Annotated in this window: 50 protein-coding genes; 27 read left to right on the forward strand and 23 right to left on the reverse strand. The window is 60.4% G+C overall.

Annotated features, from left to right (window positions below):
• Positions 1-220: 220 nt before the first annotated feature.
• The 5 genes from Q2T52_RS20740 to Q2T52_RS20760 all read left to right on the forward strand — a co-directional run bounded on the left by Q2T52_RS20740 (position 221) and on the right by Q2T52_RS20760 (position 4,577).
• Complete coding sequence (locus Q2T52_RS20740) at positions 221-1,294, forward strand: branched-chain amino acid ABC transporter substrate-binding protein (protein ID WP_302078767.1); 1,074 nt, start codon at positions 221-223, stop codon at positions 1,292-1,294.
• A gap of 75 nt (positions 1,295-1,369) precedes the next feature.
• Positions 1,370-2,059 (forward strand): ribulose-phosphate 3-epimerase, encoded by a 690-nt coding sequence (gene rpe / locus Q2T52_RS20745; protein WP_302078769.1) that lies wholly within the window; start codon positions 1,370-1,372, stop codon positions 2,057-2,059.
• Positions 2,056-2,550 (forward strand): hypothetical protein, encoded by a 495-nt coding sequence (locus tag Q2T52_RS20750; RefSeq protein ID WP_302078770.1) that lies wholly within the window; start codon positions 2,056-2,058, stop codon positions 2,548-2,550. Before rpe ends, Q2T52_RS20750 begins: the two co-directional genes overlap by 4 nt.
• Before the next feature lie 61 nt (positions 2,551-2,611).
• On the forward strand, positions 2,612-3,913 hold the full coding sequence (gene purB / locus Q2T52_RS20755) for an adenylosuccinate lyase (protein ID WP_302078771.1): 1,302 nt from the start codon (positions 2,612-2,614) through the stop codon (positions 3,911-3,913).
• A 109-nt stretch (positions 3,914-4,022) separates the two neighbouring features.
• Positions 4,023-4,577: an RBBP9/YdeN family alpha/beta hydrolase gene (locus Q2T52_RS20760; protein ID WP_302078772.1), complete on the forward strand. Its 555-nt coding sequence runs from the start codon at positions 4,023-4,025 to the stop codon at positions 4,575-4,577.
• A gap of 22 nt (positions 4,578-4,599) precedes the next feature.
• Here the strand turns inward: Q2T52_RS20760 and Q2T52_RS20765 are convergent, their stop codons facing one another.
• Positions 4,600-4,917, reverse strand: a complete 318-nt coding sequence (locus tag Q2T52_RS20765; RefSeq protein ID WP_302078773.1) for an ATPase inhibitor subunit zeta — start codon at positions 4,915-4,917, stop codon at positions 4,600-4,602.
• Between the two features lie 236 nt (positions 4,918-5,153).
• Here Q2T52_RS20765 and purC point away from each other — a divergent pair, with 236 nt between their 5' ends.
• The 10 genes from purC (at position 5,154) to Q2T52_RS20815 (ending at position 12,817) form a co-directional block, all read left to right on the forward strand.
• Complete coding sequence (gene purC / locus Q2T52_RS20770) at positions 5,154-5,918, forward strand: phosphoribosylaminoimidazolesuccinocarboxamide synthase (RefSeq protein ID WP_302078774.1); 765 nt, start codon at positions 5,154-5,156, stop codon at positions 5,916-5,918.
• A gap of 19 nt (positions 5,919-5,937) precedes the next feature.
• Positions 5,938-6,180 (forward strand): phosphoribosylformylglycinamidine synthase subunit PurS, encoded by a 243-nt coding sequence (gene purS, locus Q2T52_RS20775; protein WP_302078775.1) that lies wholly within the window; start codon positions 5,938-5,940, stop codon positions 6,178-6,180.
• A gap of 17 nt (positions 6,181-6,197) precedes the next feature.
• Positions 6,198-6,455, forward strand: coding sequence for a hypothetical protein (locus tag Q2T52_RS20780; protein ID WP_302078776.1), 258 nt, complete (start codon positions 6,198-6,200; stop codon positions 6,453-6,455).
• Positions 6,452-7,123, forward strand: coding sequence for a phosphoribosylformylglycinamidine synthase subunit PurQ (gene purQ / locus Q2T52_RS20785; RefSeq protein ID WP_302078777.1), 672 nt, complete (start codon positions 6,452-6,454; stop codon positions 7,121-7,123). Before Q2T52_RS20780 ends, purQ begins: the two co-directional genes overlap by 4 nt.
• Before the next feature lies 1 nt (position 7,124).
• The gene (locus tag Q2T52_RS20790; protein WP_302078778.1) at positions 7,125-7,517 is read left to right on the forward strand and encodes a hypothetical protein; all 393 of its coding nucleotides are present in this window, start codon (positions 7,125-7,127) and stop codon (positions 7,515-7,517) included.
• Between the two features lie 257 nt (positions 7,518-7,774).
• Positions 7,775-8,377, forward strand: coding sequence for an acyloxyacyl hydrolase (locus Q2T52_RS20795; RefSeq protein ID WP_302078779.1), 603 nt, complete (start codon positions 7,775-7,777; stop codon positions 8,375-8,377).
• 118 nt (positions 8,378-8,495) lie between these two features.
• Complete coding sequence (gene purL, locus Q2T52_RS20800; protein WP_302078780.1) at positions 8,496-10,703, forward strand: phosphoribosylformylglycinamidine synthase subunit PurL; 2,208 nt, start codon at positions 8,496-8,498, stop codon at positions 10,701-10,703.
• An 87-nt stretch (positions 10,704-10,790) separates the two neighbouring features.
• Positions 10,791-11,024, forward strand: coding sequence for a BolA/IbaG family iron-sulfur metabolism protein (locus Q2T52_RS20805; RefSeq protein ID WP_302078781.1), 234 nt, complete (start codon positions 10,791-10,793; stop codon positions 11,022-11,024).
• 135 nt (positions 11,025-11,159) lie between these two features.
• Positions 11,160-11,495, forward strand: a complete 336-nt coding sequence (gene grxD, locus Q2T52_RS20810; protein ID WP_302078783.1) for a Grx4 family monothiol glutaredoxin — start codon at positions 11,160-11,162, stop codon at positions 11,493-11,495.
• A 74-nt stretch (positions 11,496-11,569) separates the two neighbouring features.
• Positions 11,570-12,817, forward strand: coding sequence for a multidrug effflux MFS transporter (locus Q2T52_RS20815; protein WP_302078784.1), 1,248 nt, complete (start codon positions 11,570-11,572; stop codon positions 12,815-12,817).
• Between the two features lie 74 nt (positions 12,818-12,891).
• On the opposite strand, the gene Q2T52_RS20820 is transcribed toward Q2T52_RS20815, so the two are convergent.
• From Q2T52_RS20820 to cckA, 5 genes are all read right to left on the reverse strand, one after another.
• Positions 12,892-13,707, reverse strand: a complete 816-nt coding sequence (locus Q2T52_RS20820) for an inositol monophosphatase family protein (protein ID WP_436799566.1) — start codon at positions 13,705-13,707, stop codon at positions 12,892-12,894.
• Positions 13,708-13,719: 12 nt separating this feature from the next.
• A complete protein-coding gene (gene ttcA, locus Q2T52_RS20825) occupies positions 13,720-14,598 on the reverse strand; it encodes a tRNA 2-thiocytidine(32) synthetase TtcA (protein ID WP_436799567.1) in 879 nt (292 codons plus the stop codon).
• 57 nt (positions 14,599-14,655) lie between these two features.
• Positions 14,656-17,319: an alanine--tRNA ligase gene (alaS, locus tag Q2T52_RS20830; protein WP_302078786.1), complete on the reverse strand. Its 2,664-nt coding sequence runs from the start codon at positions 17,317-17,319 to the stop codon at positions 14,656-14,658.
• 163 nt (positions 17,320-17,482) lie between these two features.
• A complete protein-coding gene (gene recA, locus Q2T52_RS20835) occupies positions 17,483-18,571 on the reverse strand; it encodes a recombinase RecA (RefSeq protein WP_302078787.1) in 1,089 nt (362 codons plus the stop codon).
• A 220-nt stretch (positions 18,572-18,791) separates the two neighbouring features.
• The gene (gene cckA / locus Q2T52_RS20840; protein WP_302078788.1) at positions 18,792-21,416 is read right to left on the reverse strand and encodes a cell cycle histidine kinase CckA; all 2,625 of its coding nucleotides are present in this window, start codon (positions 21,414-21,416) and stop codon (positions 18,792-18,794) included.
• A gap of 353 nt (positions 21,417-21,769) precedes the next feature.
• On the opposite strand from cckA, the gene Q2T52_RS20845 reads away from it, so the two are divergent.
• Positions 21,770-22,885, forward strand: coding sequence for a flagellar biosynthetic protein FliO (locus tag Q2T52_RS20845; protein ID WP_302078789.1), 1,116 nt, complete (start codon positions 21,770-21,772; stop codon positions 22,883-22,885).
• A gap of 240 nt (positions 22,886-23,125) precedes the next feature.
• On the opposite strand, the gene dksA is transcribed toward Q2T52_RS20845, so the two are convergent.
• Complete coding sequence (gene dksA, locus Q2T52_RS20850) at positions 23,126-23,545, reverse strand: RNA polymerase-binding protein DksA (RefSeq protein WP_302078790.1); 420 nt, start codon at positions 23,543-23,545, stop codon at positions 23,126-23,128.
• Positions 23,546-23,802: 257 nt separating this feature from the next.
• Between dksA and Q2T52_RS20855 the strand changes: the two genes are divergently transcribed.
• The 4 genes from Q2T52_RS20855 to Q2T52_RS20870 all read left to right on the forward strand — a co-directional run bounded on the left by Q2T52_RS20855 (position 23,803) and on the right by Q2T52_RS20870 (position 27,594).
• Positions 23,803-24,312 carry a SixA phosphatase family protein gene (locus Q2T52_RS20855; RefSeq protein ID WP_302078926.1) on the forward strand — a complete coding sequence of 170 codons (510 nt, stop codon included), beginning with the start codon at positions 23,803-23,805 and terminating at the stop codon, positions 24,310-24,312.
• A gap of 87 nt (positions 24,313-24,399) precedes the next feature.
• Positions 24,400-25,875: a YcjX family GTP-binding protein gene (locus tag Q2T52_RS20860; protein ID WP_302078791.1), complete on the forward strand. Its 1,476-nt coding sequence runs from the start codon at positions 24,400-24,402 to the stop codon at positions 25,873-25,875.
• A complete protein-coding gene (locus tag Q2T52_RS20865; RefSeq protein WP_302078792.1) occupies positions 25,872-26,939 on the forward strand; it encodes a YcjF family protein in 1,068 nt (355 codons plus the stop codon). Before Q2T52_RS20860 ends, Q2T52_RS20865 begins: the two co-directional genes overlap by 4 nt.
• Positions 26,940-27,039: 100 nt before the next feature.
• Entirely contained in the window at positions 27,040-27,594 is a 555-nt protein-coding gene (locus Q2T52_RS20870) for a hypothetical protein (RefSeq protein ID WP_302078793.1), read from the forward strand.
• Between the two features lie 22 nt (positions 27,595-27,616).
• Here the strand turns inward: Q2T52_RS20870 and folK are convergent, their stop codons facing one another.
• Genes folK through folP form a run of 3 tightly spaced genes read right to left on the reverse strand, consistent with a single transcriptional unit; the run spans position 27,617 to position 29,272 of the window.
• Positions 27,617-28,138, reverse strand: a complete 522-nt coding sequence (folK, locus tag Q2T52_RS20875) for a 2-amino-4-hydroxy-6-hydroxymethyldihydropteridine diphosphokinase (RefSeq protein ID WP_302078928.1) — start codon at positions 28,136-28,138, stop codon at positions 27,617-27,619.
• Positions 28,128-28,493 (reverse strand): dihydroneopterin aldolase, encoded by a 366-nt coding sequence (gene folB / locus Q2T52_RS20880; RefSeq protein WP_302078794.1) that lies wholly within the window; start codon positions 28,491-28,493, stop codon positions 28,128-28,130. Before folB ends, folK begins: the two co-directional genes overlap by 11 nt.
• Positions 28,490-29,272: a dihydropteroate synthase gene (gene folP, locus Q2T52_RS20885; protein ID WP_367187349.1), complete on the reverse strand. Its 783-nt coding sequence runs from the start codon at positions 29,270-29,272 to the stop codon at positions 28,490-28,492. Before folP ends, folB begins: the two co-directional genes overlap by 4 nt.
• A gap of 181 nt (positions 29,273-29,453) precedes the next feature.
• On the opposite strand from folP, the gene Q2T52_RS20890 reads away from it, so the two are divergent.
• The gene (locus Q2T52_RS20890; protein WP_302078796.1) at positions 29,454-30,071 is read left to right on the forward strand and encodes a DUF922 domain-containing Zn-dependent protease; all 618 of its coding nucleotides are present in this window, start codon (positions 29,454-29,456) and stop codon (positions 30,069-30,071) included.
• A gap of 411 nt (positions 30,072-30,482) precedes the next feature.
• On the opposite strand, the gene Q2T52_RS20895 is transcribed toward Q2T52_RS20890, so the two are convergent.
• Entirely contained in the window at positions 30,483-30,803 is a 321-nt protein-coding gene (locus Q2T52_RS20895) for a 2Fe-2S iron-sulfur cluster-binding protein (protein ID WP_302078797.1), read from the reverse strand.
• Positions 30,804-30,914: 111 nt separating this feature from the next.
• The gene (locus Q2T52_RS20900; RefSeq protein WP_302078798.1) at positions 30,915-31,283 is read right to left on the reverse strand and encodes an Hpt domain-containing protein; all 369 of its coding nucleotides are present in this window, start codon (positions 31,281-31,283) and stop codon (positions 30,915-30,917) included.
• Between the two features lie 459 nt (positions 31,284-31,742).
• On the opposite strand from Q2T52_RS20900, the gene Q2T52_RS20905 reads away from it, so the two are divergent.
• Both Q2T52_RS20905 and Q2T52_RS20910 read left to right on the forward strand, forming a co-directional pair.
• Positions 31,743-38,390, forward strand: a complete 6,648-nt coding sequence (locus Q2T52_RS20905; protein WP_302078799.1) for an apolipoprotein A-IV repeat region-like domain-containing protein — start codon at positions 31,743-31,745, stop codon at positions 38,388-38,390.
• Between the two features lie 138 nt (positions 38,391-38,528).
• Complete coding sequence (locus tag Q2T52_RS20910; RefSeq protein WP_302078800.1) at positions 38,529-38,915, forward strand: nuclear transport factor 2 family protein; 387 nt, start codon at positions 38,529-38,531, stop codon at positions 38,913-38,915.
• A gap of 82 nt (positions 38,916-38,997) precedes the next feature.
• Here Q2T52_RS20910 and Q2T52_RS20915 read toward each other — a convergent pair whose 3' ends face one another.
• From Q2T52_RS20915 to Q2T52_RS20930, 4 genes are all read right to left on the reverse strand, one after another.
• Positions 38,998-39,561: an ABC-type transport auxiliary lipoprotein family protein gene (locus Q2T52_RS20915; RefSeq protein WP_302078930.1), complete on the reverse strand. Its 564-nt coding sequence runs from the start codon at positions 39,559-39,561 to the stop codon at positions 38,998-39,000.
• A 74-nt stretch (positions 39,562-39,635) separates the two neighbouring features.
• Complete coding sequence (locus tag Q2T52_RS20920; protein WP_302078801.1) at positions 39,636-41,006, reverse strand: MlaD family protein; 1,371 nt, start codon at positions 41,004-41,006, stop codon at positions 39,636-39,638.
• Between the two features lie 5 nt (positions 41,007-41,011).
• Positions 41,012-41,851: an ABC transporter ATP-binding protein gene (locus Q2T52_RS20925; protein WP_302078802.1), complete on the reverse strand. Its 840-nt coding sequence runs from the start codon at positions 41,849-41,851 to the stop codon at positions 41,012-41,014.
• A 7-nt stretch (positions 41,852-41,858) separates the two neighbouring features.
• Positions 41,859-43,022, reverse strand: coding sequence for an ABC transporter permease (locus tag Q2T52_RS20930; RefSeq protein ID WP_436799568.1), 1,164 nt, complete (start codon positions 43,020-43,022; stop codon positions 41,859-41,861).
• A 93-nt stretch (positions 43,023-43,115) separates the two neighbouring features.
• On the opposite strand from Q2T52_RS20930, the gene dgcA reads away from it, so the two are divergent.
• Entirely contained in the window at positions 43,116-44,099 is a 984-nt protein-coding gene (gene dgcA / locus Q2T52_RS20935; protein WP_302078803.1) for an N-acetyl-D-Glu racemase DgcA, read from the forward strand.
• Here the strand turns inward: dgcA and Q2T52_RS20940 are convergent.
• Both Q2T52_RS20940 and Q2T52_RS20945 read right to left on the reverse strand, forming a co-directional pair.
• The gene (locus tag Q2T52_RS20940; RefSeq protein ID WP_302078804.1) at positions 44,081-45,253 is read right to left on the reverse strand and encodes an MFS transporter; all 1,173 of its coding nucleotides are present in this window, start codon (positions 45,251-45,253) and stop codon (positions 44,081-44,083) included. The two genes, dgcA and Q2T52_RS20940, sit on opposite strands and share 19 nt — an antisense overlap.
• A 90-nt stretch (positions 45,254-45,343) precedes the next feature.
• Positions 45,344-46,165: a UDP-2,3-diacylglucosamine diphosphatase gene (locus Q2T52_RS20945; RefSeq protein ID WP_302078805.1), complete on the reverse strand. Its 822-nt coding sequence runs from the start codon at positions 46,163-46,165 to the stop codon at positions 45,344-45,346.
• A gap of 243 nt (positions 46,166-46,408) precedes the next feature.
• Between Q2T52_RS20945 and Q2T52_RS20950 the strand changes: the two genes are divergently transcribed.
• Together Q2T52_RS20950 and Q2T52_RS20955 are read left to right on the forward strand one after the other, a co-directional pair.
• Positions 46,409-48,739, forward strand: a complete 2,331-nt coding sequence (locus Q2T52_RS20950; protein ID WP_302078806.1) for an NADP-dependent malic enzyme — start codon at positions 46,409-46,411, stop codon at positions 48,737-48,739.
• An 87-nt stretch (positions 48,740-48,826) separates the two neighbouring features.
• The gene (locus tag Q2T52_RS20955; protein WP_302078807.1) at positions 48,827-49,492 is read left to right on the forward strand and encodes a hypothetical protein; all 666 of its coding nucleotides are present in this window, start codon (positions 48,827-48,829) and stop codon (positions 49,490-49,492) included.
• Here Q2T52_RS20955 and bluB read toward each other — a convergent pair.
• The 4 genes from bluB to Q2T52_RS20975 form a co-directional block, all read right to left on the reverse strand.
• On the reverse strand, positions 49,489-50,190 hold the full coding sequence (bluB, locus tag Q2T52_RS20960; protein ID WP_302078808.1) for a 5,6-dimethylbenzimidazole synthase: 702 nt from the start codon (positions 50,188-50,190) through the stop codon (positions 49,489-49,491). The two genes, Q2T52_RS20955 and bluB, sit on opposite strands and share 4 nt — an antisense overlap.
• Before the next feature lie 2 nt (positions 50,191-50,192).
• Positions 50,193-51,023 carry a TolB family protein gene (locus Q2T52_RS20965; protein WP_302078809.1) on the reverse strand — a complete coding sequence of 277 codons (831 nt, stop codon included), beginning with the start codon at positions 51,021-51,023 and terminating at the stop codon, positions 50,193-50,195.
• Between the two features lie 67 nt (positions 51,024-51,090).
• Complete coding sequence (locus tag Q2T52_RS20970; RefSeq protein WP_302078810.1) at positions 51,091-52,764, reverse strand: NAD+ synthase; 1,674 nt, start codon at positions 52,762-52,764, stop codon at positions 51,091-51,093.
• A 332-nt stretch (positions 52,765-53,096) separates the two neighbouring features.
• Positions 53,097-54,470 carry a class II 3-deoxy-7-phosphoheptulonate synthase gene (locus Q2T52_RS20975; RefSeq protein ID WP_302078811.1) on the reverse strand — a complete coding sequence of 458 codons (1,374 nt, stop codon included), beginning with the start codon at positions 54,468-54,470 and terminating at the stop codon, positions 53,097-53,099.
• 407 nt (positions 54,471-54,877) lie between these two features.
• Here Q2T52_RS20975 and Q2T52_RS20980 point away from each other — a divergent pair, with 407 nt between their 5' ends.
• Complete coding sequence (locus Q2T52_RS20980; protein WP_302078812.1) at positions 54,878-56,176, forward strand: TadE/TadG family type IV pilus assembly protein; 1,299 nt, start codon at positions 54,878-54,880, stop codon at positions 56,174-56,176.
• Here the strand turns inward: Q2T52_RS20980 and gor are convergent, their stop codons facing one another.
• A complete protein-coding gene (gene gor, locus Q2T52_RS20985; protein WP_302078813.1) occupies positions 56,177-57,571 on the reverse strand; it encodes a glutathione-disulfide reductase in 1,395 nt (464 codons plus the stop codon).
• Positions 57,572-57,671 lie beyond the last annotated feature (100 nt).

Raw genomic sequence — 57,671 nt, forward strand, 5'->3', positions numbered from 1 at the left:
AGGGATAATCTGGCGCGCTTCAATCGACGCTCAAAGCGTTTCTCCAAAACTCATGACATGCTGGAGATAACGCTCACACTGTTCTTTAACAGGCACCTCATCGGGAGTCCTCAGTAAACACTGCCCCATCAAGGGGAGGTAGGTTGGCCGCAGTCACCGATTGATTTGCCTGTCTCCTCGCTCTGCGCTAAACCACGATGAACACATGAGGATTTTGTGTATGCCGCGTCTGACGCATCGGCTCGTTTCATTGGCTTTCGGCTTGTGCCTCGCGACAGGTGCGAGTGCTGCCACCATCGGCGTCGTTGCGCCGAAAAACGGGCCCTATGCCATGCTCGGGGCTCAGATCCTGGATGGTGCCCGCGCCGCTGCCGGTGAAGACACGCTGGTGGAAGTGGAGGAAAGCTGCGAGCAGGGTTCCGGCAAGCAGATCGCGCAGAAGCTGAAGGATGCCAAGGTCAGCATTGCCGTTGGCTTTCTGTGTGTGGAAACCCTGTCCGAGACACTGCCGATCCTTAAGGATGCCGGCATTGCTGCCCTGACCGTTTCGGTGCGCTCGAAAATCCTGATGGAGGATTCGCTGCGCTACGGCTGGCCGTTCTTCCGGCTGGCGCCTGTCGATGGTGAGGAGGGCCAAAAGCTCGCCGATACGATCCTCTCCCAATGGCAGACAAAATCCATCGCGCTGGTCGATGACGGCACCATCTATGGCCGCGACCTCGTCAGCGTCATCCGCCAGCGGCTGGAAACGGGCGGCATCAAGCCCGCCTTCACCGATACGCTGCGCCCGGGCCAGGAACAGCAATTATCGCTGGTGCGGCGACTGGCAAAAACCGGCGCAACCCATGTCTTCGTCGGCGCAGACCGCAATGATGTGGCCATCATGGCGCGCGATGTAGCAGGCGATAATTTGGGCCTCACCTTCCTCGGCGGTGACGCCCTGCGGGCCGCCAACCGTCCCGTAGCACTGAAAGACGGTGTGCTGGCCGTCGCCCTGCCCGACTACGCGCTTCTGCCGGAGGCCGCCAACGCGGTCGTCATCCTGCGCACCGGCAATATCGAACCTGATGGCTATGTCCTGCCCGCCTTTGCGGCCGTCCAGGTGGCCAGCGAAGCCGCAAAGCGCATGACGTCGCAAAACATCACGGCGTCGCAGTCTCTGACCGATAGCAGCACGGAGACGGTGATTGGCCGCCTCCGCATCGGCAAGGATCACGAGCTGGTGGATAATCCTTATCGCCTGCAGGAATGGCGCGGTGGCAGCTTTCGCCCCGTTGGACCAGCAACCGAGTAAATTTGCCGTGTTGTCCCCGCCTTAGCGCGGTGTTAAGCGGTCGCGGCAAAAGTCATCACCGGAGATTGCCGCCCCATGTCAGAAGCCGCTTCGCTGCCGATCCGCATTGCCCCGTCCATTCTCGCCGCCGACTTTGCCAAGCTCGGCCAGGAGGTGCGTGACGTCGTGGCCGCAGGGGCGGACTGGATTCATCTGGATGTGATGGACGGCCATTTCGTGCCGAACATTTCCTTCGGCCCCGACGTCATCAAGGCGCTGCGTCCGCATACGAAAGCCTTCTTCGATTGCCACCTGATGATTGCGCCCGCCGACCCCTATCTGGAGGCCTTCGCCAAGGCGGGCTGCGACAGCATTACCGTGCATGCGGAGGCAGGCCCTCATTTGCATCGCTCGCTGCAGACGATCCGCAATCTCGGCAAGAAGGTGGGCGTGACCCTCAACCCGGGCACTTCGCTTTCCTCCATCGAGAACGTTCTCGATGACATCGACCTGATCCTGATCATGAGCGTCAATCCGGGCTTTGGCGGCCAGAAGTTCATTCCCGCCATGGAAGAAAAGATCCGCGATGCCCGCACCCTGATCGGTGACCGGCCTATCGAACTGGAAGTCGATGGCGGCATTACGCCGGAAACCATCGGTGCCGCCACGGCAGCCGGCGCTAACGTGTTCGTGGCAGGCTCTGCCGTCTTCAAGGGCGGCAGCGTCGAAAGCTACCGGCAGAACATCGCGGCGCTGCGGCAGGCCGCCGAAAGCGCGGATGCTTGAGCGAGAACCCGGCCAGCGCTGCCTTTCGACTCCGCCCGTTGCACATGCTGGCTGGCGGCCTGCTCTGGTCCCTCGCCTGCTCCGCCATCCTGCTTCTCAGCCTCTGGCAGGCTGAGAGGCTGGAGACCTTCCACCGCGATGAATTGCTGCTGGTGGCATTCACCGGCAGTCTTCTCGGATGGCTTGCCACGGAACTGGCGGATCTGGCCGTCGGTCGGCGCTTGTCATTTCGATGGCGCTGGCCGCTCATGACGGTATTCCTGGCGGGCGCCACGTTTGCCTTCACCGCCTTTCTGTTTGCGCTGGATTACCGCGCCTTCTATGCGCGCTGGCATGCCACCGCCTTCTCCATCGACTGGACGCTGCAGTTCCTGTTCACCTCGGCATCTGCCACCTATCAGTTCCTGGTGATCGGGCTCAGGCTCTATCTCCCCTGGGCACCGCTCGCCGCCATCCTTGCCTCCTATCTTCTTGTGCGCCGGCAACGTTGAGATTCCTCCCTCCATTTGCTAGAGGGGGCGCAAATTACCTGTTTTCCAGAAAGTATAGTCCATGATCCCCCGCTACTCGCGCCCCGAAATGGTTGCCATCTGGTCTCCCGAAACGAAATTCCGCATCTGGTTCGAGATCGAGGCCTATGCCTGCGACGCACTGGCAGATCTCGGCGTCATCCCGAAGGAAGCGGCCAAAACCATCTGGGAAAAGGGCGGCGCTGCGGAATTCAACGTGGCCCGCATCGATGAGATCGAAGCCGTCACCAAGCATGACGTGATTGCCTTCCTGACGCATCTTGCGGAATTCGTCGGCCCCGACAGCCGCTTCGTCCACCAGGGCATGACCTCGTCCGACGTGCTGGATACGACGCTGAACATCCAGCTCGTGCGCGCTGCCGACATCCTGCTTGCCGACATGGACCGCGTTCTTGCAGCCCTCAAGGCCCGCGCCTTCGAGCACAAGGATACCATCCGCATCGGCCGCAGCCATGGCATCCATGCCGAGCCCACCACCATGGGCCTGACCTTTGCGCGCTTCTATGCCGAGATGGCCCGTAACCGCACGCGCCTCGTCAACGCACGCGCCGAGATCGCGACCGGCGCTATATCAGGCGCTGTCGGCACCTTCGCCAACATCGATCCGCGCGTCGAAGAGCATGTCTGCGCCAAGCTCGGCCTCGTGCCGGAGCCGATCTCGACGCAGGTCATCCCGCGGGATCGCCATGCCATGTTCTTCGCGACGCTCGGCGTGATCGCCTCCTCCATCGAAAATGTCGCGATCGAAATCCGCCACATGCAGCGCACGGAAGTTCTGGAAGCGGAAGAATTCTTCTCGCCCGGCCAGAAGGGTTCGTCTGCCATGCCGCACAAGCGCAACCCGGTTCTGACGGAAAACCTGACCGGCCTTGCCCGCCTCGTCCGTATGTCGGTGGTGCCCGCTCTGGAAAACGTGGCGCTCTGGCACGAGCGCGACATCAGCCATTCGAGCGTCGAGCGCGCCATCGGTCCGGATACGACGATTACGCTCGATTTTGCGCTGAACCGTCTCGCCGGCGTGATCGAAAAGCTGGTGATCTATCCGGACAACATGCTGAAGAACATGAACAAGTTCCGCGGCCTCGTGCATTCGCAGCGCGTCCTCTTGGCCCTGACCCAGGCCGGTGTCTCCCGCGAGGACAGCTATCGCCTCGTACAGCGCAACGCCATGAAGGTCTGGGAACAGGGCAAGGATTTCCTGGAAGAGCTGCTGGCTGACGCCGAAGTGCGCGCAGCCCTGAGTGAAGACCAGATCCGCGAAAAGTTCGATCTCGGCTATCACACCAAGCACGTCGATACGATTTTCCGCCGCGTCTTCGGCTGATCAAGCATACTGCACATCAGAGTCCAATCGGAGCGATGCACGCTTCGATGGCGTTTGCTATAGGTCCAAACTCTTGACGCAACCCGTCACAAACATGACATAAGGCGCCATGAAAGCATCCGAAGCAGATATCCTGATTATTCCAGGCTACACCAATTCCGGGCCCGACCATTGGCAGACCCGATGGGAATCAAAGCTCGCCACTGCGCGCCGCGTGGAGCAGGCAGAGTGGTCGAAGCCCGTACGCGAGGACTGGGTGAGCCGCGTGGCGGAAGAAGTCAACGCCGCGACCAAGCCGGTCGTGCTGGTGGCCCATTCGCTGGGCGTACCGACAGCCATCCACGCCATCCCGCATTTTCGCAAGAAGGTGGCGGGTGCCTTTTTCGTTGCGCCGCCGGACGTGGCAAATCCGGATATTAGGCCCAAACACCTGATGACCTTTGGGCCCTATCCGCGCGATCCGCTGCCCTTCCCGTCGATGACGATCGCCAGCCGCAATGATCCCTTCGGCACCTACGACCATGCCGATGACATTACCAATGCCTGGGGATCCCTGCTGATAGACGCGGGCGAAGCCGGACACATCAATGCCGATTCCGGACACGGGCCGTGGCCGGAAGGCACGATGGTGTTTGCGCGTTTTCTGGGTGGCTTGAAGCCCTGAGGCGGACAAACCGGCTCGGCGGTCAGGCCGCAGCCTTCATGTCGGCGAGAACTTCAACCAGCATGGCATTCAGTCGATCCGCCAGTCCGTCTTCCGGAAATGCCACGCGAGCAGCGTCGAAATCCCGACGCAATTGCGTGACTAACTCTTCGGATGAGGGATTGTTGACGGCCCAGGCGGCAAGTTCTTCCGCATAGGCGATCGGGTCGGTCCGCTCCATAAGTTGCGCGGCCCAAAGACCCACCAATTTGTTGCGGCGGGCGGCCGCGCGGAAAACAACGTCCTGCTCATAGGCAAACTTGTTCTCCAGAGCGCGAGCACGATCCTTGAGAGTAATCATCGAAAATCCCCGTTTTGCTTCTGTTTCCGGGCGTTTGTTCCGCCTCTGCTCGGCATATAAGCAGGACCTCTTTGAAAAAACGTGTAGGGGCAAGGTGAACGATTCCTTTTGCCCCGTCTCAATGTGAGTGGATCGACGGTGGCGCATTGTGAAACCGACCGTTTTCCGTTATGGGACCGCTCAAGCTTCATTTATCGCGCCGTATGGGCGCCTCTGAACAAACGAGAAAAGACATCATGAACCGTCGCCGCCGTATTTACGAAGGCAAGGCCAAGATCCTTTACGAAGGCCCTGAACCAGGAACGCTGATCCAATTCTTCAAGGACGATGCGACTGCGTTCAACAAGAAGAAGCATGACATCATCGATGGCAAGGGCGTCCTGAACAACCGGATCTCCGAATACATCTTCACGCATCTCAACAAAATCGGCATCCCGACCCACTTCATCCGCCGCCTCAACATGCGCGAGCAGCTGATCAAGGAAGTGGAGATCATCCCGCTCGAGATCGTCGTTCGCAACGTTGCCGCTGGCTCCCTTTCCGAACGTCTCGGCATCGAGGAAGGCACGGTCTTGCCGCGTTCGATCATCGAGTTCTACTACAAGTCGGATCAGCTCGGTGACCCCATGGTCTCCGAAGAGCACATTACAGCCTTCGGCTGGGCGAACCCCGCCGAGCTCGACGACATCATGGCGCTCGCCATTCGCGTCAACGACTTCCTGTCCGGCCTTTTCCTGGGCGTCGGCATTCAGCTGGTCGACTTCAAGATCGAATGCGGCCGCCTGTTCGAAGGTGACCTGATGCGCATTATTCTGGCAGATGAAATCTCGCCGGACAGCTGCCGCCTTTGGGACATCGAGACCAAGGAACGCATGGACAAGGACCGCTTCCGCCGCGACATGGGCGGACTGCTGGAAGCCTATTCTGAAGTCGCACGCCGCTTGGGCGTCATCAACGAGAACGAGCCGATCCGAGGCACGGGTCCGGTTCTGGTACAGTAAGCCGTCAGGGGAGCATTCAGTGATCAAGGCACGCGTAACCGTCACATTGAAGAACGGCGTTCTGGACCCGCAGGGCAAGGCCATCGAAGGCGCGCTTGGCAGCCTTGGCTTTCACGGCGTTCATCAGGTTCGTCAGGGCAAGGTCTTCGATGTCGAGCTCGACACCAACGATCAGGCCAAAGCCGAAGCTGACCTCAAGGCCATGTGCGAAAAGCTTCTGGCCAACACGGTGATTGAGAACTATTCTATCGCCCTCACCTGAAGGTTGTGGAGCGTGCGATGGCCGACATCACCAACGAATTGATGTTTGAGCTGATGAAGAGGTTAAACGCACGCTTTGACAAAGTGGATTCCGCGTTGAGCGAGCTTCGCTCTGAGATGAACGCAATGCGCGGAGCCATGGTGTCCATTCACCAGGACATTCATAACATCTACTCGACGCTATCCCGACATGAGGCACGCCTCGATCGGATCGAAAACCGTCTCGAACTTCGAGAACTGTCAGAAGCACAAGCAAGGTTTGAGCCCCACCCATGAAGTCCGCCGTCGTTCAGCTTCCAGGCCTCAATCGTGACCGCGACATGATCGCGGCGCTGACCAAGATTTCCGGCAAGGCACCGGTTACCGTCTGGCAGACGGAAACCGAGATCCCGGATGTCGACCTGATCGTCATCCCCGGCGGCTTCTCCTATGGGGACTACCTGCGCTGCGGCGCGATTGCGGCTCGCATGCCGGTCATGCAGGCCATTCGCGAAAAGGCGGAAAAGGGCGTGAAGGTTCTCGGCGTCTGCAACGGCTTCCAGATCCTGGTCGAGGCGGGCATGCTGCCGGGCGCTCTCATGCGCAACACCTCTCTCAAGTTCGTCTGCAAGGAAGTGAAGCTCGAAGTCGTCAATGCCGACACGGACTTCACGCGCGCCTACGAGCAGGGCCAGATCATCCGCTGCCCCGTCGCCCACCACGATGGCAACTACTTCGTGGATGACGAAACCCTGAAGGGTATTCAGGGTAATGGCCAGATCGTCTTCCGCTATGCAGATGGCACCAACCCCAATGGTTCGCTGCTGGATATCGCAGGCGTCGTCAACCAGGCCGGTAACGTGCTTGGCATGATGCCTCACCCGGAAAACCTCATCGAGGCCGCGCATGGTGGCAGCGATGGTCGTGGCATCTTTGCCTCCGCACTGGATGTGATTGCCGCCTGACATGAAGCATTTTATCTCGTTGGGCGGAGTAGCCGTCATGGCCGCGCTTGCACTTTCCGCATGCCAGTCGCAGCGCTCCTCCGCGCCCGTGCCGGACAAAAGCGCTTTGTCGACCATGGAACGCGTGGCCGTTGCCGCCAATAGCTGCTGGTTCAAATCGGGCGATCCGGCCTTCAAGGATTACCGGCTCGCACCGGAACTGAATTCCTTCTCCGGCCGTCCGCGTATTCTGGCTGTTCCAAAGCGCAGCCCCGAATCGCGCCCTGCCCTCGTGGTGCAGGCCGAAGGCCATCCGGCGCGTCTCGATGCGTTTGGTCCACTGATGCAGGGGCCTGCCGGTGAACGTATCCGTCACGACGTGGTGCGTTGGGCCAATGGCGCCAAGGGTTGCTGAACCAGTAAGCTTTGATTCCGTGGGCTCGCCGATCAGGCGGGCTCGATCGTCATGATAAGATCTATCTGAAGCACACGACACGTCCATCCGGAAGGCCGTCCCGTTCCTGCAACAGTCACCAAACATCTTAAGTGACTCATATCCGGTTTCATCATTTTCACTATTGCTTTACGGTCAGATGCGCGTCTACGTTCCGTGCCACTGACTGCTTCGACGCAGTGTCGCAGCTCAGAGGTATCACGGAGTCGAACCGACTAATGCGACAGTTTACGGCCTCCAAGCTGGTCATTTCTGCACTGCTTTGCGCCAGCGCCCTTGTATCGGCCAATCCCGCCATTTCCGCCGATTATGCATCCAGCCAACCCGCGACGCTCGAAAAGCCGATTTTCGATGAAGCGCGATTCGGTTGGCAGGTCGGCATCGACAAGACCTTCACCAATGATGAAAAGGGTTCCTTCATCACCGGCATGGTCTTCTTCGACCCCTGGAATCACTTTGAAGCCACCGGTTGGGACCGCTTCATTCGTCCACGTATCCACGTCGGTGGTGACGTGAGCACGGCTGGCGAAACCAATCAGATTTATGCGGGCTTCTCCTGGACGGTGAACCTCACTGACCAGTTCTTCCTGGAAGCCGGTTTCGGCGGCAGCTTGAACGACGGCACGCGCGAACCCGACGGTGGTCGCGGCCCGTTTGTCGGTTGCAACGCGCTCTTCCACGAATACGTTGCCGCCGGTGTGAACCTAGACAAGAACTGGCGCATCGTTGCCCAGGCAGAGCATTCCTCGCACGCCAACCTCTGCGGCGATACCAACAACGGTCTGACCCGTGGCGGCGTCATGATCGGCTACAAGTTCTGACGGTACAAGAACCGCAAAAAGAACCTGATTGGGCGGGCGCGATTGGAAATTTCCTGTCGCGCCGCCAAAGCATCTACGCTAAAGAGACGCCATCCGGACCGCCAGCGTAGAGAACAAGATGACGATTTCCAACAGCATCCAGATTACTCCCGAACTCGTTGCCGCCCACGGCCTGAAGCCGGACGAATATCAGCGGATTCTGGATCTCATCGGCCGGGAACCAAGCTTCACGGAGCTTGGCATCTTTTCCGCCATGTGGAACGAGCACTGCTCCTACAAATCTTCCAAGAAATGGCTCCGCACGCTGCCGACCAAGGGCCCGCGCGTTATCCAGGGTCCGGGCGAAAATGCCGGCGTTGTCGATATTGATGATGGCGACTGCGTCGTCTTCAAGATGGAGAGCCACAATCATCCTTCCTATATCGAGCCCTATCAGGGTGCGGCGACCGGCGTCGGCGGCATTCTGCGTGACGTCTTCACCATGGGCGCACGACCGATCGCTGCCATGAACGCGCTGCGCTTCGGCGCGCCTGATCATCCCAAGACCAAGCACCTCGTGGCCGGTGTCGTCGCCGGTGTCGGCGGTTATGGCAATTCCTTCGGCGTGCCGACGGTCGGCGGCGAAGTCGAGTTCGACGAACGCTATAACGGCAACATCCTCGTCAACGCCTTCGCAGCCGGTATCGCCCGCACGGATGGCATCTTCTATTCCAAGGCGGAAGGCGTTGGGCTCCCCGTCGTTTATCTCGGCGCCAAGACCGGCCGTGATGGCGTCGGCGGCGCGACGATGGCGTCGGCTGAATTCGATGAGTCGATCGAAGAAAAGCGCCCAACCGTGCAGGTTGGCGACCCCTTCACCGAAAAGTGCCTGCTGGAAGCATGCCTGGAGCTGATGCAGACCGGTGCCGTCATCGCCATCCAGGACATGGGTGCGGCTGGTCTCACCTGCTCTGCCGTTGAAATGGGCGCCAAGGGCGATCTCGGCATTGAACTCAACCTCGATCTGGTTCCCGTTCGCGAAGAGCGCATGACCGCCTATGAAATGATGCTCTCCGAGAGCCAAGAGCGCATGCTAATGGTTCTGCGCCCGGAAAAGGAAGAGGAAGCCAAGGCAATCTTCGTCAAGTGGGGCCTCGACTTCGCGATCGTCGGCAAGACCACAGATGATCTGCGCTTCCGTATCCTGCATCAGGGCGAAGAAGTGGCCAACCTGCCGATCAAGGACCTGGGCGATCAGGCGCCAGAATATGATCGCCCGTGGATCAAGTCGAACGGTCGCGCCCCGCTGCCAGCGGAGAAGGTTCCGGCTCCGGAAAACTACGGCGAAGCCCTGCTGAAGCTGGTTGGTTCCCCCAACGAATCGAGCCGCCGCTGGGTCTATGAGCAGTATGACACGCTGATCCAGGGCAACTCGCTGCAGCGCCCGGGCGGCGATGCCGGTGTGGTCCGCGTCGAGACGCATCCGACCAAGGCGCTTGCCTTCTCCTCCGACGTCACGCCCCGTTACGTCGAAGCCGATCCGATTGAAGGTGGCAAGCAGGCTGTGGCGGAGTGCTGGCGCAACATCACCGCGACCGGCGCCGAGCCGCTGGCCGCCACTGACAACCTGAACTTCGGCAATCCAGAAAAGCCTGAGATCATGGGCCAGTTCGTCGGCGCCATTCAGGGCATCGGCGAGGCCTGCAAGGCGCTCGACTTCCCGATCGTCTCCGGCAACGTGTCTCTCTACAACGAAACCAATGGCGTCGCGATTTTGCCGACCCCGACCATTGCTGGCGTCGGCCTTCTGCCGGATTGGTCAAAGATGGCGCGTATTGGTTCCGCCAAGGATGGCGACGTGCTGATCATGATCGGGACCGACGGAAGCCATCTCGGAAGCTCCATCTACCTGCGCGATATCGTCGGTTCGACGGACGGTCCGGCACCCGCGGTCGATCTCGCGGCAGAACGCCGCAACGGCGACTTCGTGCGGACAGCGATCCGCAATGGGCAGGTCACGGCTTGCCACGACATCTCGTCGGGTGGTCTCGCCGTCGCATTGGCGGAAATGGTCATGGCGTCCGGCAAGGGCGCAAAGATCAAGCTGGGTGAATGCAAGGGCCAGCCACATGCCATCCTGTTTGGCGAAGATCAGGCCCGCTACGTGATTGCAGTGCCCGCCGATCTTGCCAACTTCGTCCGCGCCAATGCCGAGGGAGCAACCGTTCCCTTCCGCACGCTCGGAACGGTTGGCGGAAACGCCCTTGTGATCGACGACCTCCTGAATGTGTCGCGCGACAACCTGACCAAGGCCCATGAAGAGTGGTTCCCCACCTTCATGGCTTGAGAATAACCTTCATAAGGCTTTGACAAATTTTCGGCTTTTGGCAGTCTTGTCAGAAGCGAAGACAGGAAGACGGAAGGAAATGCATAGATGCCGATGAATCCCGGCGACATTGAAGACATGATCAAGGCCGGCATTCCGGGCGCGAAGGTGACGATCCGCGATCTGGCGGGCGACGGCGATCATTACGCCGCGGAAGTCGTCGCGGAAGCGTTCCGGGGCAAGACACGCGTACAGCAGCACCAGATGGTCTATGAGGCCCTCAAAGGCAATATGGGTGGTGTCCTGCATGCGCTAGCATTGCAGACGTCAGCACCCGATTGATACCGACGACCCTCCATCCATCAGGCGAATTGATAGCATCAATCGCATTTGAAGGCTGGAAATTACGACTATGCATGTTATCTAACATTCACGAAGCGTCCGGACCTTGAACCCGGATAGACAAGGACAAGTTCTATGAGCGGAATTCACGATCTGATCGATAGCGAGGTGAAGGGCAATGATGTCGTTCTCTTCATGAAGGGAACGCCGCAGTTCCCGCAGTGTGGTTTCTCGGGCCAGGTGGTCCAGATTCTCGACTACCTCGGCGTCGACTACAAGGGCATCAACGTTCTGGCTGACCAGGAAATCCGCCAGGGCATCAAGGACTACTCCAACTGGCCAACGATCCCGCAGCTTTACGTGAAGGGTCAGTTCGTTGGCGGCTGCGATATCGTCCGCGAAATGTTCCAGGCCGGTGAATTGCAGTCGCATTTTGAAGAGCAGGGTATCGCCGTTCGCGGCGCCGCCTGACACCATTCCCTTTCCGATTATCCGGCATGCGGAAGGCGCCCAAAAGGCGCCTTCATCTTTGAAGGAACTATATTGTGTCTTCTGTTGCAGAAGCGACGTCAGCCCGCCTGAAGGGGATGGGCAAGGCAGAGTTCATCGGTCTTATGGCCATGTTGATGGCGCTGAACGCGCTTGCCATCGACGTCATGTTGCCGGCCTTGCAAAACATCGGCGAGTCGCTTCACGTGGACAACGTGAATGCCCGCCAGTATGTCGTGTCGTCCTATCTGTTCGGCTTTGGCTTTGCGCAACTGATCTACGGCCCCATTACCGACCGCTTCGGCCGGCGTGCACCGATGATCTTCGGCCTTTCGCTCTACATCATATGCTCACTGGCCATCGTGATCGTGCCTTCCTTTGCGGGACTGCTCGTGCTGCGCTTCATCCAAGGGGCAGGCGCCGCCTCCACCCGCGTCGTGACCGTCTCGATTGTGCGTGACGTGTTCGGCGGGCGCGCCATGGCCGAAGTCATGTCCTTGATCATGATGGTCTTCATGATCGTCCCGATCATCGCCCCGGGCACGGGCCAAGTGATCATGCTGTTCAGCAACTGGCACATGATCTTCCTGTTCATCGGCGCTGTTGCCGCCGCCGTGCTGATCTGGATGTGGTTGAGATTGCCGGAAACGCTGGCTTCCGAGGATGTGCGCCCCCTGACGCTAAAATCGATTGCGGAAGGCTTCCGTATCGTTCTCACAAACCGGATTGCGCTCTGCTACACCATCTCGGCGACCTTCATCTTCGGTGCGCTGTTCGGCTTCATCAACTCTGCGCAGCAGATCTATGTCGGCATCTACGGCCTCGGCGTATGGTTCCCCCTCGCCTTCGCCGCCGTTGCCGCCTTCATGTCGCTCTCATCCTTCCTGAATTCCAAGCTGGTCGGCCGTTATGGCATGCGGCGCCTGTCGCATGCATCACTGCTCGGCTTCATCCTGGTTACGTGCCTATGGATGGTCGTTCAGCTGGTTGGCCCGGAGCCGATGCCGTTTGCGGTGTTTCTCACCTTCTTTGGCCTCTCCATGTTCCAGTTCGGCTGGATCGGCGCAAACTTCAACTCGCTCGCCATGGAGCCGCTTGGCCACGTCGCGGGCACGGCATCTTCCGTCCTGGGCTTCATGAGCACGGTCGGCGGTGCGGCGATCGGCGCGGTCATTGGCCAGGCCTTCAACGGCACGGCACTTCCGCTGATCGCCGGCTTCTCGACGGTCTCGCTGATTGGGCTTGTCTTTGTGCTGATCGCGGAAAAGGGCAGGCTCTTCCGCCCCCACAATCCTCGCGTCTGATATCCGCATTAAGTCATAGAAAAGCCCTACGATCCATCCGGACCGCAGGGCTTTTTCACGGGGAAAATCAGCGCTCAGCCGATGATTTCGCGGCGCAGGATCTCCCAGCTTTCGCGGCTGGTGGCAACAAGAAGACCACCCTCGAAATCGGTCGGCTGATACGGGCTGCCATCGAACTTCGCGACATGCGCCCCCGCCTCGCGCGCAATCAGCGTTCCCGCCAGGTGATCCCAGGGCATCAGCTTGTTGTAGATCACGAAGTCCACGTGCCCACCGGCGAAGACGCGGTATTCCTGAGCCGAGCAGCGATAGCTCGCAAAGAAACGCACCTTGGCCAAATTGGTCAACACCTGCAGGCGCTGCTCGCCGAAAAAGTAGGCGGCGGAGGCCATGCCGATCATCGCCTCCAGCGGCTTCTGCGGTGCAACCGCCAAACGCACGGCATCGCCATCCGGGCGACGCAGGAAAGCACCGCCGCCTTTTTCCGCCATCACCCAGTCGTCACCCATCGGGTCATAGATCAGACCGGCCACCGTTTCACCCTTGTAGACAACGGAGGCCATCACGCCGAAAGCCGGCATGCCGGAAGCAAAGTTGAAGGTGCCATCGACGGGATCGACGATCACGGCCAGCTCCGCATCCTTCAGCTTGCCGAGCAGATCAGGATCGGCCGCGACGGATTCTTCGCCGATGAAGAGCGCGTTCGGCGCAAACTTCTGCACCTCGGCCCGGATGAAACGCTCCGCCTGCTCATCCGCCTCCGTCACCAGATCGGTGGCTTCGGATTTTGCGCGGATATCGCCGGCATTCAGGCGGCGAAAGCGCGGCAGGATTTCCGCCTTGGCGGCGCGCCGCAGCACGTCCGCAAGAGCCATTACATCAACAGGCATGATAGACCTCAACTAGAGCAAAGAATTTTCGGAGGGAGCGAGGGAGGAAAAATCGAAGAGTTTCGGATCAAGCAGATGCGACGGGTTGACATGGCCGAGCGCGCGGATCATGCGGTCCTTTCGGCCCGGCATCTGCGTTTCCATGGTCGTCAGCATCGCCTTCATCGCATTGCGCTGCAACCCATCCTGCGAGCCGCAGAGATCGCAAGGGATAATCGGGAACTGCATGGCAGCGGAAAACTTCGACAGATCCTCTTCGGCGCAATAGCTCATCGGCCGCAGTACGAAGAGATCACCCTCGTCATTCAACAGCTTGGCGGGCATGGCCGCGAGCCGTCCGCCATGGAAGAGGTTCATGAAGAAGGTTTCGAGAATATCATCTCGGTGGTGGCCGAGCACCAGCGCATCGCAGCCCTCCTCACGCGCAATCCGATAAAGATTGCCGCGGCGCAGGCGCGAACAGAGGGAGCAATAGGTGGCACCCTCAGGCACCTTTTCCTTCACAACAGAATAGGTGTCGCGATATTCGATCCGGTGGCGGATGCCGAGCGCCGTCAGATAATCCGGCAGGATATGTTTTGGAAAATTCGGCTGGCCCTGGTCCAGATTGCAGGCGACCAGTTCCACCGGGAGCAAGCCGCGCCATTGCAGATCCAGGAGCAGCGCCAGCAGCGAATAGGAATCCTTGCCGCCTGACAGGCCGATCAACCAGCGCTTCTGACCCTTCAACATGTCGAAATCATCCAGCGCCTGACGGATCTGCCGGAGCAGGCGCTTGCGCAGCTTGTTGAAGGAGACAGAATCCGGCGCCAGATGGAAGAGCTTTTTCAGAACACCATCGAATTCCGGCGTCGCCTCTTCCATCTCGTCGATTGCCGCCGCCAGCGTCACGTCATTCTCCTTCACCCAAGCGAAAAGCGCGGCCTGAGCCGCGCCTTTGAAAATCGATCAACTTGCCAAAGCCTGGGCCACGGCGGAGATGGCTTCATCCGCCTTGCTGCCATCGGGACCACCAGCCTGCGCCATGTCAGGGCGGCCGCCGCCGCCCTTGCCGCCGAGCGCAACGGAAGCGACGCGCACCAGATCGACGGCGCTGAAGCGCGCCGTCAGATCCGCCGTCACGCCGACAACGGCGCTGGCCTTGTCATCCGCGCCAACCGCAATCAGCAGTACGACGCCCGACTCCAGACCGGTCTTGGCCTCGTCCACCAGACCCTTCAGATCCTTGGCGTCAACGCCGGTAACGGCCTTTCCGAGGAACTTGATGCCAGCGATCTCCTTCACCTCGCTGGCAGAGCCACCCGAAGCGCCGCCGCCCATGGCGAGCTTGCGACGCGCATCCGCCAGTTCGCGCTCCAGCTTCTTGCGCTCATCGAGCAGCGTTTCCACGCGACCGAGGACTTCAGCCGGCTGCACCTTGAGGGCACCGGCCAGCGCCTTCACACGCTCATCCTGCTCGGCGAGGTAGGCGCGAGCGCCTTCCGCCGTGACGGCTTCGATACGGCGAACACCGGCGGCCACGCCGCTGTCGGCCAGGATACGGATCACACCGATCTGGCCGGTCGACTGCACATGCGTGCCGCCGCAGAGTTCCACGGAGTATGGCTTGCCGGCCTTCTCACCATCGATGGCAGTGCCCATGGACACCACGCGCACTTCATCGCCATACTTTTCACCGAACAGCGCCATGGCGCCTTCGGCAATGGCATCATCCACGCTCATCAGGCGAGTGGCGACGGGCGAGTTTTGCAGCACGATGGCGTTTGCCATCTCTTCGACCTTTTGCAACTCCTCCGCCGAGATCGGCTTCGGATGCGAGACGTCGAAGCGCAGGCGCTCAGGCGCCACGAGCGAACCCTTCTGGGCCACATGGGTACCGAGCACTTCGCGAAGCGCCTCATGCAGCAGGTGGGTGGCGGAATGGTTGGCGCGCAGGCGACCACGGCGGGCATGATCAACCGTCAGAAGCACGGCGTCGCCTGCCTTCAACACGCCCTCGGCAACGACTGCCGAATGAACGAACAGGCCCTCGCCCTTCTTCTGGGTGTCAGTGACTTCGAGCTTGGCCGTATCCGTCGAGATCACGCCGGTATCGCCCATCTGGCCGCCGGACTCGCCGTAGAACGGGGTCTGGTTGGCGACGATCTGGACCGTTTCACCCTTGGATGCGGCATCGACAACGGCGCCGTCACGAACGATCGCCTGGACCACACCCTCGGCGCTCTCGGTGTCGTAGCCAAGGAATTCGCTCGCACCGAACTTTTCCTTCAGCTCGAACCAGACAGCCTCGGTCGCCTTCTCGCCGGAGCCTGCCCAGTGCGAGCGGGCTTCCGCCTTCTGGCGCTGCATGGCATCATTGAAGCCGGTCAGGTCCACACCGATGCCGCGGGCGCGAAGCGCATCCTGTGTCAGGTCGAGCGGGAAGCCATAGGTGTCGTAGAGCTTGAAGGCCGTCTCGCCATCGAGCGAGTCACCATTATGCAGCGATACCGTTGCATCATTCAGCAGGCCGAGACCGCGCTCCAGCGTCTTGCGGAAACGGGTTTCCTCAAGCTTCAGCGTCTCGGAAATCAGCGCTTCCGCACGGCCAAGTTCGGGATAGGCGCGGCCCATTTCGCCGACCAGAGTCGGCAGAAGGCGGTACATCAGCGGCTCGCGCGCGCCGAGCAACTGCATGTGGCGCATGGCGCGGCGCATAATGCGGCGCAGGACATAGCCGCGGCCTTCATTGGACGGCAGAACACCGTCGGCAATCAGGAAGGCGGAGGAGCGCAGATGGTCGGCGATCACGCGATGACTTGCCGCTGCGTCACCCTCGGCCTTGGCGCCCACGACGTCTTCAATGGCCGAAACCAGGTTGCGGAACAGGTCCGTATCGAAGACGCTCTGAACGCCCTGGAGGATGCAGGCCATGCGTTCCAGACCCATGCCCGTATCGATCGACGGACGCGGCAGCGGCGTGCGCTCGCCCGGCGCTGTCTGGTCGAATTGCATGAAGACGAGGTTCCAGAATTCAAGGAAGCGGTCGCCGTCTTCCTCAGGCGAACCGGGCGGACCGCCCCAGACATGCTCGCCCTGATCGATGAAGATTTCCGAGCAGGGACCGCAGGGGCCGGTATCGCCCATCTGCCAGAAATTGTCGGATGTCGGAATGCGGATGATCTTGTCGTCCGAGAAGCCGGCAATCTTCTTCCAGAGCGTCGCCGCTTCTTCGTCATCGGCATAGACGGTCACGAGCAGACGGTTTTTCGGCAGATCGAATCCCTTGGTAACGAGGTTCCAGGCCAGCTCGATCGCGCGTTCCTTGAAGTAATCGCCGAACGAGAAATTACCGAGCATTTCGAAGAAGGTCAGGTGACGGGCGGTATAGCCGACATTGTCGAGGTCGTTATGCTTGCCGCCAGCGCGCACGACCTTCTGCGAGGTTGTGGCTGTCGTGTAGGGACGTGTTTCAAGACCGGTGAAAACATTCTTGAACTGCACCATGCCCGCATTGGTAAACATCAATGTCGGGTCATTGCGCGGCACGAGCGGGCTCGATGAAACGACCTCATGGCCGTTCTTCCGGAAATAGTCGAGAAAGGTCGACCGAATTTCATTCACGCCACTCATGCTCAGCCCTTGCTTCACCGCCGCACCTTGCGGCCCATCCTTTGAAAAACCATTGGCTTTTAACGTTCCATCCGGACACTGTCCAGCAGGACTAAAAAAACCGGCCGCACATCTTTCGACAGATGGCGGCCGGTAAATTTACCACAGCGATCAGACGCGACGATTACATGTCGCTGCCCGCATCACTCTCTTCCGAATCCGGACCACCATTCTGCAGGAAGCGATCGGCAATCAGACCGGCATTTTGGCGAAGCGCCATCTCGATCTCGCGGCCGAGTTCCGGATTGTCGCGCAGGAAGGTCTTTGCGTTTTCACGCCCTTGCCCCAGACGCTGGCTATTATAGGAGAACCAGGCACCCGACTTTTCAACGATGCCAGCCTTGACGCCCAGATCGATCAGCTCGCCCGTTTTGGATACACCTTCGCCATACATGATGTCGAATTCGACCTGCTTGAAGGGAGGCGCCATCTTGTTCTTGACGACCTTCACGCGGGTCTGGTTGCCGACCACTTCTTCACGTTCCTTCACCGCACCGATACGGCGGATATCGAGACGAACCGAGGCATAGAATTTCAGGGCGTTACCGCCCGTGGTGGTTTCCGGCGAACCGAACATCACACCGATCTTCATACGGATCTGGTTGATGAATATCACCATGCAGTTCGAACGGGAGATGGAAGCCGTCAGCTTGCGCAGCGCCTGGCTCATGAGGCGCGCCTGGAGGCCCGGCAGGTTGTCGCCCATTTCGCCTTCGATTTCCGCACGCGGCGTCAGTGCCGCAACCGAGTCGACGACGAGAACGTCGACCGCACCGGACCGCACCAGCGTGTCGGTGATCTCAAGCGCCTGCTCGCCCGTATCGGGCTGCGAGATCAGGAGGTTCTGCAGATCGACGCCAAGCTTGCGGGCATAGACCGGATCAAGCGCATGTTCGGCGTCCACGAATGCGCAGATGCCGCCCTTCTTCTGAGCTTCCGCAATCGTCTGCAGTGCCAGCGTCGTCTTACCCGAGCTTTCCGGACCATAGATTTCGATGATGCGACCCTTGGGCAGACCGCCAATGCCAAGAGCGATATCCAGGCTCAGAGAACCCGTCGATACCGTCTCAATTTCCACGACGCTCTCATTGGCGCCGAGCTTCATGATCGAACCCTTGCCGAAAGACCGTTCGATCTGAGACAGCGCCGCTTCCAGAGCCTTGCTTTTATCCACTGTTTTATCCTCTACGAGCCGCAACGAATTCTGAGCCATCTGATCCACCTTTAGGTTATTGCAGCCACGCGGGCAACAGGGAGTCGATGACGAATATGTACCCTATTTGTTCTCATTGCGCAAGCCACAACCAAACCTTTGATTAAGCTCGCTTTTCAGCAGAGTGTTCTTAAAACGTTCAGCAGAAATTTCCGTATTCCGTTTCAGCATCTCGCCTGACGTTCAGATGAGAGGTCTGCGTGAGCGCTCGGAGGGCGAATCAATCGTTGCGGTCGAGCATTTCCCGCACGGCAACAGCCAGTTGCTTCAGCGAGAAGGGCTTCGGCAGGAAGCCGAACTTGGCGTCAGCCGGAAGATTGCGGGCAAAGGCATCTTCCGCATAGCCGGACACGAAGATGAACTTGAGGTCGGGATAGGTCTTGCGCAATTCCGTGAGAAGCGTTGGGCCGTCCATTTCAGGCATCACCACGTCGGAAACGACGATGTCTACCTTGCCCTCGAGTTCGTCCATGATGTCGAGCGCTTCTGTGCCCGATCCCGCTTCGTGAACGGTATAGCCACGCGTTTCCAACATGCGCTTGCCGCCACGCCGGACCGCCTCTTCGTCCTCCACCAGCAGGACCACGGCAGACTTCCCAGTGAGGTCCATGTCGGCGGGCGCAGTGGCCGCCTGGGCCGGTGCGGCACTCGTCGCAGGCGCATCAGGCGTGCTTGCGTCCCCACGGTTCTCGACCTGTACCGGAACGGGCTGCATTTCCGGAATATGGCGCGGCAGGAAGACGCGGAACGTTGTTCCCTTCCCCACTTCCGATTCGGGATAGATATAGCCGCCGGACTGCTTGACGATGCCATAGACCATCGAAAGACCGAGACCTGTCCCCTTGCCCACTTCCTTTGTCGTGAAGAAGGGCTCGAAGATCTTGTCCATGATTTCGGGCGGGATGCCCGTCCCGTTATCCTGAACCTCGACGACGACGAAATCTTCGGCGGGCAGACGTGCGCCCGGGAAGGATGCAGCTTCTGCCGCAGGCAGGTTTCGGGTGCGGACGCGGATCATGCCGCCATTCGGCATGGCGTCGCGTGCGTTGACGCAGAGATTGATCAGCACCTGCTCGAACTGCGACAGGTCCGTGCGCACCGGCCAGAGATCGCGGCCGTACTCGACCTCAAGCTTCACATTGGTGCCGGAAATCAACCGGTCCACCAGCATACGCAGATCGCCCACCACATCGGTAAGGTTCAGCACGACCGGACGCATGGTCTGCTTGCGCGAGAAGGCGAGCAGCTGGCGCACCAAGACTGCGGCGCGGTTGGCGTTGCGCTTGATCTCCATGAGATCGGCAAAGCTCGCATCCGACGGACGCGCCTGCAGAAGCAGATGGTCGGAAGAGAGCAGGATGGCGGTCAGCACGTTGTTGAAGTCGTGCGCGATACCGCCGGCCAGTGTGCCGACCGCATTCATCTTCTGCGTCTGCGCCATCTGGGTTTCGAGCGCCTTCTGCTCCGTCGTCTCGACGGCGTAGACGATCGCCACCTCTTCCGGCGCCTCGTCGCTTTCGTCGATGACGGCATTGACGTAGAAGCGCACGTGCCGCTGGTCGTCGCCCGGATGGCGGCAGTCGATCGGCGCGATATCCCCCTGGCGATCCTTGGCGGCAGCGAGCGCCCGTGCAAGTTCCGTGCGTGCGCTTTCATGCACGATGGTATCGAGCGACGCGCCCGCCTCGACATCATCGCGCGAGACCACGCCGGAAAAGAGCTTCAGGAATGGGGCGTTGATGCGCAGGATCTTGCCGTCGCCGCCAATCGAGGCAATCGCCATCGGGGTATTGTTGAAGAAGCGGGTGAAGCGCATGGCAGACGCCGACTGATCGCCCACATCGCCCTTCTGGCGACCCAGCACGATCGTCCGGCTTTCGCCGGGAGCACCATCACGGGTCGAGCTGACGGAATGCACCAGCCGGACCGGCAGGCTCTGGCCGTTGCTGCGGCGCAGATCGAGATCGAGCGTCTCGGTCCGCTTTTCGCCGGGGCTCGCGGTTACGGACTGGATCAGCGCCATGCCCTCACCCGCCACCAGGTCGGACATGGACAGCGAACCCGGAACGAATTTGGTGAGATCCAGCCCCAGCCATTCGGCAAGCGTGGCATTGAGATAGAAGACCTCGCCCTTGCGCCCAGCCGAGAAGAAGCCCGCCGGCGCATGATCGAGGTAATCGATGGCGTTCTGCAGCTCGCGGAAGAATCGTTCCTGATCCTCCCGCTCGGAGGTGATGTCGGCGATTTGCCAGACATCAAAGGGAGTATTGGCGGTTGGCGAAACCAGAATACGCGCCTTCAAGCGATACCAGTGGGCACCGGCGCTGCCGGATGTGGCGCGGCCAAGCGGCTTGAGCAGGCGGAACTCCTCGTGCCCTTCCCGGCCCTCGCGCAATGCTGCCGTCAATCGATAGAGGGCTTCTGTTGCTTCGCGATTCTTGGACAGCAGCGCTTCCAGCGATTGCGCGTTGACGGCCTTTGTGGCGCCCGTCAATCGGCCATAGGCGGCATTGGCATAGACGATACGGCCCTTGCCGTCGGTCACGAGAATACCGTCCGGATGGCCTGCAAGATAACCGGCGGCGAATTCATCGGGCCGGTATTGCGGCATGACCTCGACAAGGCCGATCATGGAGGAAACGATGAAGAAGATGCCGACCATTGCAAGAATGCCGAGCAGGCCCAGCACCAACTGGTTATCCATGGCATCCTTGAAAACGACAAAGGCAATCGCAACGCAGACGAGGACGAGCGCAAGCAACAGCAACCGCAAAACGGTTCCGCCTCTCGTTCCGCGGTCAACCAAGGGCGCGTCATAGCTGCCCGCCGGCTGCGACTTTGTCATCACACCTCGCATTTCGACCGGTGGCTGTGCGCCTCGGCCATGGAATCGGTCCATCGCATCTGCATAGCAATTTGCATCCCGGGCAAAAAGCTCCGATGCCGCAGAAACCGGTTGAAGACAGAGACAATCCTATTGCCGTTCTGGCGATAGCGTCCATATTCTCCGCCACGGGTCGTGGAACACGGCATGCTTCCAGCCAATAGGTCATTGACCTTGCGGCAAGATTGCTTCCTTGGGAAGCAATCTTCCTTCGGACAACGGAGGCAGACTGTACCGCAGCGTGCGACACCGCAAGCATTCAAGTGGACGGCTATCGTTTCTGCACGCACTAGGAATATTTAGGGAGTAACGGCATGATCGATGAATTGATGGGCGCCTATGGCAGCCGTCTGCTGATTGCAGTGGCCGGCGTTGGTGTGGCGCTGATTCTGTTGATCGTCATTCTGTGGCTAGTCCGTCGGCGGGGTGGTCCCTCGCCCTTTATCCGGGGCGGCAAGAACCGCGCTCCCCGCCTGCAGGTTCTCGATGCCGCTGCCGTCGATACGCGTCGCCGCATCGTGCTGATCCGGCGCGATGATGTCGAGCACCTGGTCATGATCGGCGGACCGACCGACATCGTCATCGAAAGCGGCATCCAGCCGGAGGGAACATCTGCACCGTCGAAACCAGTTTCATACGAGCGGGCACCGCCGGAAGCGATTGCTTCGCCGCAACCAGCCGAACAACCCCGTGTGCCGGAACGCTCGCGCCCGGCGGCAATTGCTGCACAGCCGCAGCCCGCGCCTGTTGCAATTGTACGGCCTGAACCTGCTGCATTGAAGGTTGACGTGCGCCCGGTAACGGAACAGGCACCTGCTGCACCGATTGCAAAATCCATACCGGCCGAGCCAACCTCGCTCCCGAATGTTGCCGCAGCCGTCGCCCCCACATCGGACCCGGTGGCATTGCAAAAGCGCGAACCTGTCGGAATACGCCCTGCCCCACAGGCAGCAGCAGCAGCAGAGGTATCGACGCCGCCGCGCATTGCGGAACCTCAACCAACGCCAAAACCAGTCGAGGGCAATCTGGGCGCTGCCACCGATGCGTTGGATGAAGCCCGCCGCCGGGTCTTCCAGACCGCAGCCGCTGCCGCCGCACAGCCCAAACCGGCCATTGCCTCGCCCCTCCAACCGCAACCGGCGCAGGTCAGGCCGCAGCGCGTCGAGCCAGAGGTGAGCATTGCACCGCCCGCTCCCCAGACCGCGCCTACAAAAACCTTGGGCACCGATTTCGAGCGTATCCTCGAAGAAGAGATGGCGAACAATCTGGCCGCCAACCGTTCGCCGTCTGAACCTGTATCCGCCTCAACTCTCCCGAACCGCGATCCCTCACAGCCGCGGGTGACCGGAGCCTCGCCGGAGCCGTCGCTTCAGAATGAGGTGGCACGGATCTTCGGCGAGATGTCAGTGACGCGCGACGACCGCGCCTAAGTCGGAAACGTCATGCCAGACACATGGTGCAGCCTCACGGTCACCCGACTTTGAGGCTGCACCATGTCCCTTTCGATATCAATGCGTTCTGCACCACCAGCCGACGCCGGTTTATGACCGACATGGTTTCGACAACGACTTCGCTGGCTCAGCAGGCATGACACTCAGCCCGCAGGTCAGGCGAACAGACACCCCTCGATAAGATACAAAAAAGCGCCCATCGGGCGCTTTCCATCGATCTTATTCGTCGCGGTAGACCTTTTCGCGTCGCTCGTGGCGCTCTTGCGCTTCGATCGACAAAGTCGCGATCGGACGGGCGTCGAGACGCTTGAGGCCGATGGGTTCGCCGGTTTCCTCACAGTAGCCATAGGTGCCGTCTTCGATCCGCTGCAAGGCCGCATCGATCTTGGAAATCAGCTTGCGCTGGCGGTCGCGGGCACGAAGTTCAATGGCACGATCAGTTTCAGATGAGGCTCTGTCGGCAAGATCTGGATGGTTAGCGCTTTCTTCAGCGAGGTGGTCCAGGGTTTCACGCGCTTCCCGGAGGATATCATTTTTCCAGGCGATCAGTTTGGCTCGGAAATATGCCCTCTGGTTGGCATTCATGAACTCATCATCTTCCGAGAGGACGTAGCTGCTAAGGTCGATCTTCTCACTCAACGCAATTCTCCTGAAGAACAGCTCTAGGCCGGGTCTATACTCCAATCCACGGGTGCGGTTCAAGTGTTCTGGGCGGCATTAAGGCATTTTTAAAAGTGTCACAAAAAACGGCTAAATGCCTATTTCCAATGCGCATTCTGTAATCATCGATTCGAAGCCTTCCACAAAGATTAGCAGATGGCGATCTTCGCGATCTGTTGACGGCAGATAGCGCGCCGGGCTAGTCGAAGATGTCCACAACCATCGAAAAGCAGCTCATGGTGACCATCGAACCGCCGCCCTCCCGTCTTCTGCTTCTCCGTCACGCCAAGTCTGGCTGGGCTGAACCGGGCCAACGAGACTTCGATCGCATGCTGGATGACGCCGGATTTGCGGAGGCTGAATTGGTGGCTTCCAAAGCATCGGATCGGGGATTGCGTCCCGATTTGGTGATCTCTTCGACAGCCGTGCGCTGCCGTCAGACGGCCGATGCCATCAGGCGCGCATTTGGTGAAGACCTGGATATTTCCTTTGTCGACGAACTCTACAACGCGCCGCTCGACACCTATATCGCGCTCCTTGCGGCCCAGAGCGCCGTACAGTCCCTCATGATCATCGGCCACAACCCGGCGATGGAAGAACTGCTCGAGGCCCTGATCGGGCATGACCGGATGGCCGCCGTCATTCCTACAGGCTATCCCACCGCAGGCCTATCGGTTCTCGATCACGGCGGGTCAATCATCGCCGCCGCCGGGACATGGCAGTTGAAGGATTTCGTCACGCCCTAACGGGTCTGCTCCATAACGGTCAAAGCACCTTTTTACCGCCAAATGGATCGCTATATGTGAGGCACGACTCTCCACGAGGATCTTGCCTTGCCGCCATCCCTGACGAGCCTGACCGACGACGCGCTGATTGCCTTCGATAATCTGACAGACCGCGCTGCAAGCCTGCTGCATCCGACGATCCGGCTTGGAGTCACAGGCCTTTCCCGCGCAGGCAAGACAGTCTTCATCTCCTCCCTTGTGCACAACCTTCTGCATGGCGGCCGCCTGCCTCTTTTCGAGCCCATGCGCTCAGGCCGTATCTCCTCCGTCAGACTGGAGCAGCAGCCGGATGATGCGGTTGCCCGCTTCCAGTACGAGGACCACATACAGGCGCTGGTGCGCGAAAGGATCTGGCCCGATTCGACGCGCGCCATTTCGGAGCTTCGCCTGACGCTGGAATATCAAAGCGCCAGCGGATGGGGACGTCTGTTTTCGTCCGGCAAGCTCTCGATCGACATTGTTGACTATCCGGGTGAATGGCTTCTGGACCTACCACTTCTCGGCCAGGAATATTCGACCTTCAGCGAGAGGACGCTGCAGCTTGCCGAAACCGGCATCCGCCGCGAACTGTCGGAAACCTGGCGGCAGATGACGAAAACAGTCGACCCGGACGCACCCGCCGATGAAATGACGGCGCGGCGGCTGGCGGAAGCCTTTACCGGATATCTCCGCGCCTGCAAATCCGATGAGCGCTCGCTGTCGACGCTTCCGCCCGGTCGCTTCCTGATGCCGGGAGATCTGGAGGGCTCGCCCGCACTCACCTTCGCGCCGCTGCCGCAAACCCCTGATGGCAAATATGCCAAGGGATCGCTTGGCGCCATGATGGCGCGGCGCTACGATGCCTATCGCAATGTGGTGGTAAAGCCGTTCTTCCGGGAGCATTTCGCGCGCCTCGACCGGCAGATCGTGCTCGTGGATGCGCTTCAGGCGCTGAACCGGGGACCAGAAGCCGTACAGGATCTGGAGCGCGCGCTGTCGGATGTGCTGGCCTGCTTCAAGCCCGGAACCAATTCCATCATCTCATCCCTGACTGGCAGGCGAATCGATCGCGTATTGATTGCCGCGACCAAGGCCGATCATCTCCATCACGAAAGCCACGATCGGCTGGAAGCCATTACGCGGCGGCTGGTGGATCGCGCCATCCACCGCATCGGCATGGCGGGCGCCGGCATTGACGTGATGGCAATAGCCTCGGTCCGCGCCACCCGTGAGGCCACTGTAAAGCAGGATGGCATGTTGCTTCCCGTCATCACCGGCACGCCCATCGAAGGCGAAAAGATCAACGGCGAGATCTTCGACGGGAAGAGGAAAACAGCCATATTTCCCGGTGACTTACCGGAGAAACCGGATTCACTTTTTCACCAACTTGATTCAAAACCTCAGGAAACACTCCTACCCGATTTGAATATCGTTCGTTTTCGGCCTCCATCCCTGGAGGATACGGGCGGCGCCATCCAGCTATCGGTGCCGCACATCCGACTCGACCGGGCCCTCCAATTTCTGCTGGGAGATCGACTGGCATGACCTCGAACGACCACGCCCCGCCGAGTGGGCCGCAACCCACCCGCCGTCCCGGCAGTTTCTCACTGGAGGAGCCTGAACGGATGGCGGAGGTCAGACGCCGCCCGCAAAGCTTTGATGAGGGCTTCACGGTCGTCGCAGATGAGGAAGATCCCTTCATCACACCGGAAGAGATGGCGGCAGCCGATGCCGCCATCGCGCAGCCCCGCAAGCGACACTTTTCCTTCGGTAAGCTCGCACTCGGAGCCTTTACCGCCTTCCTGTCTCTGGCCTTCTGGCTCTGGGCAGATCAGGTGGTCCGCGATCTCTTCGCTCGCGCCGACTGGCTGGGCTACACGGCTGTCATGGTGCTTGGCATCGCAGTCGCTGCACTTTCCATTGTGGTGGGCCGCGAAGTGTACGGCATCCTTCGACTCGGTGCGGTGCAGACCCTCAAGGCAGATGCCGAAGCGGCAACCGCAACGCCGGGACCAAAGGCTGCGCGGGCGCTGGTCGACCGTTTGACGAAGCTGCTGGCCCATCGTCCGGAAGCTGCGCGCGGCCGTGCGGCTTTGGCCGCCACGAAGGACGAGATCATCGACGGTCCGCAGCTGATCGAGCTGGCGGAACGGGAACTGCTGGCGCCGCTGGATCAGAAGGCACGCGCGCTGATTCTCGCAGCGTCGCGGCGTGTCTCGGTCGTCACCGCCGTCAGCCCCCGTGCCGTGGTGGATCTTGCCTATGTTCTGTTCGAAGTCACGCGACTGGTACGCGCCATGGCCGATCTCTATGGCGGGCGCCCAGGCACGATCGGCCTGCTGCGACTGCTGCGCGACGTGATCGCCCATCTCGCCGTCACGGGCTCGATCGCGGTCGGTGACAGCCTTGCGCAACAGGTGTTGGGGCACGGTCTGGCTGCCAAACTATCGGCGCGATTGGGTGAAGGCGTCATCAACGGCATGTTGACCGCCCGCATCGGAATCGCCGCCATGGACCTCTGCCGCCCGCTACCCTTCCGAAGCCTGAAAAGGCCCGGTATAGGCGACTTTCTGTCGGACATAGCCCGCAACGACCGGTCACCAACGTAAAGACGAGAGGCTCTAAAACGCCCGCCGGAAACCAGTCATTAACCATTCCCGACATAAATTACGGGCTGCTACAGGACGCTGCTCGCCCAAGGAAAGTCAAATGGTCTCGCGCTTCTTTTCGTTCTCCGGCGGGTTTTCTGCCGCTGCAATCATGGCCATGACGGCACTCGTGCCGCAGGCTCACGCCGGTTCGCGCGACCAGGCATTCTTCGAGAATGCATCAGGCGCCTGGAAGGGTCCCGGTGAAATCGTGGCCGGCAAATACAAGGGCACGAAGTTCACCTGCAACCTGACAGGCGAACCCGGTCCCGATGGCGAGACCGGTATCAAGCTGGACGGAACCTGCCGGGTTGGCGTGTTCAAGCAACCAATGTCCGCCACCATCATTCGCAAGGGCGACGGCTACAAGGGCCAGTTTCTGGATGGTGCTGACGGCAAGGGTCTCGATATTGTATCGGGCGCTGTGAATGGCGATCGCATCGTTCTTGGCATCAACCGCGCCACGCTGAACGGCGCGATGATCGCCCGCATGCAGGACAAGAACGCCATGAACATCACGATCTCGGTGCGCGTCGAGGATGAGATGGTTCCTGTCATCGGCCTTGCTCTGACCCGCGATACGGATGCCGTCGTTGTCGGCTCGATCAAGAACTGATTGATGACGCAGAGCGGACGGGTCAACCCGTCCGCCACCATTGCTGGCTCTCGTCTGCGATCTCGATCCCAGCGACATCCGCTCCGGCTAACCAGTCAGCGACCTTCTTACCCTTCACCTCAAGATCCGGCGCGATATCCGCCAACGGCATCAACACGAAGCCACGCTCCGTCATGCGCGGGTGCGGAACCGTGAGCCGCGCGCATTCCTGCTCAAGGCTGTCATAGGTCAGCACATCAATATCGATGGTCCGCGGTCCCCATCGCTCGATCCGCTCCCGCTTCATCGAACGTTCGATTTCAAGGCAGGTCGTCAACAGGTCATCCGGCGCAAGCTGCGTGTCGAGCAAGGCACAGGCATTGAAGAAGTCGGCCTGATCAGTCTTACCCCATGGTGGTGTGCGATAAAGCCGCGAAACGGCGACCACGCGACAGTCCGGCCTTGCGTCAAGAATCTCCAATGCATCCGCCATCAGCCGGCGCGGATCGCCAATATTGCCGCCAAGCCCCAGCGAAGCCCGATGCCAGCCGCGTTCAGGGGCGATGTTCAACGCGAACCTCCACGTAATCGAGAATGCCGGGAATGGGGACGCTCGGCTTGCGCACAGTGATGGCAGCCCGGCGGATCAACGGAAACCGCTCACACAGCGCCACCGCTATATCATTGGCCAGCGCCTCGATCAGCGAGCGCCGCGTCTGGGTCACCACCTGCTCAATAACCGTAAAGGCGTGGCCGTAGTGAACGGTTTCATCCAGCCTGTCGTCGGTCAGCGCATCGCTGATAGGGACATCCAGTTCTGCGTCCACGAAGAAACGCTGACCGAGGGCCGCCTCCTCGGCAAGGACACCATGTCTGGCGTAAAAGGCGCAGTTCTTCAGCGTGATGGTGTAGACACTCATGCTCTCATCTTTCTCTGAGCCGCCAATACCGCATCAGCCAGACGCAGGGCGTCGCGATTGCCCGGAATTTCGTGAACGCGAAAAATCACGGCACCCGCCACCCTCAACAGGGCAGTCGTGGCCGCAGTTCCGACATCCCGCTGATCAGCCGCCTCGCGCTCGGTGATTGCACCGATAAAGCGCTTGCGGGACGTACCGGCAAGAAGCGGCAAGCCGAACCGTTGCAGTTCGTGGAATCGCGCCATTAGCTCGGTATTTTCCGCGACATCTTTTGCGAAGCCAAAACCTGGGTCCAGAACGATGCGGTCTCGTCCAATCCCGGCCCTTTCGGCCATCTCGATCGATGTCTTCAGAAATACATCCTGGTCGGCAATCACATCTGTCAATTTGTGGCGCTCGCGCCCGGTATGCATGATCACAACACCCGCGCCAGCCTCCGCCACGACGCGCGCCATGTCCGGGTCGCGTTGCAGCCCGTACACGTCATTGACGATATGGGCTCCGGCCGCGAGTGCCCGCTTTGCCGTCTCCGCGCGGTAGGTGTCGACAGAAATCACCGCATCGGTCTGACGCGCAAGTGCCTCGATGACCGGTAGCACCCTCGCCTGCTCTTCCGCGGCATCGACGGGGTCAGCATTCGGCTTGGTCGACTCTCCGCCGATGTCGAGGATAACGGCGCCCTGTTTGACACAGGTCAGCGCATGCTCAACCGCGGCTGCCGCGGAAGCGTGACGACCGCCATCGGAAAAGGAATCCGGTGTCACGTTGACAATGGCCATGAGATGGCCCGCCGCCCCAAGCGCGAGCTGCCTCCCGCCGCCAACCCGCCAGACGCTGTTGCAGTTAAACGTCACGGTTGACCTCAATCCCTTCCACACACAGAGAATTTCGCCACGACCCGTTGCGAACGAAACGGCTATGCCCCAAGCTTTGGGCAACTTCAATGTCGCAGGCCAAAGAATGTCGTTTCAGCTGAGCCGTCCTCTGCTTTCTGCAGCCTGCCTCGTGCTCTGCGCCATCGCGACGCCCGCATTGTCGGAGCCGCGGATCACCAAGACCTACAGCTATTTCACCATTGGCGGGCGCACCGCTGAAGAACTGGACGCTGAACTCGGCCGCAGGGGACCGCAGACCAACCACGCAGGCTTCCGCCACCCGGGCGCGACGGAAATCAGCTTCGGCGGCGACGTGACCTATCTGGAGGGCAGCCGCCGGTGCTCCGTCGGAGGCGTGCGGGTCACATTGAAAACGCGCATCATTCTGCCGCGCTGGAAAAATCGGAACAAGGCAGAGCCGACGCTCGGTCTGATCTGGGATACACTCTCCGCCGACATCAAGCGGCATGAGGAGCGCCATGCGGAAATCGCCCGCGGCCACGCACGCGATCTCGAGCGCACGCTGCTTGAACTGCAGCCAGCGGCAAATTGCGATATTCTGGAGAAGCAGGCGGGCCAGATCACGCAACGTATCATTCAAAAACATGATGAGGATCAGCAGCGGTTCGACCGCGTGGAAGCGGCCAATTTCGACGCCCGCATGATGCGCCTTTTGCAGTATCGCTCCAGCCGTTCACGCTAACTGCTTCAGGCAGCCGGCCCGCACGAAGTTAGGATAGAGAATCACTTCCTTGCGCGAAGCTGGCGCAAGACCCAGCGAATTATCGGCAAAATCTACTAATAGATTGATTGCGAAATCGCTCATATAGTGAAGCTATTGATAGAGACGAACCACGAGGCCCTATCAAAGATAGAATCCGCTGTCGCCTCCGAGGCGGCGTGAGGCGACAGCGGATATCATCTCTCGGCTTTTCCGGCGCATTGGCGCCCAGTGAAATTCAGTACACGAATTCAGTCACTGTCCGAGTTTTCCGGCGTTCTCCCGGCGTATCAGATCACCCACGGAGTTTTCCTCCCTCTCCTGTTGGGCGATGCGCCCGCCTTGGCCTCGCTTGTCGCGTCAGCGTCCGGCGAGGCACCTTTTTTTCTGGCGTCAGCCCTGGCGTTCCGGCACGCTCACCACAAGCCCATCCAGCTCTGGTTTGATCTTGATCTGACAGGACAGACGCGAATTGGGACGCACATCTACCGCAAAATCGAGCATGTCTTCTTCCATCGGCTGTGGCCCGCCGACTTTCTCGGTCCAGGCCTCATCCACATAGACATGACAGGTGGCGCAGGCACAGGCGCCGCCACATTCTGCATCAATCCCTGGTACCGAATTGCGCACAGCATTTTCCATGACCGTGGAGCCCGGCTCTGCATTGAGTTCGAAACGGGTTCCGTCGAAGGCGACAATGGTGATCTGTGTCATGGAAGAAGTCCTGGCGTGAATGTGAAAGAGGCGGCGATGTCTTCCGACAATTCGCCGCCTCAGTCAACGTTTTGCGCCGCACGCGGCGTGTCCGAATGGTGCGCTAAGCGCTTATCGGGACAGCTTTAGAATGAAGTTCTCGGCCTCTACCACCGATGCTCCAAGCGCCGCAAGCAAAGCGGCATCCTTGCTGGATGCTTCGACGGCTTCACAGTAGGAGGCAACGCGGAAGGCGCCGACAGCATTGGCAGCGCTGCGGAGGCGATGCGCCGCAGCACTGATCGCATCTGGTGATCCCTGACCGATCTCCTGCAGGGCCGCGCGCGCCTGGCGTGCAAACAGATGCAGAACCTCGATCTCCAGGTTCTTGTCTCCCATGGTCTGAACGGCCAGATGAACAAGATCGATGGGGCGCGAATTGGAGGGTGTAGCACCCCGGGCATTATCCGGAGCTTCGAATGCAATACTGACCGCAGCCATGTACCGTTTTTCCCGTTGTTATGTCCTGAAGCCCAGTCTCGCTGGGCGCCGTCGCTATCCCGTTAAATTCCGGCACAATCGCGGCATCAATTTCGGGCTATGGTTAATTTCCGCTAACTACAGCGGATGAAACGGGAAATTGCGGGTACCGGGGTTTAAATTCTGTTAACAAGGGTCAATTGCCACAGCCTCATATGCGGTCATAATTGTGTATGGTGACCGAATGTGCCACTACAGTACGATTGGAAGAGGTGTAGACTACCCGTCTGCGCCCTTTGAATTGCATCGGTAAGGGCGCGCCGTATAACAGGTTGGCTGCGCGTTTACCGGATCTTAGAGTGTGCGGGCTGCAAGGATGCGTTAAGCGCATCGTGGAGCCTGAAGGCTGATCATCGGTGGAGCTCAAGCGGCGGAGCACCCGGTCGTCTGCCGGAAGAGTGAGTAGCGAGGCGTAACCGCATGGCGAAGAACCCGATTAACGAGTCGATCGACGAAACCGCCTTCCAGGCGCTGGAAGACGCGCTGAAAGTCGACTTCAATGAAGAGCCGACGCCAAAGCCTCAAAGCAGCAAGCCAGCCCCTTCTTCTCGGGAGTCGTCCGTGGCGGACAAAACGCAGCAGCGTCCCGCATCCCAACCCCGCCGGACGCGAGCGGCGGAAACACCCGTGCGCCAGCAGACCGCCGAACCCACACCCGCCAAATCGCCCGCCTTCGAACCTGCCAATGACAGCGGACGCCGCAACGCCAATGCGATTCTGAGATCGCTTGAAAACGGCTCGATGCGCTCCGCCATTCGCAACGCCTCGATCATCTCCGTACTTTGGACAGTTGCCGGCGTTGGCCTCGGCCATCTGCTTTATGGATCGCAGCTCTGGCATATCGCATCGCTGGCCGACCTTTTGGCAATGCCGGGCGTTGTGGCGATCTTTGTCGGCATCGTCGTGCCGGTCATGCTTTTCTTCGCCTTCGCCATCATGATGGCCCGGGCCCACGATCTTCGCAACGCAGCCCGCTCCATGGCGGAAGTGGCACTTCGCCTCGCCGAGCCGGAGACCATCGCGTCCGAGCGGATCATGTCGGTCGGACAGGCCGTGCGCCGCGAAGTCTCCGCCATGAACGAGGGCATCGAGCGCACCATCGCGCGCGCCACCGAACTGGAAACGCTGGTTCACTCGGAAGTGACGGCGCTGGAACGCAGCTACGCCGACAACGAATTGCGTGTGCGCGGTCTGGTCCACGAACTGGGCAGCGAGCGCGACGCGATCGTCAACCATGCGGAGCGCATCCGCTCCTCCATCGTCGGCGCCCATGACCAGCTCAAGGAAGAACTGTCTCTCGCAACGGAAGAAATCGCCGTTCGTCTCGCCACATCGGGCGAAGCCTTCGCCTCGATGATCGACACCCGCGCTGCTGTGCTGATGGAACGCTCCAATCAGGCTGGCGAAGCCCTTGGCTCGCTGCTTGCCGCGAAGACGGAAAGCCTGCTCAGCGCCTTCAAGACCTCGGGCTCGACACTCACGAGCGAGCTGGATGACCGTCTAGAGAAGCTGACCTCATCCCTGTCCAAGCACGGCAACGACATCGTCAGCCAGTTCGAGACGCGCGCTTCGACGCTCAATGCAAGCACCGAAAAGCTGAATACGGCGCTCGCCGAGCGCACCCGCATGCTCAACGAGACTCTGGTCGCACGCACCCGTGAGATCACCGAAAGCCTGAATGAGGGCGAGCGCGGCATTACCGGCTCACTGAACACGGTTCTTTCGAACCTCAACCGTTCGCTCGACGACAAGACCAAGTCGTTCCGCCAGAGCCTGCAGAATGCAGCCGATGACACGGTCATGGATCTCGACCTGCGTACGGGCCTCTTCGAAGAGCGTCTGCAGGGTACGATCAGTCAGATGAGCGCGACCTTCGACACGGGCCTTTCGACCTTCACGAGCGCCTTCGACCAGCGCGCCGGTTCGCTCGAAACGAAGCTGACCGAGAGCCTCTCGCGCATCAACGAGACTGTCTCAGGCGGCTCGCGGTCCATCGAAGGTATCCTGAGCACCAGCATCGATCGCCTGGGCTCCACCCTCACCGATCAGTCATTCGCCATTGCCACGACCTTGGGCACCGGCCAGGAAATGATCGAAAGCACGCTGGACAGCGGAACGCGCCAGCTCGGCGACACGCTTTCCACCCATACGCAGTCTCTTGGTTCGGATCTGGATGCGCGCAGCCGTGAACTCGCCGAGCAGTTCGAAAGCCGCAGCCGAGCTCTGAGCGAACATTTCGATAGCGGCAGCCGCCTTCTGGTTTCCGATATCGACGAGCGCAATCGCAGCCTCGTCAGCGACATCGACAGCCGCACCCGCGAACTGACAGGTGCGCTGGCCGCCCGTAGCGCCGAAATCACCGACGCCCTTGGCAATGCGCATCAGCGTATCGACAGCGTGATGAGCGAGCAGGGCAGCGCCCTCTTCACCGCCATCTCGGAAAGCCAGTCCCGCTTCGAGCAAAACCTCACAACCCGTTCCAGCGCTATCATTGACGCCGTCACCGGTGGTCAGCAGCGCTTCGCGGAAGTGTTGGATGAAAAGGCCGCCAGCCTGCAACAGGTCGTTTCCGGTGCGCCGGAACGTCTCGCGGGTGTTCTCGATAGCCGCATCGAAACCATGGCGCAAACGCTTTCGGAAGGGCATCAGCGCATTGAGGGCGATCTCGGTCGCCGCATGTCCGATCTCGGCGAAATCGTCGGAGGCGCAAGCGAACGTGTGGGGGCAGCACTCGACAGCCGTCTTGAAGCTTTGAACCAGACGCTTGCCGACGGGCATCAGCGCATTGAGGGCGATCTCGGCCGCCGCATGTCTGATCTCGGCGAAATCGTCGGTGGCGCCAGCGACCGGGTGGGCGCAGCGCTCGACAGCCGTCTCGAGACCCTCAGCCAGACACTGGCAACCAGCCATCAGCGCATCGAAGGAGACCTTGGTCGTCGTATTTCCGATCTTGGCGAAATCGTCAGCGGTGCGAGCGAACGCATCGGCGATGTCCTTGACGATCGCACCATGGCGCTCACGGCAACGATCGCGCTCAGCGAAGATCGCCTCACCGGCGCGATCGACGAGAAGACATCAACCCTGATGGAGACGGTCGAAAAAGCCGACAGCCGGATCGAAGACGCCTTTGCCGCACGTGCTGATGCCATTCGTGCGGCCTATGCCGACAATCAGGCGCTTCTGGATCACGCGCTGGAAACGCGCAATGCGGAGCTTTCACGCCTACTCGAAAATGGTAGTTCCAGTGTCGAGCGCACACTGGAAACAGGGACGCTGCGTCTGGAAACGTCCCTGTCGCAGAATGCCCAGCGCATTGAAAATACGCTGACCGACAATGTCGAGCGGATCGACACCAGCCTGCTCGGCGCAGTTTTGCAGGTCGAGACTGTTATTGCCACCGGCGAAGAACGTCTGGGCGGAATCGTCGACAGCGCGAGCGGGCGTATTGCCGACACGCTGGATGCTGGCTCGAATGGTCTGCAGTCTGCGCTTGATGCGCGTCAGGCACGTATCCAAGCCACGCTCGAACAGACATCCGATCGTCTCCAGGGCACCCTCGACCAGGGCACTGACCGCCTTCAGGGCACGATCGATTATGGCACCGAACGCCTGCAAGGCACTTTGGATAGCCGGCATGAGCGCTTCCGCGACACGCTCGAACAGAGCGAGGCGCGCATGCAGGGCACATTGGATGCCCGCCATGAGCGCTTCCGTGACACCCTGGAACAGGGCCAGGAGCGTATGCAGGATACGCTGGAGACCAACCACCAGCGCCTGCAGGATACGCTGGAAAGCCGTCGCGCGATGATCGGCTCAACGCTGAGCGACGCGCAAGAGCAACTCGGCGAGATGCTGATGGATCAGGCAACCTCCATCGGCACAACGATCGCGACAAGCACCGGCATGCTGGAAATGTCGATGGAAGCGCAACAGGATGCGTTGCGGCAGGTCATCGACGGCGCTGGTACCGAGCTCGAAGGCCGTCTGCGCGATACTGCAGGCGACCTCACGGGCAAACTGGTGGATGCTGCGCGCGAAATTACCGCCTCAGCAGACCAGTTCTCCAGCCGTGTCGAACAGACCGTCGGCGGCGTATCGTCGGCTCTTGATGATGCGGGTCGTCGCATCGAAGGCACGTTCGGTGGCCTTGAAGACCGCATCCGCAACCAGGTGGGCGAAGTGTCGGGCATGGTCAGCGGCGTCGGCCGCGAATTGTCCGAAACGCTGGCGCAGCGCACAGCTGAGCTGGAGCGTGTCAACCAGGAGAATGCAGAGCGTCTGGCCGCAGCATTCGACACTGGCACCGCCCGCTTCGAAGAGCGCCTGTCCACCATGGATCGCGCTCTCAATATCGGTCTCGACAATGTCAGCCGCACCATCGAAGGCCGCGCCTCGGCGCTTGCGTCTTCGTTGCGAGACGCCGTCACCAGTGCGGCCCAGGAGCTGGATGGCGAGGCACTGCGCTCTGCCGAGGCCTTGGCAAAGGTCGGGCAGCAGTTTGCCGAGGAAGTCACATCGCGCAATGCAGACTTCGCACGCGCCATTGAAGATCGCACCAACGAAATCGCCGGCCGCCTCAGCGAGACGCAGACGCGTCTTGCAGGTCAAGCTGCCGATGTCGCCGGCGCATTTTCGGATGCCGGCAATTCCATCATCAGCAAGATCTCCGAAGCCGAGGCGCTGGTTCAGCGCCAGGTTGGCTCGATTTCCGAAGCCTTGGGCGAAGCGGAGCGCAATCTGGATGCCCGCGGTGCGTCGATCCGTTCCTCGCTCGCTGAAGCCGCTGCCACCATCGACGAGACCCTGCGCAATGTCGATCAGACCCTGGAAGGCCGCAGCGAAAACATCCGCTCGTCGCTGACCCAGACAGCCGGTGAAATCAACGCCGCTATCGACGCGGTCGACAAGGCCTTGGAAGCCCGCGGCGAAGCTATTCGCGCGGCCCTCGACAATCGCTCGCGCGAACTCAACTCCATGCTGGCATCGCGGTCCGCGGAACTCTCGCGCCTCATCGAGGAGCAGGCAAAGCCGATGGTCGAGGAATATTCCTCTGCCGGACGCAGCGCCGCCGAACGTTTGGCCTCCGCGGCCGACCAGAGCGCGGAGCGCCTCGTTGCAGCCGCCGAAGTCAGCTCGCAGCGCCTGCGTCAGGAGAATGCATCGCTGGTGGAAGCCATTACGGCGCGCACCAATGAGACGCTGGCCGCGATCTCGGAACGCACGCAGCAAGCAGCCGGCACCATCCGGGGTGCCGAGCAGAGCCTGGCCGGCAGCGTGAACAGCTTGATCTCCCGCCTGGAAGACAGCAACTCCGGCATCGCCTCGCTCGTCGAAGCAGCGGCTCGCGAAATCGGCGTTGCCGTCGAGCGTGCCTCTGCGGAACTTGGTGCGGCTGATCAGAAGCTCGACCAGACTGCAGCACGCTTCACGCACTCGGCAAGCAATGCAGCGGACATGGTCTCCAGCTCCAGCCGCCTCCTCGAAACCAATGTCGAGCGCCTCACGCAGGTGTCCGGAAACACGCTCAGCCAGGTCGGCGGCATTGTCGGCCAGTTCGACGATTATGCCAAGGTGCTTGGTCAGGCCTCGCAGCTTCTCGGCGCTGCACAGTCCAACCTCGTCAGCACGCTCTCGGAACGTCAGGACGCGCTGCGGGCACTGTCCGCCGGTCTCGTCAAGCGCTCCGAGGAAATCGAAGCGAACATGCGCAACCTGTCTGCTGTGGTCGATGGCGCCTTCCAGCGCGCCGAAGAACGCTCCGCGGAAGTCGGCACGCATCTGCGCTCCAGCATCCAGTCGTCCTTTACGGATATCGATCAGTCGCTGGCACAGACGCAGCAGCGTGCGGATGCCACGGCAGCCGGCATGCGTGCGGCCCTCACCGGCGCTGGCGAGGAAGCAACGCGTGCCATCGAAGCAACGCTCACCGACGCCGAGCGCCGCTCGCGCGAACTGGCTGAGCGCATGCGCAGCGGCATTTCCGGCTCGCTGTCCGATGTCGAGCGCATGCTGACCGAAGCCGCCGGCAAGTCCGACGCTGCCGCGCAGCAGCTACGCGACACGCTGCGCCAGTCCGTCGAGGAAGCCATCGGCCGCTTCTCCGGCGCAACGGATGAGATCCGCCGCTCCGCCAACGAGATCCGCCAGGAGCTGGACAGCACACGCTCGGAACTCAAGCGTGGCGCATTCGACCTGCCGGAAGAGGCCAAGGAGAGTGCTGCCGCCATGCGCCGCGCCGTGTCCGAGCAGATCAAGGCGCTGCAGGATATCTCTGCGCTGGTCGGTCGCTCGGCGCAGCAGTTGGAAGTATCTGCCCCGGCGCCCGCTCCTGTCGCAGCACCTGTTATCCGACAGGCACCTGCCCCGCAGCACGCCGCTCCTGTCATCCAGCAGGTCGCCGCACCACAGCCGGCCCCTCAGCAGGTACGCCAGGCCCCGCTCGTCGCGCAGCAGCCGCAACCGGCTCGCCCTGCCGCGCCGCGCAATGATGCCTATGCAGCGCCCGCCGGCCTGCGTGGCACGCTACCGGCAGAGCGTCCGGCCCCGGTTGTTCAGCGCACAGCGGAACCGCAGCAGCAGACCCGTGGCGAAGGCGGTGGCTGGATCAGCGATCTCCTGCGCGGCGCGTCCCGTGACGAGCAGGCGGAAGCTCAACCGGTTCGCCAGCAGCCTGCCCGTGCGCCTGAAGCACCGGTGCGCAATGGCGATAACCGTAATCCGCGCCACATGGTGGAATCGCTCAACTCGCTCTCTGTCGATATCGCCCGCGCAATCGATCACGATGCCTCTGTCGAGCTGTGGCGTCGCTATCAGCGCGGCGAGCGTGATGTCTTCACGCGCCGCCTCTACACGCTGAAGGGCCAGCAGACCTTCGACGAGATCCAGCGCAAATACGAGCGCGAGCCGGAATTCCGCACCGCAGTCGATCGCTACATTGCCGACTTCGAAAAGCTGCTGGCCGATGTCGCCCGCACGGATCGCGACAAGAGCGTGACCCAGAGCTACCTGACCTCTGATACGGGCAAGGTCTACACCATGCTTGCCCACGCAGCCGGCCGCTTCGGCTGAGGCTCGGTAACCGTCAGAACCTAAAAAACCGCCGCGTCAAACCGGCGGTTTTTCTTTATGGTCCAGCAGAAATGGCGACCCCTGCAGGACTCCAATCCATCATTATGAGCTTTAGCAAGCTTCCGGGAGAACGATCCAATGGCCGATGAGGGAACGTTGCTGGCGCAGATCATTGCGCTTGAAGAAGCGCTTCACCGACCGGACGTTCGGCGCGCGCGAGACAGGCTGGAATCGCTGCTGGCGGACGAGTTCAGAGAGATTGGCGCGTCTGGCAGGTTCTATGGCCGCGCAGAGATAATTGAACTTCTGACGCAGGAGGACAAGGGCGGAGACGAAAGCACGTTCCTCGCTTCAGACTATGCGCTGACATCCATCTCGGAGGACGCGGTCCTCCTCACGTACCGGACAGACAGGCTGCAAGCCGACGGCACACACCGTCATGCTTTGCGCAGCTCAGTCTGGAAGCGGGAGGGCTGCGCATGGCGACTGTTCTTCCATCAGGGAACGTTGACCGGCCCAAAATGACAACGCCGCCGGGATGAGCGGCGGCGGCGCTTTCATAAGAATATCGAACGGCGAGAGTGCTAACCACCCTCGCCTCGGAAGCTCACAGCGAGCGCAGCGTCCAGTCCACGATCTGGGCGCCCACCTGCGCAAAGGCATTGTTGATCGCTGCGATAAACTTGGCATTGTCGTCGCCGGAAACCGGCACCTGCGCCTTGAACACGTTCTGCGCCTTCACGGAGCCATTGCGATCATTGAGGATCTTGACGGAAATCTCGACCCGCGCCGACTTGGGGCTGCGGGCATCGATTTCAAAGGCGCGAATATCGGCCACAACCTGATAATCGATCGCCAGCCCCTGCCCGGGCTTGCCGACGCCGCCGAGCTTACCGGTGTTCTCGAATGCCTGAACCAGCTTCGACTGCACCATGCGCGGCAGGCGGTCACCCCATTGCGAATTGGAGAGATACTGAATCTCGGATGGCGAGACGCGCACAACGACTTGCTCGCTATCCAGCGATTTCAGCGCCGTCGGCTCCGGCACCAGGATCTGGCGGTTCTTGACCGTCGGCCCGTCAGCACGCGGCGTCAGCGACAGATCGAAAGTATCATTGTTCGCCTTGCTGCCGCAGCCGCTCAAAAGCGCTGCCGCGACCGGCAGCACCATGAAGGCGAGGTATCGCAGACCGCGCCCGTTGTTACCCTGCCTGTCGATCATTCCGTCCCCACTGGCTCGCTTCATCAACGCCGCGTCCTGCCATCATATTCCTTGACCGTTTCCCCGCCAAAGATCAAACGCTGCGGGTTCTGGTCGAAATTGGTAATCGTCTCATTCAGGCTTTGCACCGCACGCCTCGTATCGGTGACAAGCGACTGCACATCGCGCAGTCCGGTGCCGGAGAAACGGGCCAGATTGTCGGCAATCGGTCCGATCTTGGCGTTCAGATTGTCGGCGGTGGCGCGAATGGATTGAAGCGTCTTCTGCGCTTCCGCCATCAGGCCCTGGCTGTCGTTGCCGCTCACCATTCCATCCACCTTGGCCAGAATGCCATCCACACGGGTGGAGGCTGTATTCAGCTTCTGCGCCAGTTCGGTAAAGTCCTTGATCGCCTGATTGATCTCCCCGCGTCGATCGGCCACGCTGTCCACAACGCTGCGGGCAGAAGAAATGGCGTTGCGCGCATCGGCAGAGGCGGCAGTGATGTCATTGACGGCGCTCTTGACGTTGTTGGCGTCAACAGCCGCCAGCAGCGTATCGGCGCGCTTCAGAACCGATTGCGCCTCGACACCGGCTTGGTTGAAGCCGGCTGCGGCCTGCTTCACCTGCGCCATGATATCACCGATCTGGTCGGTGGATTTGGCGATGTCCGCAGTGATCTTTTCGGCATTTCCGACGACGTGATTGATCTTGTCGGCATCGATCGCCTTCACCAGACCTTCAGCCGCAGCCAGCGTGGAATCGAGCCGATCGGAGACCTTGTTGAAGGTGCCGGAGAGCGTCGTCAGTGATTTCAGGAAGTCATCGATCGCGCCGGAATTGGCAGCCAGCGCGCCACTGAAGGCTTCCGCATGCTCGATGGTGCGCGTCAGGGGACCGCGCGCATCGGTGACAAAGCCCTGGATCTGGGTGATGGCATCATCGGCCCGCTGAAGGATCTTGTCGGCGGTGGCAAGCAGGTTGGTCACGCTCGATTGGTCGGCCAGAAGCACCGCAGGTCGGCCCGTCTCCTGCGCCTTCTGCAAAATATTGTCATCACCCACCCGACCACCGGAAAGCTCGATATAGGCGGCACCGGTCAGGCCCTGCACTTCAAGAACGGCCTTGGTGGAGGAGTAAACCGGCGCGCTCATCTGCACTTCGGTAAAGGCAATCGAGTAGCGCGGATCATCCGGATCGATCTTCAGGCTGCGGACGGTGCCGACCGCTATGCCGTTGAACCGCACAGCGGAACCGACGGAAAGGCCATTGGCGGAACCGGGAATACGAATGGCGAGCTCACCCATGGGGCCGCTTCGCCCGAACTCCGCCATCCAGTAGACGAAGGCAAAAGCCGCCGCCACGACGAGAAGCGTGAAAAAGCCGACAATGGCGTAGTTGGCTTTGGTTTCCATGGCTTTTACTTTCCTGGCCCGGCGCCGTTATGATGGTCGTCCTCGGTCACGACAGACCGGGCACGCTTTCCGCGGAAATAGGATTTAACCCAAGGGTCATCACAGGCGAGCATATCATCCAGCGTCCCTTCGACGAGAACGCGTTTTTGTCCCAATACGGCGATTCGGTCGCAGACGGAAAACAGACTGTCGAGATCGTGCGTCACCATATAGACGGTGAGACCCAGCGTGTCGCGCAGCTTGGCGATCAGCTGGTCGAATTCGGCGGCACCGATCGGGTCGAGACCGGACGTCGGCTCATCGAGGAAGACAAGCGCCGGATCGAGCGCCAGTGCCCGCGCAAGCGCCGCGCGCTTGATCATGCCGCCCGACAGTTCGGACGGATATTTGTCCGCCGCATCAGGCGCCAGCCCCACCATCTCGATCTTGAGATAGGCCAGCTCATCCATCAGAGACTGCGGCAGGTCGAGATATTCCCGCATGGGCAGCTGGATGTTCTCCTTCACCGTCAGCGCGGAGAACAGGGCACCGTGCTGGAAGAGAACGCCAAGCTGCATGTCGAGTTGCATACGTTGCTGTTCATCGGCATGCTCGTAATCGACGCCGAGAATGCGGATCGACCCCGAGCTATGCGGCAAAAGCCGCAACACGGTGCGCATCAGCACGGACTTGCCAGTACCAGACGCCCCGACGAAGCCAAGAATTTCGCCGCGATAGATATCGAGATCCAGGCTGTCGAGAACCTTCTTTTCGCCAAACGCAACCGTCAGGTCACGCACGGACAGAATGACCTTGTCATCCTCCGGATGCGCACGCGACTGGGTCTGGTCTTCCTGAAGGGCCATGCTTGTCCTAAAAATCGATTGAGGAATAGAAAATGGCAAAAAGGGCATCCATGAGGATGACCACGAAAATGGATTTCACCACGGCGGCTGTCACGTGCTGGCCGAGAGATTCGGCGCTGCCGCCCACCTTCATGCCTTCGACAGCCGACACGATGCCGATCGCCAGAGCCATGAAGGGCGCCTTGATCATACCAGATGCCACGGAGGAATACTCCACCGCTTCGTGCAGTCGCGACAGAAAGGTATCGAAGGTGATGCCGGAATAGACGAAGGCGATGATGGAGGCGCCGAACAGTGCGGCAAAGTTGGCGACGATCGTCAACAGCGGGAGCGCCACCGAAAGCGCCACCAGCCGGGGGAAGACAAGAACACCAATCGGATTGAGGCCGATGACGTTCAGTGCGTCGATCTCCTCGCGCATCTTCATGGAACCGATTTCAGCGGTAATGGCACTGCCGGAACGACCGGCAATCATGATCGCCGTCAGCAGCACGCCGATTTCACGAAGCTGCAGAATTCCGACCAGATCCACCACGAAAAGCTCGGCACCAAAATAGCGCAGCTGGAATGCGCCCTGCTGGGCAATGATCGCCCCGATCAGAAACGACATCAAAGTAATGATCGGAACGGCCCGCACGCCCATTCGGTCGATCTGGCTGACAACGGAGGCCGGCGATACACCCGCACCGCGACCAAGCTTCAGCTGCGTACCGCGAACAGCTGATCCCAGGATATGCATGCCGAACACCGCGTCATGGGCGAGATCAACAATCGCGCGGCCAGTCGGCTCGAAAATTCTCTCGAACAGAGTGCGGTTGTCGTTGTTATTGGCCGGCGGCTTGGGGACCTTCTCCGGCAGCACATCCAGAAGTTCCTGCAACGCTTCGCTGGCACCGGTCAGATGCACCGAGCGACCATCCGAAGTCCACTGAGTGATCAAACGGCGAATCAGCCAGGCGCCAGAAGTATCGATATGCTGCACCTGCGAGACGTCTATTTCGACCTCTCCGCCCGCACCCTGCTTTTCGAACTCCGCCAGCTTATGCAGTACGGGCGCAATGCTGCGATTGCGCCAATCACCTGACAAAACAAAGCGTTCGGCACTACCGGCTTCATCTGCCTTCTCGATTGTCGCAGGCATGACATCGCCCGACTTCGACTTAACTTGCATGTTTGGCAGCTCGAACGCGCTGTTGATCGTACCTGTGAGAGGCGCAATATAGCCTTCACCCGACATATTGCTACGCGGGGAACAAGGAAAACAATGCGTCGTAACCTCAAAGCCACAAAAGAAAGTTATCCGATTGCAGGCAGCTTCACGATCTCGCGCGGCACGCGCACCGAAGCGCATGTGGTCACCTGCACCATCGAGGAGGATGGCATGGTCGGTCACGGCGAATGCGTTCCCTATGCGCGCTATGGTGAAACGATAGAGGGCGTGATTGCGGCGATCGATGCCATGGCAGCCCCCATCAACGAGGGCCTGACGCGCGGACAGCTGCAACATGCCATGAAGGCGGGTGCTGCCCGCAATGCCATCGATTGCGCGCTGTGGGATCTCGAATGCAAGCAGGCGAACAAGCCTATCCATGACCTGCTGGAGCGTCCCGCCCAGCCGCCGTTGATCACCGCGTATACCATTTCGCTCGGCGAACCACAGGTCATGGCGGAACAGGCCCGCGCCAATGCCGCAAGGCCTTTATTGAAGGTGAAGGTGGGCACCGCTGACGACGTGGAGCGGATGAAGGCCGTTCGGCAGGCCGCTCCCGGCGCGCGCATCATCATCGATGCAAACGAAGGCTGGACCGACGAAAACATAGTCTATCATCTGGCCGCCGCGCGGGAAGCAGGTGTTGGGCTGATCGAACAGCCGCTGCCGGCAGGCAAGGATGACATCCTGCGCCGGATTGAGCGCCTCGTTCCTGTCTGTGCCGACGAAAGCGTGCATTCGACAGCAGATCTCGAAGGTCTTCGTGATCGCTATGATGCCGTCAACATCAAGCTGGACAAGACCGGCGGGTTAACCGAGGCGCTTCACATGAAGGTGGAGGCACAGCGGCTCGGCTACGTCATCATGGTTGGCTGCATGGTTGGTACATCGCTTGCGATGGCACCGGCCGTCGTTCTGGCTGCCGGATGCGATTATGCCGATCTCGACGGCCCGCTGCTGCTTGCACGCGATCGCGAACCTGGCCTTCGCTACGAGGGATCGCTCGTCTATCCACCAAGTCAGGCCCTTTGGGGCTGAAGCCGCCTCGACGTGAGTGAAAGGCCGGTGCCGAGCACGGCAACGGCCGCCATGACGAAGTATCCATTCTGTCCCAGCTCCCTGTAAAGAATGCCTGAGGCAAAGGTGGACGCGGCCAGAAACACGCCGTTGTAGAAGAAGAAGGTGCCCTGCACCGTCGACTCCTGACTCTCATGCACGGTCTCGACGATCTTCTGCTGCATGCCGAAATGCAGGAAGGCAAAGGAAAAGGCGTGGCAGCATTGCAGCGCCAGCGCTGGGCCGAAATCAAGCGGTAGCGCAAACAGGATCCAGCGGCCAATGGCGACGCAGGAACCGATAAGAATTAGCGTTTCAGGCCTGAGCCGTCGAGCGATCGCGCCCGACAGAAAGAAGAAGGCGATCTCCGCCAGCACGCCGACAGACCAGAGCATTCCGATCTGGTTTCCGGAAAAACCGGATTGCTGCCAATGAATGGCGGAGAACGCGTAATACATGCCATGGGTGGATTGAACGACCGTACAGCCGATCATCAGGAGGTAAAGATCGTTGGGGAAGGCCCGTGCCCGGCCGCCGCCTGCCCGGGAAGGTCGTTGCGCTGCCCGTCCAAGCCTTGGCACGCAGAAGGCGGCCAGCAGCGTCAGCCCGTAGGCGAGCGTGGCGGCCAGCGGCACGATCGTGCCGCCGAAGCGGGAAACCGCCTGCCCGGCAATGAGCGTAATCACAACGAAACCGATCGAGCCCCAGACGCGGATCGTCCCGTAGCGATAGCCCCAGCGACGCACCCCCGTCACGGTGATGGACTCCAGCACGGGCGTAAACGGCGCAAACGCCATGCCCTGCAGGGTGAAGAGGATAAGCACGAACCAGAAGGTCTCGGCAGGGATCAGCGATGCAGCCGTGATGACTGCAAGCACCGCGCAGCCGATGAGAATACGCGCCCGCTCCGCCATGCGGTCCGCCAGCATGCCGGCAAGTGGCGCCGAGAGAACGCGCAGCACGATGGGCAGCGAAAGAATGATTCCGATCTCGAAATCGGAGAGGGACAGCCCGCGCAGCCAGACCGGAAAGAAAGGCAGGAGAATGCCGTTCACGCCAAGCGCCGCCCCATAGGCGATGGCACAGCGAAGGGCAAAATGCTGGGGAGCATTCGAGAGGACGGGATCTTGGGGCACGGAATCGACTGCACTGGGAGCGTTGAAACGCCTCTACCATGCGGACGGGATGATGCCCATAGATTGTGTATGCGCGTCAGGCTCTGCGGATCAAGCCGCCTGCATGTCACCCACCGGCTTGGCTGCAGGGGCAGGCAGAGTCATCACCTCGGCGGTCTGACCGATGCTCTGCCAGCAGATCAGCTCGAAGGTGCCGTCCATGTGCTCGACGATCGCCGTGCAGCTTTCAACCCAGTCGCCCGTGTTGATGTAGCGGATGCCTTCGATATCCTCGATGACGGCATGGTGGATATGGCCGCAGATCACGCCGTCCACCTGGTTGCGGCGCGCTTCCTCTGCCACCACCTTCTGGAACTCGCCGATGAAGTTGACGGCCTGCTTCACCTGCAGCTTTGCCCAGGCCGAGAACGACCAGTAGGGCAGCTTCAGCCGGCGGCGCACGGCAGCCAGAACGACGTTGATGGCAATCGCCGCGTCATAAGCCCAGTCGCCGAGATAGGCGAGAAGGCGGATGTTGCGCACCACGACATCGAATTCGTCGCCGTGCAGGACGAGATATTTCTTTCCGTCAGCAGCCTCATGGATCATGCGTTCAGCAACTTCGATGCCGCCGAAGTGAACGCCCGGAAAGGCCCGCAGGAACTCGTCGTGATTACCGGGAATGTAGATGATGCGGGTGCCCTTGCGCGCCTTGCGCAACAGCTTCTGCACCACGTCATTGCATCCCTGCGGCCAGTACCAGTTGCGCTTCAGGCGCCAGCCATCCACGACATCGCCAACCAGATAGATTGTATCGGCCTCGTGGTGACGCAGAAAATCCAGTAGGAAATCCGTCCGCGCCGCCTTCGATCCGAGATGCATGTCGGAAATGAACAGAGTTCGAAAATGTTTGGTTTCCGTTGCCTCGGTCACGATATCCGTCCTTTCGCCATGTCACCCCTTTTGTCCTGAAAACCAGACTCGTTTATCAGGAAGATGACAGGCGGGCTTGATATCCGGCTTCAACACTGCTTTGACGCACTGCACGGCGTGAGCCATGGCAAGCATGTCACAGTGGTTTCACGAAAAGGATATTGCGACCAACTGATTTCTCATCTTTTCCTGAAGTGCGTTTGATGTATGGAAGGATGATCAGTGACTTGAAGGAGTAAGGCTATGGAGCGCCAGGGCGAAGCTCTTGCGGACAAAAACACTGCGAAGGCGGATCTTGAAGAACAGGCTCTGTTCTTCCACCGTTATCCGCGTCCGGGCAAGCTGGAAATCCAGGCCACCAAGCCCCTCGGCAACCAGCGCGACCTGGCACTGGCCTATTCGCCGGGCGTTGCCGCTCCCTGCATCGCCATACGCGACAATCCGGAAACGGCTGCCGACTACACCGCGCGCGGCAATCTCGTGGCTGTGGTCTCCAACGGCTCTGCCGTACTTGGGCTCGGCAATATCGGGCCTCTGGCCTCCAAGCCCGTGATGGAAGGCAAGGCCGTCCTCTTCAAGAAGTTTGCCGCAATCGACGTTTTCGATATCGAAATCGAAGGTGAAACCGTCGAGAGCATGGTCTCGACGGTGGCGGCGCTTGAGCCGACCTTCGGCGGCATCAACCTGGAAGACATCAAGGCGCCGGAATGCTTCGAGGTGGAGCGTCAGCTGCGCGAAAAGATGAAGATCCCGGTCTTCCACGACGACCAGCACGGCACCGCCATCATCGTCGCCGCTGCCATCCTGAACGGGCTGGAACTCGCCGGCAAGAAGATCGACGAGATCAAGATCGTTACCTCAGGTGCTGGCGCTGCGGCGCTCGCCTGCCTCAACCTGCTGGTCTCGCTCGGCGCAAAGCGCGAGAACATCTGGGTGCATGACATCGAAGGCCTTGTCTATGACGGCCGCAACGTTCTGATGGACCCATGGAAGGAAGTCTACGCCCAGAAGAGCGACAAGCGGACACTCGCCGAATCCATCGGCGGTGCGGATGTCTTCCTCGGCCTTTCCGCCGCTGGCGTTCTGAAGCCGGAACTTCTGGAGCAGATGGCCGAGCGCCCGCTGATCATGGCGCTGGCCAATCCAACGCCGGAAATCATGCCGGAACTGGCGCGTGCCGCCCGCCCGGACGCGATGATCTGCACCGGTCGCTCCGACTTCCCGAACCAGGTGAACAACGTTCTCTGCTTCCCCTACATCTTCCGTGGCGCGCTGGATTGCGGCGCAACCACCATCAACGAAGAAATGAAGATGGCGGCCGTGAAGGCGATCGCCGGCCTCGCACGCGAGGAAATCTCCGACGTCGCCGCCAAGGCCTATGCGGATGAAACGCCGGTCTTTGGGCCCAACTATCTGATCCCCTCGCCGTTCGATCCGCGCCTCATCCTGCGCATCGCGCCCGCCGTTGCCAAGGCAGCCGCCGAAAGCGGCGTTGCCTCCCGCCCGATCGAAGATTTCGACGCCTATCTCGACCAGCTGAACCGCTTCGTCTGGCGCTCGGGCTTTGTCATGAAGCCGATCTTCACCAGCGCCCGCCAGTCGGAAAAGAACCGCGTGATCTTTGCCGAAGGCGAAGACGAACGCGTGCTGCGCGCCGCCCAGGTTCTGCTGGAGGAAAAGACCGGCGTTCCGATCCTGATCGGCCGTCCCTCGGTCATCGAGGCGCGCCTCAAGCGCTTCGGCATCCGTATTCGCCCGAATGTCGATTTCGCGGTGGTGAACCCGGAAGACGATCCGCGTTACCGCGACTATGTCGATGACTATTTCGCCCTCGTTGGCCGCAACGGCATCAACCCGGAAGCTGCCCGCACCATCGTGCGCACCAACAACACCGTCATCGGTGCGCTGGCCGTCAAGCGCGGCGAAGCGGATGCGCTGATCTGCGGCGTCGAAGGCCGTTTCGACCGTCACCTCAAGGACGTCGGCCAGATCATCGGCAAGCGTCCGGGCGTCTGCGCCTTCTCCAGCTTGAGCCTGCTGATCACCCAAAAGGGCCCGGTCTTCTTCACGGATACCTTCGTCAACTACAATCCGACAGCTGCGGAACTCGCCGAGATCACCATCCTGGCGGCACAGGAAATCCGCCGCTTCGGCATCACGCCGAAGGCAGCCCTCATCTGCCACTCGAACTTCGGTTCGCGCAATTCGGAAAGCGCGGCCAAGATGCGTGAGGCATTGAAGATCGTGCGCGAGCGTGCGCCGGATCTCGAAGTGGATGGCGAAATGCAGGCGGGCTCTGCGCTTTCCGAGCAGTTGCGCAAGCGCGCCATGCCGGATAGCGACCTGTCCGGCGAAGCCAACCTGTTGGTCTTCCCGAACCTCGATGCCGCCAACATCTCGCTCGGCATCGTGCGCACCATGATGGATGCGCTGCATGTCGGCCCGATCCTACTCGGTGCCGCCCAGCCGGCGCACATCCTGTCGACTTCGGTCACCTCGCGCGGGGTGGTCAACATGGCGGCGCTCGCCGTCGTGGAAGCCAACCACGCGGACTTCTCGTCGCAAGCGCTGTAAATCGCGGAACGGCGTCCGCCTTATGACATTGTCAATCTCGAAGCGGCACAATGCCGCTTCGAGTGATAATGAGCTAGGCCAACCGTCATGCGGGTTAGAAACCTCCTGCTTCCCCTGATCGCCATCCTGCCGGCTGCCGCCAACGCAGCCGATAATGTCGCGCGCTGTCAGGAACTGGCCTTCCGCATTGCGCAGGCGCCTGAAATCATCGGCACGAACGGCCAAGTGCGCAGCGACGCCCAGGCACTCAGCCGCCAGGAGGCGGAGATCCGCCGGGTTCAGGCGGAGATGCGCCGCAACAACTGCAATGGCAGCATCATCAACATCGGTGGTGACGATCAGCAGGACCCTTGCGACGAGATGTCCAATACGCTCGCCATGATGCAATCGAACCGCGATGCCATCAAGGCGCAGAAGCAGGATAGTTCCCAGCTGGTCCGCAAGGTGTTGCCCGAGGAGGCGGACATCCGGGCGGAGATGGCGCGACTGCGCTGCTCGGAGCTTGACCTCAGTACCGTGTCGATCGCGCCGGACCCGATCCAGCCCAAGGCCAATCGCGGCAGCATCAAGCAGATCGTCACACCCAGCATCACCAAGATCGAGCCGAAAGGTCCACCGCCGCGCCAGCAGGCAAAGGATTACGGTCCTCCACCGGCCGATCGACCCTGGGACCCGTCAAAGCCGATCCGCAGCGTCGGACCGCAATTCTATCCCGATGCCAATAATCTGGATCTGGCGCATCCCAAAGACTAATCGCCCTTGCGGCCCCACCCGTCTTTGAAGATCAGGTCATCCAGAGACAATCGCTGGCGCCAGCCCTTCAGCGCCAGCTCCGGTTCCTGATAGAGTTGATCGACATAGCCGACGCAAAGCCAGGCAACGATCTCGATATTATCGGGGATGCCCAGAATGTCGCGCACATCCTCATCGCGGAAAATGCTGACCCAACCGATGCCGACACCTTCGGCACGGGCAGCAAGCCACAGGTTCTGCACGGCGCAGACCGCCGAATAGACATCCATCTTCGGATTGTGCGTACGGCCCAGAACCACCGGCCCTGCCCGATCCTTGTCGCAGGTGACGCAGATGGAAAGCGGCGCCTTACGAATTCCTTCCAGCTTCAGCGAACGATAGAGCGCTTGCCGCTCATCGGAAAACAGTTCCGCCGCCTCGTCATTCGCGCTGGAGAAGGCTTCCCAGGCGCGCTGGCGCACCTCGGGATCTCGGATCAAGATGAAGTTCCAGGGCTGCATGAAGCCGACGGAAGGCGCGGCATGTGCGGCCTCCAGAAGGCGCCGCACCAGATCGTCCGGCAAGGGCGTGGGTAGAAACTGGTCGCGTACGTCCCGACGCGTATGGATCGTGTGATAGACGGCCTCACGCGCCTCCGCAGAGAGAGGGCCGGCCGGTTGCGGCTGGTATGGGCGTTTGCCGTCATCATCAGTGGACATGGTCATCCTGTCGGAAAGTAGCGCACATAGGCGAAGGCCGCACCATCAGGCGCCCAATTGGGCGAATTCATGGTGCCCTGCCCGCCGAACAGCTCAAACAGCGTCTCGACGTTACTTCCGTCTGGGTCCATCAGGCGCACGCGCACGTCAAGGTCGCGCGGATGATCGAACACATCACCTTCATAGGAAAGGAACACCACCTTGCGCCCATCCGGCGAGGGATGCGGAAACCAGTCACCGAATTCGCTATCCGTGATCCGCTCCGCCTCGCCACCCTCTGCCGGTACGCGCCAGATCTGCATGCGGCCCGTGCGGCTGGAATTGAAATAGATCCATCGCCCATCAGGGGAATAATCGGGCCCGTCATTGCGGCCCTCCCCATGCGTCAGGCGGCGCTCGTCGCTGCCGTCTGTTGCAATGGTGTAGATGTCGAAGACATTGTCACGAATGCCGCAATAGGCAAAGCGCGCGCCATCCGGCGACCAGCCATGCCAGTAGGACGGCAGGTTTTCCGTCACCAGCTTCGGCACGCCGCCGGTCGCAGGAAGAATGTAGATCGCCGACTTGCCGAACGCGCATTTGTCGGAAATGGCGATGCGTTGGCCATCCGGCGAAATGCCGTGGTCATTGTTGCATTGGATGGCGAAGCCGGTATCGATCAGCTCCGGCGCGGCGGGATTGTCGATGGCCAGACGATACATCCGCCCTTCGCTGTTCAGCATCAAATATTTACCATCGTGCGACCAGTTGGGGGCTTCAAACAGCTCCGGCGTCTGCCACAGCACGCGGGAAGTCCGAGTGTTGAGGTCGAAGATCTCGATGGAACTGCGCATGTTTTCCTCCCGAACGATAGCGATGAAGGTGCTATCACATACCCCCCTCTGTCGAAACCTCCCGCTCTTACCGATCCCGGAACCGGTTGGTGATCGGATAACGCCGGTCGCGGCCGAAATTCTTCCGCGTGATCTTCACGCCCGGTGCCGACTGGCGGCGCTTGTATTCGGCGAGATAAAGCAGGTGCTCGATCCGATGCACCACAGCCACATCATGGCCGCGCGCCACAATATCCTCCACCGACATTTCGCCTTCCACCAGGCATTCCAGGATGTCGTCCAGCATGGGATAGGGCGGCAGCGAATCCTGGTCCGTCTGGTTGGGACGAAGCTCGGCGGAGGGCGCCTTGTCGATGATGTTCTGCGGGATCACCTCTCCGCCCGGTCCGTAGGCGCCGCGTGGAACGGTGTGGTTGCGCCAGCGGGCGATCGCATAGACCTGCATCTTGTAGAGGTCCTTGATCGGGTTGAAGCCGCCGTTCATGTCGCCGTAAAGCGTGGCATAGCCCACCGACATTTCCGACTTGTTGCCCGTCGTGACGACCATGGCGCCGAACTTGTTGGAGATCGCCATCAGGATCGTGCCGCGCGTGCGGCTCTGCAGGTTCTCTTCCGTAATGCCCTCTTCCGTTCCTTCGAACGTGTCGGCGAGCGCCGAAAGAAAACCCTCGACGGGCTCGGCAATCGGCACCGTCTCGTAGCGGCAGCCAAGCGCGTCAGCGCATTCGGCGGCGTCCCTCAGCGAATCGCTTGAGGTGTAGTGATAGGGCAGCATCACGGTGCGTACCCGGTCGGCGCCCAGGGCATCGACGGCAATCGCGGCGCAGACGGCGGAATCGATGCCACCAGACAATCCGAGCACCACCGACTTGAAGCCGTTCTTGTTGACGTAATCGCGGAAGCCCAGCATGCAGGCGCGGTAATCGGCCTCTTCCATATCAGGCACCGGCTCGACGGGGCCGGACGTGCAGCGCCAACCGGTGGAAGAACGCTTCCACTCGGTGATCGTCACCGCCTGCTCGAATTGCGCCAGCTGGAAGGCCAGCGACTTATCGCCGTTGAAGGCAAAGCTGCCGCCATCGAACACCAGCTCATCCTGCCCGCCGAGCTGGTTGACATAGACGAGCGGCAACCCGCTTTCGATGATCTGCTTGAGTGCCACCTGATGACGCACATCCACCTTGCCGCGATAGTAAGGCGAGCCGTTCGGTACGAGCAGGATTTCAGCACCGGCCTCCGCGAGCGTTTCGCAGACACCGAGATCGTTCCAGATCTCTTCGCAGATCGGAATGCCGATTCTCACGCCCCGGAAATTATAGGGTCCCGAGATCTCGCCCTCATCGAAGACGCGCTTTTCATCGAACTCGCCATAGTTCGGCAGATCGACCTTGTCACGCAACGCGACCACCTTGCCGCCATCCAGCAGGGCGACCGAATTATGCCGGCCCTTCTCGCTCTGGCGCGGCAGACCGATCACCACACCCGGCCCGCCATCCGCCGTTTCGACCGCCAGCGTCTCCAGCGCCTTCCAGCAGGCGCGCAAGAAGGCTGGCTTCAGAACCAGATCCTCCGGCGGATAGCCGGACAGAAAAAGTTCGGTGAAGATCACGAGATCAGCGCCCTTTTCCGCAGCCTGGCTCCGCGCCTGGCGGGCGAGAGCGAGGTTGCCGGCAATATCCCCGACAGTGGGGTTCAGCTGGGCGATTGCGATGCGAAGAGTGTCTGAAATCATCTGGGTCATGGTGTTGATGTAGCGTGCCGTCGAGAGCGTCGCAACGGCATGTAATGATGAAAGTTCGACAACAGTCCGGGACCCGATGCGACAGGCCGAATAAGACCATCCTGACAGCGCAGACACTGAAAAGTTGCAGATGGAAATTCATCTACCGACGAAAAGCTGCTGTTAAGCAGCACGGCGCATCATACATCCAAGGACGCAAGAGAGATCAGGTCAGTTTCAGGTCTTACGTCCTTCATGCTTCCCCCCGCTCGCACGTTCAGCACTTCCTGCGAGCAAAAGAAAAGGCCGGCGCTCCCCCCGCCGGCCTTTTCCAATTTTATATCGCGACCCAATCAGCCGTTGACGACGAGACGCTTCTCATCACGACCGCTCTTCATGCGCTCGGCCAGCAGGAAGGCCAGTTCGAGTGCCTGATCGGCATTGAGGCGCGGATCGCAATGGGTGTGGTAGCGGTCCTGCAGATCGCCTGCGGTGACGGCGCGTGCGCCACCCGTGCATTCCGTCACGTCCTTGCCCGTCATCTCGATATGGATGCCACCCGGATGCGAGCCTTCCGCACGATGGATCTGGAAGAAGCTTTCAACTTCCGACAGCACCCGCTCGAATGGACGGGTCTTGTAGTTGTTCAACGTGATCGTGTTGCCATGCATCGGGTCACAGGACCAAACAACCTTGCGGCCTTCCCGCTCGACAGCGCGGATCAAGCGCGGCAGATGGTCAGCAACCTTGTCGTGGCCGAAGCGGCAGATCAGCGTCAGGCGACCGGCTTCGTTGGACGGGTTCAGGATGTCGATCAGGTTCAACAGGTCATCCGCCTGCAACGACGGACCACATTTCAGACCGAGCGGGTTCTTGATACCGCGGCAGTATTCGACATGCGCGTGATCGGCCTGACGCGTGCGGTCGCCGATCCAAATCATGTGGCCGGACGTCGCGTACCAGTCACCAGAGGTGGAATCGACACGGGTCAGCGCTTCCTCATAGCCCAGCAGCAGCGCTTCGTGGCTGGTGAAGAAATCGGTTTCGCGCAGGCTCGGATTGTTTTCCGAGGTAATGCCGATCGCCTTCATGAAGTCCATGGTTTCAGAGATGCGGCTCGCCAGCTTGCGGTAACGCTCAGCCTGCGGGCTATCCTTGACGAAGCCCAGCATCCACTGGTGGACGTTTTCCAGGTTGGCGTAGCCACCCATGGCAAACGCGCGCAGGAGGTTCAGCGTCGCAGCCGACTGGCGATAGGCCATCAGCTGGCGTTCCGGGTTCGGGATGCGGGCTTCCGGCGTGAATTCGATACCGTTGATGATGTCACCGCGGTAGCTCGGCAGTTCCACGCCGTCCTGCGCCTCGATATCAGAGGAACGCGGCTTGGCGAACTGGCCAGCGATACGACCGACCTTGACCACAGGCTGCTGTGCACCAAAGGTCAGGACAACGGCCATCTGCAGGAAGGCGCGGAAGAAGTCGCGGATCGTATCCGCGCCATGCTCGGCAAAGCTTTCGGCGCAATCACCACCCTGAAGAAGGAAACCGTTGCCCTCGGCAACATGGCCGAGCGCCTTCTTGAGACGGCGAGCTTCACCGGCAAAAACGAGCGGCGGATAGGTAGCAAGCTGCTGCTCGGCAGTCTTCAGAGCTGCATCATCCGGATAGGCCGGAACCTGCTTGATCGGCTTGTGCCTCCAGCTGTTCGGGGTCCAGTTCTGTACCATGTCTTCCATCCGTCGTTCGCCGGCCGGGCCGGTCTTCGTATCGATGGCGCGGCTTATAAACCTTAATGAACCGCTTGCATAGAGTTGGAGAGGAAGCAGCGGGGCGAAACGGGGGGAGCATATCCATAGCAGAAACGGCGCCGAAAACGGTGTCACCATCAAGATAATCAGGCGCCGAGCCAGAATCGCGCATCCGCACGCATGAAGCAGAAGCATCGTCCAAGCAAACGTACTTCCATTGCGCGCAGGTCACGACGCCACGAAATGGATCATATATAAATTTTTACCTTATAGATTCAGCAATTCATCACCCCTCCTCGTTAAGAACAGGCTACCTATGGCGGATGCACGCCATCTTGGTGGCATGATGCCATTGCTGTCAGGTTTCCTTGCGAGGAGTTGGCGCCATGGAGCTATTGAAAAAACTGTTTACTGACAGATCGGGCAATTTCGGCATGATGACCGCGTTGCTCGTGGTTCCGCTTGTCGGCGTGGCAGGTCTCGCGATTGATGTAAGTACCGCAGTCGAACAGCGGAGCCAGATGCTGAATGCCGCCGATGCGGCAGCCGCAGGCGTGCTGTCAACGAAGTCAGCCGCCGTTATGCAGGCGCTCCAGATGCCGGGTGACGGTACGATCGGTATCGGCGGGCCTGACGCAATTCGACTGTTCAAGGCACAGCTTCCATCAAACCTCCAGGCGGAACTCTCCAACGTCAAGATCGACATCAATAAGACAGGCAACGTCCTGACGTCATCGCTGCAGTTCACGGCGAGCATTCCGACCACCTTCATGCAGATCCTAGGTCAGAAGCAAATGACCTTCAGCGGAATGGCAACGGGCACTTACCAGACCAGTGCGTTCATGGATTTCTATATGCTGCTGGACAATACGCCCTCGATGGGCCTAGCGGCGACGACCGATGACATCAAGTTGATGGAGCAAAGCACATCGGATGGCTGTGCGTTTGCCTGCCACACGACCGATCCGAATTATCAAAGCCAGAATACCTACGACATTGCCAAGCAGGCAGGCGTGCAGACACGCATTGATACCGTTCGGGATGCCACTCAGGCATTGATGGACCAAGACAGCGTCAAGAACCCGCAGACACCAGGCCAGTATCGCATGGCAGTCTATACATTCGGCGCAACGGCCGATACGGCGGGTCTGACGCAGGTCGCACAGATCAGCTCAGATATGACCCAAGTCAGCAAGGCGACGGATGCCGTCGACCTGATGACGACTCCGCGCAACAACTATCTGAATAATCAGCTCACGGATTACAACACTGCCCTAAGCAAGATGAAGGATATTCTTGGAAAGGGCGGCACCGGCAAAACCAGCGCAGACCGGCAGAAGATCCTGTTTTTCGTCGCAGATGGAGTGCAGGATTACAACAATCCGAATTGCACGCAACCGCTATCGGGCAGCACCCGTTGCCAGGCTCCGTTGGAAGTATCGTACTGTCAGAAGCTCAAGGATAACGGGATCAAGATTGCGGTTCTTTATACGACCTACCTGCCTCTTCCAGAAGATAGCTGGTGGAGCAAATGGATCAAACCATTTACCAACCAAATCTCTCCAAATATGCAGGCGTGCGCGTCGACAGGTTACTTCTTCGAAGTCACACCCGACCAAGGTATTGCCGACGCCATGAAGGCCCTCTTCCAGAAAGTGGTGAACGCGCCTCGCCTGACCGGCTAATCAGCCGGTCACCCGCTCGCCGTTCTTCACACGGTACGAAGGCTTGTACATGGTGACAAGCTCTTCCGCTGCGGTTGGATGCACGGCCATCGTCCGGTCGAAATCATCCTTCGTGCAGCCCGCCTTCAGCGTGATACCGAGAAGCTGCGCCATTTCGCCCGCCTCATGGCCAAGAATATGCGCGCCGACAACCTTGCGGTCGGCCGCATTGACGATCAGCTTCATGATCGTCTTTTCGGTGCGGCCGGACAAGGTCGCCTTCATCGGGCGGAACTCGGCGCGATAGACCTCGATCTCAGCAAAGCGCTTGATCGCTTCTTCTTCCGAAAGACCGACAGTACCGATTTCCGGCTGCGAAAAGACTGCAGTTGCGATCAGGTCGTGGTCCGGCTTGGTCGGATTGTTGCGATACTCGGTCTCGATGAAGCACATGGCTTCATGAATGGCGACCGGGGTCAACTGGACGCGATCGGTGACATCGCCAAGCGCAAAGATGTGCGGCACGCTGGTGCGGGAATAATCGTCCACGATAATGGCGCCGCGTTCGTTTACCGCAACGCCCGCAGCCTCAAGGCCGAGACCGTTCGTGTTCGGGTCGCGGCCCAGCGCCAGCATCACCTGATCGGCGTGGATCGTAGCGCCGTTCAGCGTGCGCGCTGTCAGCCCGCCCTCCGGTGCCTTGGCAACCTCCTCGATCAGATCCGTCAGGATAATGCGGATGCCCTTCTCTTCCATCGCCTTGTGCAAACCACGGCGCATGTCCTCATCAAAGCGGGAGAGGATCTCCTTGCCGCGGTAGATCAGTGTCGTCTCGACGCCGAGGCCGTGGAAGATATTGGCGAACTCCACTGCAATGTAACCACCGCCGGCAATGAGGATCGACCGTGGCAGCTCTTCCAGATGAAAGGCCTCATTGGAGGTGATGCAGAGTTCATGGCCTGGCAGCGCCGCATGCGGATTGGCGCTTCCGCCAGTGGCAATGACGATGCGCTCCGCGGTCACGGTCGCGCCGGTCTTCACGAGCCGCACGGTATGGGCATCTACCAGTTCGGCGCGCGTATCGAGAAGCTCAGCGCCGGCATTTTCCAGCCCCTTGCGATAGAGGCCTTCAAGGCGCGCGATTTCCTTGTCCTTGGCAGCAATCAGTGCTTTCCAGTCAAAGCTGCGCTCGCCGACAGTCCAGCCGAAACCTTCGGCATCCTCGAAATGCTCGGGATATTGGGAGGCGTAGACGAACAATTTCTTCGGCACGCAACCGCGAATGACGCAGGTACCGCCGAATCGAAACTCTTCCGCAATGCCGACGTTCTTGCCGAGGCTGGCCGCCACACGCCCTGCTCTGACGCCGCCCGAGCCTCCGCCGATGACAAAGAGATCGTAATCGTAAGTGGTCATGACTAGGCTCCTGGAAGAGATTGGTTCGGGGCAGAAAGACTCAAAGCTGCGCTGATATAAGATGTGCAGCGCAAAAAACAAAAGCCCGGTCAGCAATGAA

Source organism: Rhizobium oryzicola, from assembly GCF_030504645.1.
Taxonomy (GTDB): domain Bacteria; phylum Pseudomonadota; class Alphaproteobacteria; order Rhizobiales; family Rhizobiaceae; genus Neorhizobium; species Neorhizobium oryzicola.

Excerpts from the sequence above, each read along its gene's own strand:
- Q2T52_RS20740 (WP_302078767.1), top strand. The coding sequence starts at position 221 with ATGCCGCGTCTGACGCATCGGCTCGTTTCATTGGCTTTCGGCTTGTGC.
- rpe (WP_302078769.1), top strand. The coding sequence starts at position 1,370 with ATGTCAGAAGCCGCTTCGCTGCCGATCCGCATTGCCCCGTCCATTCTC.
- purB (WP_302078771.1), top strand. The coding sequence starts at position 2,612 with ATGATCCCCCGCTACTCGCGCCCCGAAATGGTTGCCATCTGGTCTCCC.
- Q2T52_RS20760 (WP_302078772.1), top strand. The coding sequence starts at position 4,023 with ATGAAAGCATCCGAAGCAGATATCCTGATTATTCCAGGCTACACCAAT.
- Q2T52_RS20765 (WP_302078773.1), bottom strand. The coding sequence starts at position 4,917 with ATGATTACTCTCAAGGATCGTGCTCGCGCTCTGGAGAACAAGTTTGCC.
- purC (WP_302078774.1), top strand. The coding sequence starts at position 5,154 with ATGAACCGTCGCCGCCGTATTTACGAAGGCAAGGCCAAGATCCTTTAC.
- Q2T52_RS20780 (WP_302078776.1), top strand. The coding sequence starts at position 6,198 with ATGGCCGACATCACCAACGAATTGATGTTTGAGCTGATGAAGAGGTTA.
- purQ (WP_302078777.1), top strand. The coding sequence starts at position 6,452 with ATGAAGTCCGCCGTCGTTCAGCTTCCAGGCCTCAATCGTGACCGCGAC.
- Q2T52_RS20790 (WP_302078778.1), top strand. The coding sequence starts at position 7,125 with ATGAAGCATTTTATCTCGTTGGGCGGAGTAGCCGTCATGGCCGCGCTT.
- Q2T52_RS20795 (WP_302078779.1), top strand. The coding sequence starts at position 7,775 with ATGCGACAGTTTACGGCCTCCAAGCTGGTCATTTCTGCACTGCTTTGC.
- purL (WP_302078780.1), top strand. The coding sequence starts at position 8,496 with ATGACGATTTCCAACAGCATCCAGATTACTCCCGAACTCGTTGCCGCC.
- Q2T52_RS20805 (WP_302078781.1), top strand. The coding sequence starts at position 10,791 with ATGCCGATGAATCCCGGCGACATTGAAGACATGATCAAGGCCGGCATT.
- grxD (WP_302078783.1), top strand. The coding sequence starts at position 11,160 with ATGAGCGGAATTCACGATCTGATCGATAGCGAGGTGAAGGGCAATGAT.
- Q2T52_RS20820 (WP_436799566.1), bottom strand. The coding sequence starts at position 13,707 with ATGCCTGTTGATGTAATGGCTCTTGCGGACGTGCTGCGGCGCGCCGCC.
- alaS (WP_302078786.1), bottom strand. The coding sequence starts at position 17,319 with ATGAGTGGCGTGAATGAAATTCGGTCGACCTTTCTCGACTATTTCCGG.
- recA (WP_302078787.1), bottom strand. The coding sequence starts at position 18,571 with ATGGCTCAGAATTCGTTGCGGCTCGTAGAGGATAAAACAGTGGATAAA.
- cckA (WP_302078788.1), bottom strand. The coding sequence starts at position 21,416 with ATGACAAAGTCGCAGCCGGCGGGCAGCTATGACGCGCCCTTGGTTGAC.
- Q2T52_RS20845 (WP_302078789.1), top strand. The coding sequence starts at position 21,770 with ATGATCGATGAATTGATGGGCGCCTATGGCAGCCGTCTGCTGATTGCA.
- Q2T52_RS20855 (WP_302078926.1), top strand. The coding sequence starts at position 23,803 with ATGGTGACCATCGAACCGCCGCCCTCCCGTCTTCTGCTTCTCCGTCAC.
- Q2T52_RS20865 (WP_302078792.1), top strand. The coding sequence starts at position 25,872 with ATGACCTCGAACGACCACGCCCCGCCGAGTGGGCCGCAACCCACCCGC.
- Q2T52_RS20870 (WP_302078793.1), top strand. The coding sequence starts at position 27,040 with ATGGTCTCGCGCTTCTTTTCGTTCTCCGGCGGGTTTTCTGCCGCTGCA.
- folB (WP_302078794.1), bottom strand. The coding sequence starts at position 28,493 with ATGAGTGTCTACACCATCACGCTGAAGAACTGCGCCTTTTACGCCAGA.
- folP (WP_367187349.1), bottom strand. The coding sequence starts at position 29,272 with ATGGCCATTGTCAACGTGACACCGGATTCCTTTTCCGATGGCGGTCGT.
- Q2T52_RS20890 (WP_302078796.1), top strand. The coding sequence starts at position 29,454 with ATGTCGTTTCAGCTGAGCCGTCCTCTGCTTTCTGCAGCCTGCCTCGTG.
- Q2T52_RS20895 (WP_302078797.1), bottom strand. The coding sequence starts at position 30,803 with ATGACACAGATCACCATTGTCGCCTTCGACGGAACCCGTTTCGAACTC.
- Q2T52_RS20900 (WP_302078798.1), bottom strand. The coding sequence starts at position 31,283 with ATGGCTGCGGTCAGTATTGCATTCGAAGCTCCGGATAATGCCCGGGGT.
- Q2T52_RS20905 (WP_302078799.1), top strand. The coding sequence starts at position 31,743 with ATGGCGAAGAACCCGATTAACGAGTCGATCGACGAAACCGCCTTCCAG.
- Q2T52_RS20910 (WP_302078800.1), top strand. The coding sequence starts at position 38,529 with ATGGCCGATGAGGGAACGTTGCTGGCGCAGATCATTGCGCTTGAAGAA.
- Q2T52_RS20915 (WP_302078930.1), bottom strand. The coding sequence starts at position 39,561 with ATGGTGCTGCCGGTCGCGGCAGCGCTTTTGAGCGGCTGCGGCAGCAAG.
- Q2T52_RS20920 (WP_302078801.1), bottom strand. The coding sequence starts at position 41,006 with ATGGAAACCAAAGCCAACTACGCCATTGTCGGCTTTTTCACGCTTCTC.
- Q2T52_RS20925 (WP_302078802.1), bottom strand. The coding sequence starts at position 41,851 with ATGGCCCTTCAGGAAGACCAGACCCAGTCGCGTGCGCATCCGGAGGAT.
- Q2T52_RS20930 (WP_436799568.1), bottom strand. The coding sequence starts at position 43,022 with ATGCAAGTTAAGTCGAAGTCGGGCGATGTCATGCCTGCGACAATCGAG.
- dgcA (WP_302078803.1), top strand. The coding sequence starts at position 43,116 with ATGCGTCGTAACCTCAAAGCCACAAAAGAAAGTTATCCGATTGCAGGC.
- Q2T52_RS20950 (WP_302078806.1), top strand. The coding sequence starts at position 46,409 with ATGGAGCGCCAGGGCGAAGCTCTTGCGGACAAAAACACTGCGAAGGCG.
- Q2T52_RS20955 (WP_302078807.1), top strand. The coding sequence starts at position 48,827 with ATGCGGGTTAGAAACCTCCTGCTTCCCCTGATCGCCATCCTGCCGGCT.
- bluB (WP_302078808.1), bottom strand. The coding sequence starts at position 50,190 with ATGTCCACTGATGATGACGGCAAACGCCCATACCAGCCGCAACCGGCC.
- Q2T52_RS20965 (WP_302078809.1), bottom strand. The coding sequence starts at position 51,023 with ATGCGCAGTTCCATCGAGATCTTCGACCTCAACACTCGGACTTCCCGC.
- Q2T52_RS20970 (WP_302078810.1), bottom strand. The coding sequence starts at position 52,764 with ATGACCCAGATGATTTCAGACACTCTTCGCATCGCAATCGCCCAGCTG.
- Q2T52_RS20975 (WP_302078811.1), bottom strand. The coding sequence starts at position 54,470 with ATGGTACAGAACTGGACCCCGAACAGCTGGAGGCACAAGCCGATCAAG.
- Q2T52_RS20980 (WP_302078812.1), top strand. The coding sequence starts at position 54,878 with ATGGAGCTATTGAAAAAACTGTTTACTGACAGATCGGGCAATTTCGGC.
- gor (WP_302078813.1), bottom strand. The coding sequence starts at position 57,571 with ATGACCACTTACGATTACGATCTCTTTGTCATCGGCGGAGGCTCGGGC.